Origin of the sequence: Halorussus salinus (assembly GCF_004765815.2) — an archaeon.
Taxonomy (GTDB): domain Archaea; phylum Halobacteriota; class Halobacteria; order Halobacteriales; family Haladaptataceae; genus Halorussus; species Halorussus salinus.
Window position 1 is genome coordinate 280,830 of the sequence record NZ_ML974129.1, and the last position, 41,560, is coordinate 322,389.

Annotated in this window: 43 protein-coding genes and 1 pseudogene (1 of these 44 running past the window's edge); 19 read left to right on the plus strand and 25 right to left on the minus strand. The window is 67.0% G+C overall.

The window, feature by feature from the left end:
* Window positions 1–346: the start of a substrate-binding domain-containing protein gene (locus EPL00_RS13300; protein WP_135854643.1), read on the minus strand. It extends 557 nt beyond the left edge of the window; 346 of the gene's 903 nt are visible here — the first part of the coding sequence; its start codon is at window positions 344–346; the stop codon falls past the left edge of the window.
* Window positions 347–667: 321 nt separating this feature from the next.
* Between EPL00_RS13300 and EPL00_RS13305 the strand changes: the two genes are divergently transcribed.
* Window positions 668–1,147, plus strand: a complete 480-nt coding sequence (locus tag EPL00_RS13305) for an FKBP-type peptidyl-prolyl cis-trans isomerase (RefSeq protein WP_135854644.1) — start codon at window positions 668–670, stop codon at window positions 1,145–1,147.
* 274 nt (window positions 1,148–1,421) lie between these two features.
* Here the strand turns inward: EPL00_RS13305 and EPL00_RS13310 are convergent, their stop codons facing one another.
* The 3 genes from EPL00_RS13310 to EPL00_RS13320 all read right to left on the minus strand — a co-directional run bounded on the left by EPL00_RS13310 (window position 1,422) and on the right by EPL00_RS13320 (window position 4,825).
* Window positions 1,422–2,855, minus strand: a complete 1,434-nt coding sequence (locus EPL00_RS13310; protein WP_135854645.1) for a sulfite oxidase — start codon at window positions 2,853–2,855, stop codon at window positions 1,422–1,424.
* A 251-nt stretch (window positions 2,856–3,106) separates the two neighbouring features.
* Entirely contained in the window at window positions 3,107–4,036 is a 930-nt protein-coding gene (locus EPL00_RS23820) for a cupredoxin domain-containing protein (protein ID WP_238398200.1), read from the minus strand.
* A gap of 123 nt (window positions 4,037–4,159) precedes the next feature.
* A complete protein-coding gene (locus tag EPL00_RS13320) occupies window positions 4,160–4,825 on the minus strand; it encodes a YbhB/YbcL family Raf kinase inhibitor-like protein (RefSeq protein ID WP_202932640.1) in 666 nt (221 codons plus the stop codon).
* Window positions 4,826–4,981: 156 nt separating this feature from the next.
* Between EPL00_RS13320 and EPL00_RS13325 the strand changes: the two genes are divergently transcribed.
* From EPL00_RS13325 to EPL00_RS13335, 4 genes and pseudogenes are all read left to right on the plus strand, one after another.
* Window positions 4,982–6,793 (plus strand): ABC transporter substrate-binding protein, encoded by a 1,812-nt coding sequence (locus EPL00_RS13325; RefSeq protein WP_135854646.1) that lies wholly within the window; start codon window positions 4,982–4,984, stop codon window positions 6,791–6,793.
* Between the two features lie 137 nt (window positions 6,794–6,930).
* Window positions 6,931–7,101 carry an HEWD family protein gene (locus tag EPL00_RS23585; RefSeq protein ID WP_202932641.1) on the plus strand — a complete coding sequence of 57 codons (171 nt, stop codon included), beginning with the start codon at window positions 6,931–6,933 and terminating at the stop codon, window positions 7,099–7,101.
* 69 nt (window positions 7,102–7,170) lie between these two features.
* Window positions 7,171–7,881, plus strand: a pseudogene (locus EPL00_RS13330) (MinD/ParA family ATP-binding protein); the annotation flags it as partial.
* Between the two features lie 27 nt (window positions 7,882–7,908).
* Window positions 7,909–8,535: an RAD55 family ATPase gene (locus tag EPL00_RS13335; RefSeq protein WP_135854648.1), complete on the plus strand. Its 627-nt coding sequence runs from the start codon at window positions 7,909–7,911 to the stop codon at window positions 8,533–8,535.
* Window positions 8,536–8,829: 294 nt separating this feature from the next.
* On the opposite strand, the gene EPL00_RS13340 is transcribed toward EPL00_RS13335, so the two are convergent.
* Window positions 8,830–9,468, minus strand: a complete 639-nt coding sequence (locus tag EPL00_RS13340; RefSeq protein WP_135854649.1) for an IS6 family transposase — start codon at window positions 9,466–9,468, stop codon at window positions 8,830–8,832.
* Window positions 9,469–9,569: 101 nt separating this feature from the next.
* Between EPL00_RS13340 and EPL00_RS13345 the strand changes: the two genes are divergently transcribed.
* Window positions 9,570–10,316 (plus strand): HFX_2341 family transcriptional regulator domain-containing protein, encoded by a 747-nt coding sequence (locus EPL00_RS13345; protein ID WP_135854650.1) that lies wholly within the window; start codon window positions 9,570–9,572, stop codon window positions 10,314–10,316.
* 667 nt (window positions 10,317–10,983) lie between these two features.
* Here the strand turns inward: EPL00_RS13345 and EPL00_RS13350 are convergent.
* On the minus strand, window positions 10,984–11,925 hold the full coding sequence (locus EPL00_RS13350; protein WP_135854651.1) for an FKBP-type peptidyl-prolyl cis-trans isomerase: 942 nt from the start codon (window positions 11,923–11,925) through the stop codon (window positions 10,984–10,986).
* A 145-nt stretch (window positions 11,926–12,070) separates the two neighbouring features.
* Here EPL00_RS13350 and EPL00_RS13355 point away from each other — a divergent pair, with 145 nt between their 5' ends.
* A complete protein-coding gene (locus EPL00_RS13355) occupies window positions 12,071–12,250 on the plus strand; it encodes an HVO_2753 family zinc finger protein (protein ID WP_135854652.1) in 180 nt (59 codons plus the stop codon).
* A 2-nt stretch (window positions 12,251–12,252) separates the two neighbouring features.
* Window positions 12,253–12,519, plus strand: coding sequence for an elongation factor 1-beta (locus tag EPL00_RS13360; protein ID WP_135854653.1), 267 nt, complete (start codon window positions 12,253–12,255; stop codon window positions 12,517–12,519).
* Window positions 12,520–12,925: 406 nt separating this feature from the next.
* On the opposite strand, the gene EPL00_RS13365 is transcribed toward EPL00_RS13360, so the two are convergent.
* The 3 genes from EPL00_RS13365 to EPL00_RS13375 form a co-directional block, all read right to left on the minus strand.
* Entirely contained in the window at window positions 12,926–13,555 is a 630-nt protein-coding gene (locus EPL00_RS13365) for a VOC family protein (protein ID WP_135854654.1), read from the minus strand.
* A 70-nt stretch (window positions 13,556–13,625) separates the two neighbouring features.
* On the minus strand, window positions 13,626–14,630 hold the full coding sequence (locus EPL00_RS13370; protein WP_135854655.1) for an ion channel: 1,005 nt from the start codon (window positions 14,628–14,630) through the stop codon (window positions 13,626–13,628).
* Between the two features lie 126 nt (window positions 14,631–14,756).
* The gene (locus EPL00_RS13375) at window positions 14,757–15,920 is read right to left on the minus strand and encodes a cystathionine gamma-synthase (RefSeq protein ID WP_135854656.1); all 1,164 of its coding nucleotides are present in this window, start codon (window positions 15,918–15,920) and stop codon (window positions 14,757–14,759) included.
* Between the two features lie 135 nt (window positions 15,921–16,055).
* On the opposite strand from EPL00_RS13375, the gene EPL00_RS13380 reads away from it, so the two are divergent.
* From EPL00_RS13380 to EPL00_RS13390, 3 genes are read left to right on the plus strand one after another with little or no spacing between them, the layout of a single operon-like run.
* The gene (locus EPL00_RS13380; RefSeq protein ID WP_135854657.1) at window positions 16,056–16,346 is read left to right on the plus strand and encodes a 50S ribosomal protein L21e; all 291 of its coding nucleotides are present in this window, start codon (window positions 16,056–16,058) and stop codon (window positions 16,344–16,346) included.
* Window position 16,347: 1 nt separating this feature from the next.
* The gene (locus tag EPL00_RS13385) at window positions 16,348–16,704 is read left to right on the plus strand and encodes an RNA polymerase Rpb4 family protein (RefSeq protein ID WP_135854658.1); all 357 of its coding nucleotides are present in this window, start codon (window positions 16,348–16,350) and stop codon (window positions 16,702–16,704) included.
* Window positions 16,705–16,745: 41 nt separating this feature from the next.
* Window positions 16,746–17,327, plus strand: a complete 582-nt coding sequence (locus EPL00_RS13390; protein ID WP_135854659.1) for a DUF655 domain-containing protein — start codon at window positions 16,746–16,748, stop codon at window positions 17,325–17,327.
* Between the two features lie 583 nt (window positions 17,328–17,910).
* Here the strand turns inward: EPL00_RS13390 and EPL00_RS13395 are convergent.
* Both EPL00_RS13395 and EPL00_RS13400 read right to left on the minus strand, forming a co-directional pair.
* The gene (locus tag EPL00_RS13395) at window positions 17,911–18,978 is read right to left on the minus strand and encodes a methionine synthase (protein WP_135854660.1); all 1,068 of its coding nucleotides are present in this window, start codon (window positions 18,976–18,978) and stop codon (window positions 17,911–17,913) included.
* Window positions 18,975–19,988, minus strand: a complete 1,014-nt coding sequence (locus EPL00_RS13400) for a 5-methyltetrahydropteroyltriglutamate--homocysteine methyltransferase (protein WP_135854661.1) — start codon at window positions 19,986–19,988, stop codon at window positions 18,975–18,977. Before EPL00_RS13400 ends, EPL00_RS13395 begins: the two co-directional genes overlap by 4 nt.
* Window positions 19,989–20,120: 132 nt before the next feature.
* On the opposite strand from EPL00_RS13400, the gene EPL00_RS13405 reads away from it, so the two are divergent.
* Window positions 20,121–20,711, plus strand: a complete 591-nt coding sequence (locus tag EPL00_RS13405) for a hypothetical protein (protein ID WP_135854662.1) — start codon at window positions 20,121–20,123, stop codon at window positions 20,709–20,711.
* Here EPL00_RS13405 and EPL00_RS13410 read toward each other — a convergent pair.
* The 5 genes from EPL00_RS13410 to EPL00_RS13430 form a co-directional block, all read right to left on the minus strand.
* Entirely contained in the window at window positions 20,708–21,307 is a 600-nt protein-coding gene (locus EPL00_RS13410) for a HemK2/MTQ2 family protein methyltransferase (protein WP_135854663.1), read from the minus strand. The genes EPL00_RS13405 and EPL00_RS13410 overlap by 4 nt on opposite strands.
* Entirely contained in the window at window positions 21,304–22,476 is a 1,173-nt protein-coding gene (locus EPL00_RS13415) for a mechanosensitive ion channel family protein (protein WP_238398201.1), read from the minus strand. The genes EPL00_RS13410 and EPL00_RS13415 overlap by 4 nt, the downstream gene beginning before the upstream one ends.
* Entirely contained in the window at window positions 22,473–23,369 is an 897-nt protein-coding gene (locus EPL00_RS13420; protein WP_135854664.1) for a 16S ribosomal RNA methyltransferase A, read from the minus strand. The genes EPL00_RS13415 and EPL00_RS13420 overlap by 4 nt, the downstream gene beginning before the upstream one ends.
* A 133-nt stretch (window positions 23,370–23,502) precedes the next feature.
* Window positions 23,503–23,886, minus strand: coding sequence for a hypothetical protein (locus EPL00_RS13425; RefSeq protein WP_135854665.1), 384 nt, complete (start codon window positions 23,884–23,886; stop codon window positions 23,503–23,505).
* The gene (locus tag EPL00_RS13430; RefSeq protein WP_135854666.1) at window positions 23,883–26,390 is read right to left on the minus strand and encodes a penicillin acylase family protein; all 2,508 of its coding nucleotides are present in this window, start codon (window positions 26,388–26,390) and stop codon (window positions 23,883–23,885) included. Before EPL00_RS13430 ends, EPL00_RS13425 begins: the two co-directional genes overlap by 4 nt.
* A gap of 199 nt (window positions 26,391–26,589) precedes the next feature.
* Between EPL00_RS13430 and EPL00_RS13435 the strand changes: the two genes are divergently transcribed.
* Genes EPL00_RS13435 through EPL00_RS13445 form a run of 3 tightly spaced genes read left to right on the plus strand, consistent with a single transcriptional unit; the run spans window position 26,590 to window position 29,009 of the window.
* Window positions 26,590–26,778: a hypothetical protein gene (locus EPL00_RS13435; RefSeq protein ID WP_135854667.1), complete on the plus strand. Its 189-nt coding sequence runs from the start codon at window positions 26,590–26,592 to the stop codon at window positions 26,776–26,778.
* On the plus strand, window positions 26,768–28,462 hold the full coding sequence (locus EPL00_RS13440; protein ID WP_135854668.1) for a sodium/proline symporter: 1,695 nt from the start codon (window positions 26,768–26,770) through the stop codon (window positions 28,460–28,462). The genes EPL00_RS13435 and EPL00_RS13440 overlap by 11 nt, the downstream gene beginning before the upstream one ends.
* Entirely contained in the window at window positions 28,452–29,009 is a 558-nt protein-coding gene (locus EPL00_RS13445) for a hypothetical protein (RefSeq protein ID WP_238398203.1), read from the plus strand. The genes EPL00_RS13440 and EPL00_RS13445 overlap by 11 nt, the downstream gene beginning before the upstream one ends.
* A gap of 547 nt (window positions 29,010–29,556) precedes the next feature.
* On the opposite strand, the gene EPL00_RS13450 is transcribed toward EPL00_RS13445, so the two are convergent.
* The 5 genes from EPL00_RS13450 to rpl7ae all read right to left on the minus strand — a co-directional run bounded on the left by EPL00_RS13450 (window position 29,557) and on the right by rpl7ae (window position 31,664).
* On the minus strand, window positions 29,557–30,210 hold the full coding sequence (locus EPL00_RS13450; RefSeq protein WP_135854669.1) for a glycerophosphodiester phosphodiesterase: 654 nt from the start codon (window positions 30,208–30,210) through the stop codon (window positions 29,557–29,559).
* Window positions 30,211–30,402: 192 nt separating this feature from the next.
* A complete protein-coding gene (gene ndk, locus EPL00_RS13455) occupies window positions 30,403–30,870 on the minus strand; it encodes a nucleoside-diphosphate kinase (RefSeq protein WP_135854670.1) in 468 nt (155 codons plus the stop codon).
* Window positions 30,867–31,058, minus strand: a complete 192-nt coding sequence (locus tag EPL00_RS13460) for a 50S ribosomal protein L24e (RefSeq protein ID WP_135854671.1) — start codon at window positions 31,056–31,058, stop codon at window positions 30,867–30,869. The genes ndk and EPL00_RS13460 overlap by 4 nt, the downstream gene beginning before the upstream one ends.
* A gap of 3 nt (window positions 31,059–31,061) precedes the next feature.
* Complete coding sequence (locus EPL00_RS13465) at window positions 31,062–31,289, minus strand: 30S ribosomal protein S28e (protein ID WP_135854672.1); 228 nt, start codon at window positions 31,287–31,289, stop codon at window positions 31,062–31,064.
* A 12-nt stretch (window positions 31,290–31,301) separates the two neighbouring features.
* Window positions 31,302–31,664 (minus strand): 50S ribosomal protein L7Ae, encoded by a 363-nt coding sequence (rpl7ae, locus tag EPL00_RS13470; protein WP_135854673.1) that lies wholly within the window; start codon window positions 31,662–31,664, stop codon window positions 31,302–31,304.
* A 249-nt stretch (window positions 31,665–31,913) separates the two neighbouring features.
* Here rpl7ae and cysK point away from each other — a divergent pair, with 249 nt between their 5' ends.
* Together cysK and EPL00_RS13480 are read left to right on the plus strand one after the other, a co-directional pair.
* Window positions 31,914–32,879, plus strand: coding sequence for a cysteine synthase A (gene cysK, locus EPL00_RS13475; protein ID WP_135854674.1), 966 nt, complete (start codon window positions 31,914–31,916; stop codon window positions 32,877–32,879).
* 98 nt (window positions 32,880–32,977) lie between these two features.
* Window positions 32,978–35,425 carry a tRNA(Met) cytidine acetyltransferase TmcA domain-containing protein gene (locus tag EPL00_RS13480; protein ID WP_135854675.1) on the plus strand — a complete coding sequence of 816 codons (2,448 nt, stop codon included), beginning with the start codon at window positions 32,978–32,980 and terminating at the stop codon, window positions 35,423–35,425.
* A gap of 14 nt (window positions 35,426–35,439) precedes the next feature.
* On the opposite strand, the gene EPL00_RS13485 is transcribed toward EPL00_RS13480, so the two are convergent.
* Window positions 35,440–35,727: a HalOD1 output domain-containing protein gene (locus EPL00_RS13485; protein WP_162224219.1), complete on the minus strand. Its 288-nt coding sequence runs from the start codon at window positions 35,725–35,727 to the stop codon at window positions 35,440–35,442.
* Window positions 35,728–35,826: 99 nt separating this feature from the next.
* On the opposite strand from EPL00_RS13485, the gene EPL00_RS23590 reads away from it, so the two are divergent.
* Complete coding sequence (locus EPL00_RS23590) at window positions 35,827–35,985, plus strand: hypothetical protein (RefSeq protein WP_202932642.1); 159 nt, start codon at window positions 35,827–35,829, stop codon at window positions 35,983–35,985.
* Window positions 35,986–36,021: 36 nt separating this feature from the next.
* On the opposite strand, the gene EPL00_RS13490 is transcribed toward EPL00_RS23590, so the two are convergent.
* From EPL00_RS13490 to EPL00_RS13500, 3 genes are all read right to left on the minus strand, one after another.
* Complete coding sequence (locus EPL00_RS13490) at window positions 36,022–36,696, minus strand: hypothetical protein (RefSeq protein ID WP_135854676.1); 675 nt, start codon at window positions 36,694–36,696, stop codon at window positions 36,022–36,024.
* 138 nt (window positions 36,697–36,834) lie between these two features.
* A complete protein-coding gene (locus EPL00_RS13495) occupies window positions 36,835–37,329 on the minus strand; it encodes a hypothetical protein (protein WP_135854677.1) in 495 nt (164 codons plus the stop codon).
* Between the two features lie 41 nt (window positions 37,330–37,370).
* A complete protein-coding gene (locus tag EPL00_RS13500; RefSeq protein ID WP_135854678.1) occupies window positions 37,371–39,095 on the minus strand; it encodes a glutamate--tRNA ligase in 1,725 nt (574 codons plus the stop codon).
* A 144-nt stretch (window positions 39,096–39,239) separates the two neighbouring features.
* On the opposite strand from EPL00_RS13500, the gene EPL00_RS13505 reads away from it, so the two are divergent.
* Window positions 39,240–41,285 (plus strand): bacterio-opsin activator domain-containing protein, encoded by a 2,046-nt coding sequence (locus tag EPL00_RS13505; protein ID WP_135854679.1) that lies wholly within the window; start codon window positions 39,240–39,242, stop codon window positions 41,283–41,285.
* Window positions 41,286–41,560: the final 275 nt, after the last annotated feature.

Genomic DNA, 41,560 nt, shown 5'->3' on the forward strand with positions numbered 1-41,560 from the left:
CGAGACCGGCGAAGAGGGCAGGGTCGGCCAGCGCCACCGCGTCGGGGTCCCGCAGGCCGTCTTCGAGGAGGCGACGGCAGGCGACGCTCCCGTGGGCCTCGACGCTGGCGTCGCCGACGGCGTTGGCGATTCGGTGGAGGCTTCCGGCGACCAGCGCGTTCGGCCTGCCCGCCGACGCGCCCGCCCGGTCGTCGCTCCGGTCGGCGTTCTCCTTTGGCGGGGAGTCCCGTCCCTCCTCGGCGTCGCCGTCGGCGTTCGAGAGGGCCGCGAGCGCCCCTACGCTCGCGGCGCTCCCGACCGCGAGCGCGCCCGCGCCGCGCCGGAGGAGTTCGCGCCGACTCGACATAGACGTAACTATTCTAGCCTACGTCAAAATATCTTCGTAACTGTTTATAGTTACGCGGGTGCCCCGGTATCGGGCGACCTCGCGTCGGATGGCCGAACCGACGGGCGAATCGCTTCGGACGCGCCGCCCTCGAAGAGTCGCGTCGTCACTCGTGTCCCGACACGGGTATCGAGAGCGATGTCTTCGAGCAATCCGTGAATGTCTTCAGTCTCACATGTCGTTTCTCGTCAGCGTTCCACGGGCGGATTCGACTTTCGCTCACTCCCGGACCGGACTGAACGCTCCCGCGGATTCAAGAGGGAGAGCGTCGAGTGAGAGTGTATGGCGAAGGAGGGGGACATCGCAGTCGTACACTACACGGGGCGCATCGCGGACGGCGAGGAGACCGGAGAAGTCTTCGACACGACGGACGTGGACGTGGCGATGGAGACCGGCATCTACCACGGCCACCGCGACTACAAGCCGCTGGAGTTCCGCGTCGGCGAGCGGAAGGTCGTGGCCGGGTTGGACGACGCGGTTCGGGAGATGGCGGTCGGCGACGAACGCACCGTCACGGTCGAACCCGAGCGCGCGTTCGGCGAGCGCGACGAGGAGAAGGTCGTCCAGTTCCCGCGGGCCGACCTCGAAGACCGGAGCGACGTGACCGCCGAACCCGGCGAACTCGTCCGGTCGGAGACCGGCGAGACCGGTTGGATAACCGAGGTCGGCGACGAGACGGTCACGGTGGACTTCAACCACGAACTCGCGGGGTTACCCGTCGAGTTCGACGTGAAAGTGCTGAATCGCTACGACGACGGGTGAGAATTCTCGAAGCGGGAGTGTTTGGTCGAGTAGATAGAGTCGTGAACGAGAGTGGATGGAATTCGAAAGCCCTCGCGGTCCTCGCGGTCGCTCAACGGGATATTTCGCCCGCGCAGAACTGCGCGGGCGAAATAAGGCCGCGTTGAGACGACTAAATGAACGCGAGGCCCGCTCGCCCTTTCAGTCCGCCGAGGGATGCGGTTTGTTCCACCGGTCGAAACCGGTCGGTAGATGCGCGTATCTGAGCATCAGAATCGAAATCAGAAGAGAAGAGTTACGAGGAAGTCGTCGTCTGCATCCCTTCGGTGGTCGTCTCTTCGCCCTCGGTCGTCGTCTGCCCGCCGCCTCCCTCGGTCGTCTGACCGCCGTCGGACTGGACCGTGACGTTCACGCCGTGGGGTTCGTAGGCGGTGTTGGCGTAGCCGTCTACGTTCCACGGGAACATGTCGTCCCGAATCTGGCGCAGGCCTTGGTCCGGGTTCGAGATGGTCGCCGGTTGAGTCCGGCCCTTCCCGTCGGTCGCCCGCGAGTAGAGGGTGTACTCGCCGGGGCTGGCGTCCCAGACGTACCGGAACTGCCGCCACGAGTACGGTCCCTGCCGCGGGCCGAAGAACTCCGCCTCGTTCCACGTCTCGCCGCCGTCGGTCGATATCTCGACGCGCTGAACTCGGTCGTCGCCCGCCCACGCCACGCCGAGGACCTCTATCTGGCCGTCCGGGCCGGGCGAGACCGTCGAGTCCAGCGTCGGGTAGCCGATGAGCGACTTGACTATCTGGTCGTAGATGAACGGCTGGTCGATGCCCCGCGAGTCCATCTGGCGCTGGGTGTCGAAGACGCCGATTCGGGGGCGAGTGTTGGCCTCCTCGCCCGCCGGGATGATGCGGTAGGAGTACTGTTGCCAGTGGGTGTAGAGTTGCTGGTCGCCCTCCTCCCACTCGTCGCCGAACACCATCTGGTCCATGACGTGCATCCGGTCTACCCACTTGACGTTGTTGTTGCCGAACCAACCGGGCACCAGCAGTCGCACCGGAAAGCCGTGGTCGTCGTTCATCGGCGCGCCGTTCATCTCGTAGGCCAGCAGGCAGTCGGCCATCACCTTCCGCATCGGAATCGAGCGCGTGAAGATGTCCTCGCCCTCCGGGGCCTCGCCGCCCATCACGGAGAGCCACATGTTCCGGTCGGTGTTCGCGCCGTACTCCTCTAAAATCTCGCTGATGGGCGTGCCGGTCCAGACCGTGTTCCCGACCGCGCCGAACGTCCACGGGTTGCCCCCGACCTGCGGGTCGAAGTACGCCCGGCCGTTGCCCGAACACTGCATGGTGTGGGTGACGGTCTCGGTGGAGTACTCCCGCTTTATCTCGTCCATCGAGAGTTCGACCTCCTCGTCTACCATCCCGGTCAGCGAGACGGTCCACTCGTCTTCGTCTATCTCCGGCGTCGCGTAGTGGTTCCGGATGTAGTGTTCTTCGCGCGGCGTGATGAAACTCTCGTAGGTGCTTCGCGACTGGGCCTCGGCGTTCTGCGGGTCCGCGGAGATGATGCGCAGGCCGGGGTACTGCTCGGCCAGCGGCGGTTCCTGCTGGCCGCCCTGTCCGCCGCCCTGCGTCGTGGTCCCTTGACCGCCCTGCTGTCCGCTTTCCGTGGTCGTCTCCTGTCCACCGACGTTCCCCGCGAGGACGCCGACGCCCGCGAGCGTCCCCGAAGCCATCAGGAAGCGCCGCCTGTTCAGATAGCGGTCCCTCGACCTCGCGTCGTCTTTCGTTCGCGCTCCGTCTCTCGTTCGCGTTTCCTCTCTCGTCCGCTCGCCGCCTGTCGTTTTCGGGTCGTCGGTTCTCCCGTCGTCTCCCGTTCCCCTGTCTCCCCCTGACATACGACCAACTGGTTCGGCGGATTTCGGCTTAACGTTCCGCCTGAGGTGTTCGGAGCGAAGTGATAAATCGAATGGCTGTCTCGGGAGAACTATTCGGTCACGACGACGGTGCCTATCATCCCCTCGCCGGTGTGCGGGACGCAGACGTAGACGTACTCGCCGGGCACCGAGAAGACGTGTTCGTAGGTCTCGCCCTCGGCGACGACGCGGTAGGACTCGCCCTCGGGGTAGGACGCGAACGGCTCTGCGCCCTCGGGGATGGACACCTGTCGGGCGGCCTCGGGCCGCGCCGAGACGTTGTGTCCGGCGCTCTCGAAGTTCCAGCGGACGGTTCCCCCGACCGGAATCTCGACGCGCTCGGGCACGAACCGAAAGTAGTTGCCCGACGGCCCGACCGCGACCTCCGCCACGTCGCCCGATGCGCTCCCGTCGCCGGACGCGTTCCCGTCGCCTGTCGTGGTCTCGGCGGCGGTCTCCTCGCCCTCGGTCGTCGCTTCGGTGGTGTCGGCCGCCGTCGTTTCCGCCTCGGTCGTCGTCGGGAACCCCTCGCCCAACTCGACTGCGGCCCGCATCTCGTCGGGGTGGAACTCACACTCGTAACTGGCCAACTCCTCGCGCGCCCGGAACCGGGTCGCCCGCGTCGCGCCCTGCTGGGCGGACTCCTCGGTCCGGTTGACGACGTTGCCGCCGCCGTCGAGGAGCCTCAGTCTGTGTCGCGCTCCGTCGAGGTTCACCCAGACGACGCGGTAGCGGTCGCCCTGCCGCAACCGGAGCGTCGGGTTCTGCTGGCCCTCTATCGCTCGCGGCTGGAGGCCGAGCCAGTAGTCGCGTCGCGCCCCGAGGAGAACCGTCGTTCGGTCGGCCTGCGCCGCCGCCCCCACGCTCGCGGCGCGCGGCGCGGCCGACAGCGCGGCGACTCCGCCGAGCGCGCGCAGGACGCTCCGCCTGTCGGTCGCACTCGTCGGCTCGTCGCGGCCGGTCGATTCGTCTCCGTCGCTCTCACTGCTGTCTCCCCCCATAACCGAGCGTACCGTCGGTGCTGTCCGGGAAAAGGGTTCGGGTGGTTCGCGGTCCGCGGCGTCGGTCGGTACGTCCGGGCCGACAGCCCGGATGCGCTCTCACGGCCGGTTTTCGTTGACTCGTTACTGGGTCGTCGTGGCGGCGCTCCGAGCGTACTGACCGACGTACCGGGAGCGCGCGACGGCGTTGCGCATCACCGCATCGACGACCTGCTGGTACCCCGCGCCGGGGTCTAACTCCAGCGGCGCTTCGAGCGCGTAGAGGCTGAACAGGTAGGTGTGTCGCGGGTCGCCCTCCGGCGGACACGGGCCGACGTAGCCCAGTTCCCCGGTGCCGTTCGCGCCCTGCACCGCGCCGCCGAGGTCCGAAAGCGTCTCGCTCGCCGGGAGATTCGCGGGAATCTCTCGGGTGTCGGCTGGGACGTTCCAGAGCAACCAGTGGACGAACGGCGGGTTCGGCGCGTCCGGGTCGTCCATAATCAGCGCGAACGCCTCGGTCTCGTCGGGCGGATTCGAGATGGAGAGGGGCGGTGAACTGTTCTCGCCCTCGCAGGTGTACTGGGTCGGAATCGTCGCCCCGTTCTCCCACGCGTCGGTCGAGAGCGCGAACGCTCCGTCCTCGGCGGTCGTCCCGGTCTCCTCGGTCGCGGTCCCTTCCCCCTCGGTCGTCGTCTCCTGTGCCTCCGTCGTGGTCTCCTGCCCGTCGCGGCTCCCACTCGCGGCCATCGCTCCGGTCCCCCCAATCGTCGCGGCCGCCGCGGCCGAGCGCAGTAGCGTGCGTCTGCGCATGGTCCTCCGTTCGTCGTCGTCCGCAAAGCGATTTGGGGCCTCGCCGAGGAGTCCCCACGCCGACAAGACGGCGTCTCAGTCTCTCGATAGTCACTATCTTTAGTCGGAAGCCAAAACGGAAACATATAGCCGCCTCGGGAGGCGGCACGTGACACTATGACACCGACACAGTCCCCCGACACGCACCTCCGCGACGATTCGTCCGGCGGCCGGTCGCGTCGCGCGTTCTTGGCTACCGCCGGGAGCGCCGCGGTCGGCGTCGGTCTGGCCGGTTGTAGCGGTAGCGCACCGAGAGCCGAATCGTCGTCGGCCGACCGGACGTTCCAGATGGTCGGCAGTTCGATTCGAACGCTCGACCCCGCGGCCGCCACCGACAACGAATCGGCCACCGTCGTCTCGCAACTGTTCGACGGGTTGGTCCACTACCCGAAGGGCGACCCCGACCCCGAACTTCTGCTGGCCGACGACCACCGGGTCTCCGAGGACGGCACCGTCCACACCTTCGAGTTGGACCCTGAGGCGACGTTCTCGGACGGCCGGTCGGTGACGGCGGCCGACGTGGTGTACTCCTTCGAGCGCATCGCGGCCTCGGAGAACTCGACCTCGGCGAGCGACCTCCTCGACGTGCTGGGCGTCGAACACGGGACTCGGACCGTCGAGACCGACGACGGCACGGCCGAGGAGTACGCTCCCGGCACGCTCGGCGTCGAGGCCGTGGACGACCGAACCGTCGAGATTCTCCTCTCCGAGCCGTTCCACGCGGCGTTAGGCGTGCTGGCCTACCCCTCCTTCGCGGTCGTCCCGGAGGGCGTCGTCGGCGACGTGCCGGGCTACGACGGCGAGATGAGTCAAGACGAGTTCGCCACCGAGAACCCCATCGGCGCGGGACCGTTCACCTTCGAGACGTGGGAGAAGGACGTAGAGTACGCGGTTTCGGCGCGCGACGACTACCGCGGCGACGGGCCGTACGTGGACGGCATCCGCTGGCAAGTCACGAGCGACCCCTCGGCGTCGTACATCTACGCCATCAACGAGAACGCCGACGCCTTCTGGGTACCCAGCGGGAAGTTCGACCGGAGCCTCGTCACAATCGAGTCCACCGACGAGCAGGGCCGGAAGGTCGGCACCTACGGCCCGCTCCCCGAGAACGGGAAGACGGTCCAGTACCATCAGGTCCCGCTGACGTGGACCTACTACCTCGGGTTCAACACCGAGCAGGTCGAGAAGCCAGTCCGGCAGGCCATCGCGTACGTCCTGAACCAGCAGACGCAGGTCGAGAAAGTCCACGAGGGGCGCGGGTCGCGGGCGGCCCATCTCACGCCGCCGGGTCTCTACCCCGGCGGGAACGCGGCGTACCGGGACCACGCCGAACGGTACCCCTACGGACTCACCGAGACGCGCTTCGAGGCCGCCAAAGCGGTCCTCGCCGACGCGGGGTACGGCCCGGACAACCCCGCGAGCGTTCGGCTCACCGTCTACGAGGTGGCGGCGTGGAAGGAGACGGCGACGCTCCTGCGGGACAAACTCGCTCGCGTCGGCATCGACCTGACCGTCGAGCAGTCGCCGTTCTCCGCCATCGCCGAGCGCGGCCGGAACGGGCAACTCGACGCCTTCTCCTACGGGTGGACGATGGACTACCCATCGCCCGACAGCTTCCTCAAGATTCTCTACCCGCCCTCGTCGGACACCTACTTCTTCCGGTGGGGCGACACGCCCGCCGCCGAGCGCGCGACGGCGGCGTGGGAGCGCGTCCTCGACCACCCGTCCGCGAGCGAGCGCGACCGGCAGGCCCGCGTCGAGGCCTACCGCGAGATGGAGACCGCTAACTGGGAGGACGTGGTTGCACTCCCGCTCCATCATCCGGTCGGCGAGGGGTTCTACTACGATTGGGTGGACGTGCCCAAGACCGGCGCGGCCGGATTCTCGAAGCACAAGTACAACCACGTCGAAGTCGGCGAGCGAGAGTAGCACACGCGACGGTCGTCGAGCGAGACCGACACAGGGGTCCCGCGACTCCGCGCCGCCGACCGGACCGACCTCGCGAGTCGCGGCAAACCCCGCGGCAGGAGTCTCATTTATCAAGTGGGCACGCGTCTCTTCGACCAATGGTCGAACTGGACCCGCCGAGCGAACGGGAGTGTCAGCGATGCGGTCGTCGGGACGTGTGGGACCCCGACGAGACGACGTGGCGAATCGACGGCGCGGCGCGCGCCGGGAACCCCCACTGCATCCACGAGTGGGACATCAACGGCGCGTATCGCCCGATTCGGGACTGACGACGGGGCCTCCGACGACCGGAGTCTCCTCGATGCTCGCCCGAACGTTCAAACCGGAAGCCGGGACAAGCCCGGCCCATGCTCGCCGTCGCCGGAGGGAAGGGAGGAGCCGGGAAGACGACCACGACGCTCGGTCTCGCGGCCGCGCTCGGCCGCCAGCGCCGGAGCGTCCTCGCCGTGGACGCCGACCGGGAGATGCCGGACCTGCACGCGATGGCCGGACTCGCACGAACGCCCGGTCTCGACGCCGTCGCCGAGGAGTGGCCCGCCGAGTTAGTCGCCGGGAGGCCGGACCCGCCGCTCGCTGGCGTCGAAATTCTGCCCGCCGGAACGGGACCGCCGTCGGCCGGGTCCGCCGCGGGACGAGACGCGGGGTCCGGCGGCGCGACGCCGCTGGCGCGCGTTCGCGGGGTCGCCGACGCGATTCTGGTGGACTGCCCGGCGGGCGCGGGACCGGACGCCGTCGCGCCGCTCCGGGTCGCCGACGCCGCGGTGGTCGTGACCACGACCGAACCCGACTGCCTGCGAGACGCCGCGAAGACCGCGGCGATGGCGCGCGAACTCGACGCGCCGGTCGCGGGCGCGGTCGTCTCGCGGGCCGACCGGCCCCCGGCGGGCGTCGAGGAGTTACTCGACTGCCCGCTTCTGGGCGTCGTCCCGGAGGCCGGACTCGACTCGCGCGCAGACGTGGTGGACCGCGGCGTCGAACTCCTCGACAGCGACGAGATGCGGGCCGCACACGACGCTCTCGTGTCAGGACTCCAGCCCAAATACTTATGAAACAACGAGCAGTAATCGTGCAAATACGTGGCACGGCGTCTCTCGACCGGCATCGACGTGTTAGATAGAAAACTCGACGGCGGGCTTCCGACCGGGAGCGTGGTGGCACTGTCGGCACCGCCAGCGAGTCAGGCGGAGTTGTTGCTGTACGAGTTCACCGCGGCTCGCCAGACGCTCTATCTCTCGACGGACCGCGACGAGGCGGCCGTGACCGAGGCGCTGGAGCGCGCGCCGGGCCACACCGGCTCGCCGGACGTGCGGCGGGTCCCCGGCGACGCGCCGCTGGACCACTCCCAGCGACTCTTCCGGCGACTGCCCGAGGACTCGAATCTCATCGTGGACCCCATCGACCTGCTGGAAAAACAGGACGAGGGGCGGTATCGCAACTTCCTGAACGACCTGCAGAATCACCTGCACAACACCGACGGCGTGGCCGTCCTCCACTGTCTCGACGGCCGCGCGGTGCCCGACGCCCGCGACATCACCGAACACGTCGCCGACGTGGTGTTCCAACTTCACACCGAGTACTCGGGCGACACGGTCGAGACCCGCCTCGCGGTGCCGAAGTTCCGGGGCGGCCGCGCGCTCCCCGAGACCATCAAACTCGAACTCGCCGAGTCGGTCCGCATCGACACGAGTCGGGACATCGCGTGACGAGTGCAGGCGTCGATTTTCCGCCGAAGGAGCGCTATCAAACCGAACTAAGGGGGCGGCAGGCCGACCAAACCACCGTCGTCTGGGTGGACTGAAAGGGGCCGCCCGGTCGCGCCCGAAGGGCGTAGTCGTCTGAGTGACCCCTATCCGGAGCGAACGCAGTGAGCGGAGGATATGTCACTCAGCGACCGCGACCGGGCGGGGGCTTTCAAACTAGTCTCGTCTCCCGATTCGGTTGCCACTGTCGAATTCCCCGTCGTTCGTCAGATGCAGGACTCACGACACAGGGTCGTGTTAAGTTTGGCATGAATTGTGCCAGACGGCGAAGGCTTGCAACCACGATTCTGCTGTTTCTAGCTCGGCGTTGCGGAACGCGTTCGAAAACGAAGAAGTTCGTCGTTTTACCTCGCGGAAAACACGTTCGACGCGATTCCGATTTCCGTGGCGAACATACTGAAATCGGAGGCCTAACCGCGTCAGCGCGGCCTGAAGATGGTGCGCTCCATCGACCAAAAACGTGGCTTGCTCGACCTGCTGTTTCTCGTGGAGTTCTCTAAAGAACAGCAGAGTGAATTGTGTCGTAAGCGTCTGAAACAACCGAACATGAAGGAATTCGTTCGTCGCAGGATTGACCGCGGCGTACAGCCAGCACCGCTCACCATTGACCCGAATCACCGTCTCGTCCACCGCGATCTGATTCGGAATTGTGTCGCTGGTCGGCTGTAAATCGGCTTTCTGCACCCAATTGTGGATGGCAGTCCGACTCCGTTCGACACCCAACTTTTCAAGCTCTCGTTTGGTATTCGAAAGTGAAAGTCCCGCCAAATGGAGACGAATACCCACTTCAATCGCGGGCTTGGGTGTCCGCTCTCGCTCCACAAACTCCAAGTCAATCCACGAACTAGAACCACTGAGGCGGTCGTTTTGGGTCATAGAGCAACCGAAGAACGACCGCCTCGCTCTTAACTGAACACGGCCCGACACAGAGAGTGAGAACTTAAGGTCCCCCGACGACCCATCGAAGATAAGCCGCCATGCAGACCATAGACGAGGTTCACATCGCCCCGCTCGGTTACGAGTACGACCGCATCGTCGGCCCCGTGCGCGAACACAACGTCGATATCCTCTATCTCCTCGAACACGACGACCCCGGCAACGGTCCCGACTACCACGACGACCTGCGCGAGGAGTTAGAAGACCTCGGCGTCGAGATTCGCTCGCGGAGCGTGGACGTGTTCGACATCTACGACGTGTTGGGTATCGTGACGACGCTGACCGCCGACCACGCCCAAGACATCGTTCGGGTGAACGTCTCCAGCGGGTCGAAGCTCTCGGCGGTCGGCGCGGCCATCGCGTGCATGGCCACCGACGCGACGGCCTACTACGTCCACCCGTCGGACTACCCCGCCAGCGACCGCAAGGAGCGCCGGAGCTACGGCTACGCGGGCGACGAAGTGCTTCCCTCCTACCCCATCGAGTCGCCGACGACCGACCAAGTGGCGGTGATGGACTTCCTCGCGGACGCCAACACCGAGGCCTACACCGTCAAGAAGAAAGACATCATCGAGTACGCCGAGGAGCAAGGCCTCGCGTTCGTCGCCGACAACGACCCCGCCAACGACAAGGCGAAGTTCGCGCTGTTGAACGCGAACGTCGTGGACCCGCTGTTGGAGGACGGCTACGTCGAAATCGAAGACGTTGGCCGTCGCAAGCAGGTCGTGCTGACCGACACGGGGGCCGACGCCCTCCGCGCGTTCCGCCACAAGCTACGAGACCTCTGAGGCGCTAATTTCTCTCCGGCGTTCCGTCCGGCATCTCGCCGGGTGACTCGCGGTCGCTCGTCGCACCCGACGACGTTCGGTTTCGATAGGTTCGCTGTTATCTGTAGTACCGATAGTATAGATTGTATCCATACTACCGATAGAACAGAGAGTATAGATAGTATCCTGATAGAATTGAATACGACAGCCCGTGCAGGTAGAAGTGGAGGTCGCCTCCGACCTCCCCGGACCGCCCGGTTCCCCGGCTGGCCGTCGCCCTCCGACGCCAGTCACGCCGCCCTGCCCCCGCGGCGGTCCCGCCGCCAGCCCTCCATCGCGGTATCGCCCGCGGTCCCCGCTGGCGCAATCGGCCCTCCGCTCACCTCCGCTGGCACAATCGCCCCTCCGCCCACTCCGCTGACGCAGTCGCCCCTCCGCCCACTCCGCTGACGCAGTCGCCCCTCCGCCCACTCCGCTGACGCAGTCGCCCCTCCGCCCACTCCGCTGACGCAGTCAGCCCTCCGCCCACCTCCCGAGACCCTTCTCGCGTCGGTCGTCACGTGTCCCTCCTCGATTCGAGCCGACGGCGCTTCGGACGTGACCTCGCGCGCTCGTCGCGGCGTGGTCGTCGTTCGGTCGAGAGCCCCGCCGCTGTCCGTCGAAAAAAGAACGCAGGAATGGGTCGGGGTTACTCCTCGTCGGCGTCGACTTCTTCGAGTTCTTCGACGATCTCGTCTTCGTCCACGTCGGCGTCTTCGAGGGCTTCTTCGAGGTCAGCGCCGCCCATGCCGCCGCCCATCATGCCGCCCATCGGGCCCATGCCGCCGCCCTCGATGGTCTCTTGGATGATGACGCGGTCCAGTCCGAGCTGGTCCATGACGTTCTGGGCGATCTGCTGTTTCTGGAACATCCACTGCTGGTTCATCGCCAGCTGGGGCGTACTCTCGATGTACAGCGTCTCCTTCTCGACCGTCTCGGTCTCGGGTTCGGCGTCCTCGTCGTCCGGCTCGACGACCGTCTCCTCTTCGACCTCGTCGGTCTCGATCCACATGTCGAGGTCGGCGTCGATGTACATCGAGATGAGGCCCTGAGCCTGCTCGACGCGGTCCTCGACCTCGCCGACGATTTCGTAGTCGTACTCGATGTCCTCGCCCGCGAGCGGGTGGTTGAAGTCCACGCGAGCGCGGCCGCCGATGATGGTCTCGACGTGACCGTGTTCGCCGTCCACGTTGACGTGCGCGCCGGGGTAGCGCTCGTCTTCCGGAATCTTGTCGGCGCTGACGGTCTTGATTTCGTCCGGGTCACCCTCGCCGAAGGCTTCCGCGGCGGGGATGGTCGTACTCCCGGAGTGCCCGATGTCCTTGCCCACGAGGTCCTCCTCGACGCTCTCGAAGATGTGACCCTCGCCGAGGACAATGGTGCGCGGCTCGAAGTCGCGCTCCTCGTCGTCCAGACCCTCTTCTTCGGCGACCTCGGGGTCGGTCGTGTCCACGATGTCGCCGTCGTCTACGGTGCGCGCGGTGTAGTCGAGGCGGATGAAGTCTCCTCGCTGAAGTCCCTCATTGGCCTCGTCTTCGACTTCCGTCTGTTCCTCGTCGTCGGCCACGTCGGCCTCTTGTTCTTCACTCATACCCGAAACGTCGCTCGTTCGCCTCTTAAGAATCACGTTTCGGAGCGCGCGCGGTCAGTGGCGACTTCGAAGTTCTCGACTGCCCGAGGAGAGGGCTGGCGGCCCTATCGAAACGATTTAAAGTCGCGGTCGGGTACAGGGAGGTATGAGCCAATCGAAACAGAAGCAGGCGCGACGATGCGTCTCCTGCGGGATCAACATCTCCGGGAGCAACGCGGCGTCGTTCAAGTGCCCCGACTGCGGGCAGCAGATTTACCGCTGTGCCAAGTGTCGCAAGCAGAGCAACCTCTACGAGTGCCCCGACTGCGGGTTCATGGGACCGTAACGATGGGAAAGGTAGCCGCGAAAATCAAGGTCATGCCGCAGAGCCCCGAAATCGACCTCGACGAGCTTCAGGACCGACTCTCCGAGTCGCTCCCCGAAGGCGCGAAGATCAACGGCTTCGAGCGCGACGAAGTCGCGTTCGGACTCGTCGCGCTCCTGCCGACCGTCATCGTCCCCGACGACACGGGCGGGACGGAAGCGGTCGAGGAGGGCTTCTCGAACGTCGAGGGCGTCGAGAGCGTCGAAGTCGAGAACGTCGGCCGGATTTAACGCGGGTTTTCGGTTCGGTGCGGTTTTCTGACGTGAGTCGAGTCGGATAGCTTCGAGTCTGATCAGTTCGTCGCTGTCGTCCTCGATTCGTCGCTGTCGTCCCCGATTCGTCGCTGTCGTCCTCGACTCGTTGCTGTCGTCTGTGAATTAGTTCCGGTATTTAGATTCTGTTCGACAGCAAGAAGCTGACTTCAGGCTTGAACACAGGAGTCTACCGCACCGCGGCCGCACAACGACAGCACCCCGACCGCACAGCGACTGCGGCCCTCACGCCTCCCCAACCGCCTCCGTCACTTCCTCACTCCGTTCGGTCGTTCCGTCGGCCCTCGCGCGGTTGGCACGGCGCTCACGAGCGCCGCGCCAGCGCGCGCCAGCGTGGAAAATCCGGATTCTCGAAATCCCCGCCTCAGACGCCAGCGCCCGAGGAGGCCTCCGGCAGGTCGAACTTCTCGGCGTCGATGCCGAGTTCGTCCAGCGCCTGTTCGAGGTGGCGCTCCTCGGCGAAGTCGGCACCGTCCTCCTCGCGGATGCGCTGGGCGGTGGCGAGGACCTCGCCCCGGCGGTCGTCCGGAATCGCCCACTTGTCGGTCGAGAGTTCGATGACCAGTCCGTTGTGGTCTTGGGTGTACAGCGAGTGGAAGATGCCGCGATCGAACTCGTTGTAGCCTCGTCCGGCGTCTTCGAGCGCGTCGCGGACCTCCTCGAACCGCTCGGGGTCGATGGAAAACGAGAGGTGATGCACACCGCCGACCGGGGTGCGCTGTGGCCGGGGGTCCGAGTCGCGGTCGTCGTTCACGAAGAACGTGACGATGCGCCCGTCGCCCGAGTCGAAGAAGAGGTGCGTCTGAGAGGGGTCGTCCAGATTGGGTTGGCGAAGCACGAGGGGCATTCCGAGGAGGTCCCGGTAGAACTCGATGGTCTCCTCGGCGTTGCTCCCGATGAGCGTGATATGGTCGGTTCCGGTGGTGTGCATCGGACTGTCCGGCAGGTCGGCCGTGACCTCGAAATCGTCTGCTGGTCGGCGGTCGTTTGCCATATCTTCGAGTAGGCGGTCGGCGCGTATAGCTTTCAGGTGACACCGGTGTCACCGCGAGGCGGCGCGGTCGCTACTCGTCGCCCTCGGTCGGCCACTGGCGGGCGTGGGACTCGACCACGCTGAGGAGGAGTCGCCGTCGCTCGTCCACGTCGCGGTCGGCGAGCGCGTCGGCGAAGTCGCCGTCGCCGACGGTCGAGACACCGGCCTCGCGGACGAGCGCGAGGTCCGGCGCGGGCGGATTGCGGTCGCTCGGTCGATGCACCGCGAAGAGCGTGTCGAGGTAGCTCCGGATTCCCGAGCGTGCGTCTTTCACCAAGGCCTCGCTAGGGCGGACTCCCTCGGGGAGACCGAACCGAAGGAGCGTCAGCGCCTCGTCGAGGACCGCGATGGCGACGACCGGGTCCTCGGTTGCTCGTTGGCTGTGGAAGTAGTGCAGAACCGGGTAGGCCTTGTGATTCGCGGTGAGCGTGTCGATTTGCGACGAGAACGTGTTCAGTTGGAGGTCGAGGCTCTCGAACTCCTCGCCGTTCCAGTAGGTCGTCACGAACGTACTCGCGTCGGTACCGACGCCGGTCACGCCGCTGGCGAACGCGTGCTTCTGGGCCACCGCGTCGAGGACCGAGAGGACGTAGGTGACCGTCAGCGTGACGAAGAGCATCCCGCTCGCAGTCGAGAGGACGGTCGCGACCTGCCAGACGCCCTCTTTCGGCGCGAACCCGCCGTTCCCCAGCGTGAACAGGGTGTATCCCGCGAAGTAGCTCAGGTCGGCCCACGAGACCGGGCCGCCGTCTATCGTGTCGAAGACGGCCTCCTCGCCGCTGGCGAATATCAGCGTCCACCCCGCCCAGAGGGAGACGAGCCAGACCGCGAGACCGAAGACGAGAATTATCGGACCGGCGAGACTGAGCATCCGCGACCGGCCGCCGCTCACCGTCGAGAGGGTCCGCCACGTCCACTCCATCAACCGAGTCGTGAGCGGGCCAGCGCCGCCCTCGACCCATATCGTCGTCCAGAGGAGGTCTCCGACCGCGACCAGAAGGACGAGACTCCCGAGACCGAAGTACGCGAAGTTCATCTCCGACGCTCCGTGACGAGTGGCCCTGACACTACGCCCAATCAAAACACTCGGCTACTCGAAGATTACGGCCAGCGGAAACGAGCGCCGAGCGCCGAGCGTGGCGGCCGAGCGGCCGCGTCACTCTCAGTTCAGCGACTGCTCGAACGCCTGCTCCAAGTCCGCCTTCAGGTCATCGACGTTCTCGATGCCGACGCTCGCCCGGATGAGGCCGTCGCGGAGTCCGGCCGCGACGCGCTCCTCTTTCGGAATCGCGGCGTGGGTCATCGTTGCGGGCTGTTCGATGAGGCTCTCGACGCCGCCCAGACTCTCCGCGAGCGTGAAGACCTCGGTGTTCGACACCACGTCGGCGGTCTCGTCGAGGCTCGCGTCCATCTCGAAGCTGACCATCCCGCCGAAGTCGTCCATCTGCTCGCTGGCGAGGTCGTGGTCCGGGTGCGATTCCAGTCCGGGGTAGTAGACGCGACTCACGTCCTCGTGGTCTTCGAGCCACTGGGCCAGTTCGCTGGCGTTCTCGCAGTGGCGGTCCATCCGGACCGGGAGCGTCTTCGTCCCGCGCAACACGAGGAAACACTCGTGGGGACCGGGCGTCGCACCGACGCTGTTCTGGTAGAAGCCGAACTGCTCGTCTAGCTCCTCGTCGTCGGTGACCAAGGCCCCACCCACCACGTCGGAGTGGCCGCCCATGTACTTCGTCAGCGAGTGGGTCACGAGGTCCGCGCCGAGTTCGAGCGGGCGCTGGAGGTACGGCGTGGCGAAGGTGTTGTCCACGGCACAGAGCGCGTCGTGGTCGTGGGCGATGTCGGCGGTGCCCGCGATGTCCACGACGTTGAGGAGGGGATTCGTGGGGGTCTCGACCCACACGAGTTCGGTCTCCTCGCGCATCGCGGCCTCGGTCTCGTCCAAATCCGTCATGTCCACGAAGTCGAACTGGAGGTCGTACTGCTCGTAGACCTGCGTGAAGATGCGGTGGGTGCCGCCGTACACGTCCTCGCTGGCGACCACGTGGTCGCCCGACTCCAGCAGATTGAGGACCGTGTTTATCGCGCCCATCCCGCTGGAGAACGCGCGGCCGTACTCGCCGCCTTCGAGGCTGGCGACGTTGGCTTCGAGGTCCGTTCTGGTGGGGTTGCCCGTCCGGGAGTACTCGTAGCCGCGGTGTTCGCCCGGCGCGTCCTGCTCGTAGGTGGAGTTGGCGTGAATCGGGGTCATGAGCGCCCCGGTCTCCTCGTCGGGTTCCTGTCCGGCGTGAATCGAGCGCGTCTCGAACCTGAACTCGTCGTCGGTCATACCACAAGCGAGGAGCGGACGCCAAGTTACTCTTGTCCTTCCGGCACGCTCCCCGAACGATAGGGAGAGGAACGGGGCCGAGCAACGCGGAACGTGCCTTTTATAACGGAGACAGAACAAGAGGTGGGTACGACTATGCCGAGTTCGAACGGACCCTACCACAGCACTCGTAACAAACTCTCGAACAATCCCCGAGAGCGCGGTACGTCCCCGCCTCAGCGCGCCGTCCAGCAGTACGAGGAGGGCCAGAAGGTCCACCTCAAAATCGACCCGAGCGTCGAGAAGGGTCGCTTCCACCCGCGCTTCGACGGTCTCACCGGCGAAATCGAAGGCAAGCAGGGCGAAGCCTACAAGGTCGGCGTCACCGACGGCGGCAAGGACAAGACGCTCATCGTCACCCCCGCGCACCTGAAAGCGCAGGAGTAGCATGAGTATATTCAAGGAAAAGGTCGAGGAGGAGTACCTCACCACCGCGGAAGCCAAGGAACTCCTCGGGGACGTAGAGCAGGAGCGGGCCTTGGACGAGGACCGCGAGATGCGCTACGAACTGGCGCGTGCCATCGAACACGTCAACCGGTTCGCCACGCTCGACGCCGAGGAGTCCCGCGAACTCGTCGAGGAACTCCTCGAACTCGACAAGGTGGACGAGCCGACCGCCTACAAGATCACCGACGTTCTTCCGCAGGACCGCGACGAACTCCGCGCGGTGTACGCCCAAGAGCGCTACACGCTCTCGGGTGACGAACTCGACGACATCCTCGACGTGGTCGCGAAGTACGTCTGACCACCAACTCTTTAAGTAGCTCGTCGCCGTATTCTATGACAATGAGTGAACAGAACGACGACGACGAGCAGGTGCCAGCGGTCGTCTTGGACTACCTCCCGCACGGCCGCGCCGACGACGACAGGCCGCAGTATCAAAAGCCCGCGTTGGCCTACGCGCTCGGTGTCGAGGAGTTCCGTTTGTTCGAGGTGACACTCGAAGAGGACGTGAGCCTCACCATCACCGACCGGTTCGACGCCGACTCGGCCGACGACCTCGTGGCGAACGTCACGGAAATCGAGTACGGGGACCTCTCGGGGGCCGCCCAGTCGGAACTCGAACACGCCATCCGCGACGTGGTCGAGACGGACCAGCGGCGCTTCGTGGACTTCTACAACGACGCCCAACCCATCACGCTCCGACTCCACCAGTTGAACCTCCTGCCCGGCATCGGGAAGAAGCTCCGGAACAACATCTTGGAGGAGCGAAAGCGAAAGCCCTTCCAGAGCTTCGAGGACCTCGGAGAGCGAGTGTCCGGTCTCCACAACCCGAAAGAGGTGCTGGTCGAGCGCATCTTGGAGGAGATTCGCGAGGACGACCTGAAGTACCGGACGTTCGTGCGCGTCGAGGAACAGCAACAGTAAGCGGGGTCGGCGAACCGACTCTTTCTGTCCGCCTCGGTCTCGGATTCGGCAACGTCGTTTGGCGAATCGCCTCGATTCGTGTCCCCTATCGAAGCGCCGGGACTCGGGGTGAGAAGCGAGCGACTTCCGACGCCGAGGAGTCACGCGACTGCACAGCACCGCGACTGCACAGCACCACGATTACACGGCAACCGCGAGCCTCACGCCTCCTCAACCTCGTCGGCCGCGTCACGGCCGACTCCACCGGAGGACAAACCGCGTCCTCCGAGCCTGCACTCGCGTCCGCTCGCGGTTTCACCGGTCGCCAATCGCGGCGCGGATGTGTACGACCTCACACCGGGATGTCACGCCCGCACGCGCCGGTTCGGCAATCCAGTCGAGCGAGAGCCCGCGGAGAATCGAATCGCGCGAACCTTCAAGTACGAAGCCGCGACGAACTCGGTCCGTGACCTGAATCCGGCCGGAGCGCGAGAGCGGTTGCGCGGCGCGCGGCGCTCCGGAGCCAACGAGGAGCCACGACCGAACGCGGGCCGCCTTTTAGCCCTTCGGCGAGCGCCAGCAGTAGAAACCGAGGAGTCGCCGGTCAGTCGTCGGCGGTCACGGCCGACCGCTCGACCTCGATTTCGCCGTCGTCTAGCTCCTGCTCGACCTCTCGGGCGGCCTGCACGAGGTTGGCCATCTTCTCGTAGGCCACCGTACGGGGCAGGAGCTTCACGCCGCAGTCCGGGCTGACTGTCAACTGCTCGGGTGGCACGACTTCCAGCCCCTTCTTGATGTTCTCCTTGACTTCGGGCACCGTCTCCACGTCGGCGTCGTGGGCGTCCACCACGCCGAGCGCGAGGTCCGCGGTGAACTCGGGGTCTTTGAACACGTCCAACTGGTCGTAGTCGCCGTTGGCGAGTTCGAGGTCGAACTCGTCCACCGGGAACTCCAGAATCTCGGGATAGATGCGCGAGTAGTCGCCGTAGCAGACGTGCAGGCCGATGCGCACGTCCTCGGGGATTCCGTCCGCAATCCGCTCCAGACAGTCGCCGACGATGGCGTGGTCGTCGGGCGTCGTCGCCAGCGCGGGTTCGTCTATCTGGACGTAGCGAGCGCCAGCTTCGACCAACTTCTCTATCTCCTCGTTCACGAGGTCCGCGAGGTCGTGGGCCAGCGCCTCGGTGTCCTCGTAGGCCTCGTTGAAGCTCCAGTTCGCCAGCGTGTACGGGCCGGTGATGGGCACCTTGACGGGCTTGTCCGTGACGCTCGCGGTGAACTCGTACTCGTCGACCAGCCACGACTCGTCGTACTCGACTTCGGAGACGACCGAGGGCTTGTCGAAGGTGTTGTGCCCCCACACCTTCACCGGCCCGTTGAACTCGTAGCCCTCGATGCGGTGGGCGAAGAACTCGACCATCTCGTTGCGCCGCATCTCGCCGTCCACCAGCACGTCGAGTCCGGCGCGCTCGTGTTCGTCCGTGATGAGTCGCGCGGCGTCGTCCTTGGCTTCGTTCCACGCCGCGTCGTCGAAGTCCGCTTCGTCGTCTTCGTGGAGGTCGCGGGCGCGGTCCAGCCACTTGGGCTTGGGGTAGCTACCCACGACGGTCGTCAGCAGGAAGTGTTCGTTCGGGTGATTCTCGGGTCGGAACTGCTCTCTGTTCTGGCTCATGCTTTCACCTCCGCGAGGTCGGTCGCTTCGCCCAGCGCGGCGAGCTTCTCCTCGAACGTCGAGTACGGCAGGTAGAACGACTCGGTGTTCGGCGTCAGGTACACCGTCTCGAAGTCGGCCGCGGGGGTGTTCTCGACCAACCAGTCGGCGCGCTCGGAGATGGCTCCCGCGTCCTCGACCAGCGTGTTCTGGCCGTCCACGACGCCCGCCGCGATGGAGTCTTTCGTGCCGTACTCGTTGATGTTGTAGAGGTTCTCCTCGGAGTTCGACACGAAGTCGTAACCGAGCGCGTCGAAATCGGCATCGAGGAGATGCGCGTGAACCTTCTCGTCCAGCGCGCCCCAGTAGGTGTGGACGACCACGTCGGTGTTCGCACCTGCCGCGCTCGCGACGGTATCGACCGCTTCGCTCGCGCGCTCGTCTTCGTCCGCCTCCTCACCGGGCGGGTTCTCCACCAGCGACGGTTCGAGGAGGAACAGCGTCTCGACCTCGGGGAACGCCTCGATTTCTCCGGCGAGGAGTTCGGCCACCGCGTCCAAGAAGTCGGCGTCGTCGCCGTAGTACTCGTCGGTGGCGAGGTCCGCGAGTGAGTACGGACCGGGGACGACCGCCTGTAGCGAGTCGTCGTCCGCGAACTCGCTGGCGGCCTCCAGTTCGCCAGCCACGTCGCCGTCGAACGTCAGGTCGCCGGTCACGACCGGCTCCCTGTAGAAGTTGTTGTTGTCGTAGTAGCGGACGATGCCGCGGGTCTCCACCGCGTCGTGGACTGCCAGCGGGTGCGCGAGCATGTCGTCCCACCGGAGTTGGCCCTCGACCACGCGGTCGAGTCCGGCGGACTGCTGGCGACCGACGACCTCCTCGCGCGCCTCGTCGTAGACGGAGACTATCTCCTCGTCCTCGTCGCCGTCTACGAGGTCGTGTTTCTGGTGGCCCTTCAGATCGGCCAAGTCGTCCTTGGCCCAGTCCGGAAGGGGATACACTCCCGGCGTCGTCGCGACGTATTCGGTCATTGTGACTCCCACTACGAAATGCCGATGCTTAATATTTTCTGCTTCGGAAATTACTGTTGGTCATAGTCAGGTGGTGACACCCCGCACGGAACGAGGAGAAAGTATTTCGGTCGGCTCGCGGACGTGTAGGATATGGAGAAGTTCACGACCGCGGTCGCGGCCGCCTTCGTCGTCGGAACCGCCGTCGGGGCGGTCGCGTGGGCCGGGTTCGGCGCGCCCCTCGGGCAGGCCGACGCCGGGTCGACTCCCGGTCCCGACCCTGAATCGCCGCCGGTCTCGGTGAGCAAGTCCGGCGGCAGTTGTCTCGACACCCGCGCGCACGCCGGGTGGGTCCACGAGGTCGCGGTCGGCCACTCGTTCGCGGTGACGCTGAACGCCACCGTCGTCCACGAGCGCGGCCGGACGGTAGACGCGACGGTGACGCGGGTGACGCCGGGCGCGTACCGAATCGACCTCCGGACCGTCCCCGAGGAGACCCGCTCCGACGAGCCAGAGGACAAGTCACCCCCGGAGGACTGTCGCGCGGCGACCGACCTCCGGGTGAGCGCGAGTCTCCCGACCGACTACCGGAGCTTCGAGGTCACGATAGACGGCCGAACGCTCCGGACCGTCGAGAACGAGGACACCACGGCGGACCTCTACCAGTTGCCGAATCCGATAAACGCGACCGCCTCCGGGACGGCACGTGCGACCGCGACGACTGCGACCGCGACCGCAGATTAACGCACTAACTTCAGCACGGTCAGCGTCTCGAAGGGGAACGACTCGTCGCGGAGCGCGACCGCCGAGAAGCCCTCTTTCTCGGCCAGTGCGACCACTTCGTCTACACCGGTGAGACTGCTGACCAGCAGGTAGACCGCCCCGTCGGGCGCGAGCGCGCGGCCGACCGATTCGAGGAACGGTTCGATGACCTTCCGGCCGTCCTCGCCGCCCGAGAGCGCGACCTCCATCCAGTCGTCGCGCTCGGCGTCGGGGTCGGTCGGCAGGTAGGGCGGGTTGAACAGCACGGCGTCGAACGCGTCGTCCCGGAACGGTTCGAGCAGGTCTGCCCGGACCGCCTCGACGCCGCGCTCGCGGGCCTGTCGGCAGGCGTGGGGGTTCAGGTCCGAGCCGAGAACCCGCAGGTCGGTCTCGTCGCCGACTTTCTCGGCGACGTACCCCGAGCCGGTGCCGACCTCCAGCGCGAGCGGGGCGTCGGAGCGGTCGTCGCTCGGGAGCGATTGGAGGTCGGCGACCGCGGCGTCGGCCAGCAGGTGCGAATCCTCCGCTGGCTGGTAGACCTCGGTCTCGGCGTCCCGGCGGTCGGCGAGGTCGGTCATTCGTCTCCCTCCCCGTCTACCGGCGTCGCGTCCTCGGTGACACCGCCATCGGCGGTCGCCTCCGGCAGGTCGGTCTCGCCAGCGACGCGGAAGCCGCCCGACTCCTGTCGGCCGGTGAGTTCGCGCTGGGGGAACGGAATCTTGACGCCCTCGCGGTCGAACGTCTCCTTGACCGACCGGATGACCGCGGTGCGGGCGCGCCACTGTCTGCGGGCGCTGGGCTTGTCTATCCAGCACCGCAGGACTAACGTCACCGCCGAGTCGCCGAACTCCTTGAGGACGACCTTCGGCGTCGGCACGGTCAGCACCTCGTCCAAGTCCTTCATGGTCTCCTCGGCGAGGTCGGCCGCGCGCTCCACGTCGGCCTCGTAATCGACCCCGACTTCGACCTCGATGCGGAGGCGTCCCTTCCGGCTCTTGTTGACTATCTTCTCGCCGCTCACGATGTCGTTGGGAATCATCACGTACTCGCCCGCGAACGTCTGGATGCGCGTGTTGACGATGGAGATGTCGGTCACGATGCCCTCCTCGTCGTCTATCTCCACCCAGTCGCCGATTTCGAAGGGCCGGGAGAACATCAGCACGAACCCGGCCAGCAGGGCACCGAGCGTCTGGCGGGCGGCCATACCGACCACGATACCGAGGAATCCGGCACCGACCAGCAGGCCGCTGAGGTCCACGTTCCAGAGGCCGAGGACGATGGCTCCCGCGGAGACGTACACCGTGAGTTGCGAGACCCGGTAGACGATTTCGCTCTGGTGCTGGCTGATGGTGTCGTGGCCGTCGGCGAACCGGTCGATGGCCTTCTTGACGAAGCCGGTAACGACGTACGCCGCCGCCAACACCGCCAGCGCGAGGAACACCGTGAATCCCTTCCCGGCGGTAGCGTTGATCCGGTCGAGTGCTTGGGCGGCGTTGGTCCCTTGCCCCCAGAGGACGACGAGGCTGACCGTCGCCACGAGGAGGCCGCCAGCGAGCGAGGCGAGCAACACTACGTCGCCGACGTGGCTCGGGAACCGCCGCCTGAGCTTCGGTCGGGCGTACCGGGCGGCCCAGAGCGCCGCGGCGAGACCGGTGAGGATGACGGCGGTCGCCGCGACCGTCTCGGCCCGGCCGAAGTTCGCCAACTGGTCGATGGTCGAGAGGAGGTCGTCGAGGGGACCCCTCACCCGTTCTCACCTCCGTCGAGACCGTACTCGGCGGCGACCGTCGCCAGCGCGGCGAACGTCTCGGGGGGAATCTTGCCCGCGCGCTTGCTGAGTACGTCGGGGTCCAACTCCGTCTTTCCCTCCGAGATGGCCGCGACCGGCGCGTCGGCGTCGTCCAGTCCCGAGATGTGGCCGGTGTTGCGAATCGCGTTCCGGAGCGTCTTGCGCCGTTGGGTGAAGACGGCCTTCACGAACCGGAGGAAGAACTCCTCGTCCTCGACTTCGTAGTTCGGCGCGCGAGGAGTCGTCCGGACGACGGCACTCTCGACCTCCGGCGGCGGCGAGAACGCCTCCTTGGGTACGGGTTCGACCACTTCCACGTCGGCGTAGTGCTGGGCGCTCACCGAGAGGCGACCGTAGTCGTCGGTGCCCACGTCGGCGGCCATGCGCTCGGCGAACTCCTTCTGGAACATCAACAGCGTCGGCTTCCCGCGCGGGAGGAGTCGGAAGGTAATCTCGCTGGAGACGCCGTAGGGGAGATTCGAGATGCAGGCCGAGAAGTCGGGGAGGTCCACGTCGAGCGCGTCGCCGGTCACGACCGTCAGGCGTCCGGCCGCGATTGCGTCGGCGAACTCCTCGCGCAGGAAGGCCGCGAGGTCCCGGTCGCGCTCTATCACGGTCACTTCGTCGGCGACCGCGAGGAGACGGTCGGTCAGCGCGCCGGTCCCCGGCCCGATTTCGAGGACGTGCGAGAGGTCGAACTCCGCTTCGAGCGCGTACTCCGGCAGTCGGTCGAGAACCCGGTCGTCCACGAGGAAGTGCTGGTCCCGGTCGGGGTTGCCCTGGACGCCCGCCCGTCTGAGGAGGGCGTCGGGGTCGCGGAGGTCGCCCTCCGCGTCGCGTGCGTCGGTCATGTTATCACCGGGTAGCAACCGGAAGTGGGTAAAGCCACCGAGTCGCTGAGACGAACGGCGGACCGCTCGGCGACCCGACGGTGCGGTCCCATCGTCGGCCAGCGAAATCGGCTCCCGGCCGGGAATCGCGGTCTCAGACCGCTCCTCGAAGGAGCGACCCGAGCGTGGAGAGACCGACCGGAATCCCGACGCTCAGATAGAGCAGGCGGCCCATCTCGGCGTACCGGACCAGTCCGCCGTTCGCGGCGACGAGTCCGGCGAAGACGGCCCACGCCAGCAGGCCGAAGCCGACTCCGGCCGCGAGGGCGCGCTTGAGGTCCTTCGAGGAGAGACCGACCAGCGCGCCCCCCAGCAGGAAGCCGTACCAGTGGAGCCACGCCGCCGCGAGACCGACCGCCGCGCCGCCGACGAGCGCGGCCCACCGCGCTCGCCGGTCGCCCCGAATCTCCGCGAGCGCGCTCCCGAACGGACCGGCGTCGCGGGAGCCAGCGCCGCGGTCTCCGAGGAGACCGCTCATCGGTCGCCCTCCGAGTCGGCGGCCTCGAACTCGATGGCCGTCTCGCCGCGGATTTCGCGGCTCATCGACTTGTACTTCCCGTCGGCCCAGAGCCGGAGTTGGTCGTCGTAGTGGTCCGAGAAGTACTCCCCGGAGTTGCCGCCCGGCAGGACGCAGACCGACTGCTCGCGCTCGGCCATCGGGCAGACCTGCCGCCAACTGCTCCCGACCGCCGACTCCTTGCGGTAGTTGTTCAGCGTGTAGGCCGACCCGTCGGTCGGGTACGCGGGGTAGTTCAAGAACGACTGGTCGAACGGGTGGGTGATGGCCGCGGTGGTGTTGTAGTCGCCGTAGGTCGCGCCCTCCTCGATGTCGTCCAGCGCGGCCCGGAGCGCCCGGACCATCACCGCCTCGCGGCCCTCGTCGCCGAACCACCGGCTGTCTTCGGGCAGGGTCGCCAGCACCCAGTCGTTCGGGTAGTCCTCGGCGTCGAGGTCGTTGGCCTCGAACTCGTCGCCGAAGGTCTCGTCGCGGAACCGCTCGAACCACTTCAGGAAGACGAGCGCGGCGCGCGAGTCCCGTACCATCCGGGCGTCCCAGTCCCGGAGCGCGGCGGCGGCGTCGCCGAGTCCGTCCTCGCCCTCCGCGGCCGCGACGAGTTCGTCCACGACCTGCTCGGCGCGGGCCGACTTCGCGTCGCGTTGCATCCGGCGCATGAACTGGGGGTCCATCGGCTCGTCGGCGTCGGCGCGCTCGTCCAACAGCTCGTAGAGTCGCTGCCCCCGGTAGGGCGTCGCGTACTGCTCGCCGACGTAGTGGTCAGGGTCGTCTTCGACGCGCTGGTTCGCCGTGCCGAGGTAGTCCGGATTCAGGACGTGGGGCTTCTCGTCGAAGGGGACGAACCCCTCCCACGACGAGACGCCGAACGGCTCGAAGCCCTCCCACTCGGCCTCGCCCGCCGACCCGTCGAACACCCGCGTTCCCCAAACCTCGTCGTTACCTACCGTGCGAATCGGAATCTTCCCCGTGACGTAGAATAGGGTGTTCCCGTCCCGGTCGGCGTAGACGACGTTCTGGGTCGGCAGGTCCATCTTCTCGGTCGCCGCGAGGAAGTCGTCCATCCCGTCGGTCTCGCTGTACTCGTGAATCGCCGCCGAGGTCCGGGTCGCGGTGTGGCCGGTCCACGAGACGCCGACCCGCTGGCCCTCGCGTTCCAGTAGCGGCCCGTGGACCGTCTTGCGGACCGTGACGGTCCGGTCCTCGGCGTCGCTGACTTCGATGGTCCGCTCGTCGGTCTCGAACTCGCGCCACTCGCCCTCGTAGCGGTACCGGTCGCCCGACTCGTCGGTCTCGTAGCTGTAGAAGTCGATAACGTCGGCTCCCGAGTTGGTGAATCCCCACGCGCCCGCGTCGTTCTCGCCGATGACGACGAACGGGACGCCGGGGAACGTCACTCCTCGGACGCTCACGTCGTCGGACCGGAGGTTCATCTCGTACCAAACCGGCGGAGCCATCAGCGAGAGGTGCGGGTCGTTGGCGACGATGGGTTTCCCGCTCGCGGTCCGGTCGCCCGAGACCACCCAACTGTTCGACCCGACGCCCGGCGGTGACTCGAAGTCGGCGAGCCAATCGAGGAGTTCCCCTCCCTCGAAGTCGCCCGACGGCGAGACGGCCCGACGATTCCCCCGACTCTGTGCGCCCGAGGCCTCGCCGTCGCCCTCGCGGATAATCGGCACGTCGTGGTCCAACCGGAAGGGGTAGAGTTCATCGACGGTCTCCTCGCCGAGTTTCCGGGCGAGTCGTTCGCGCCGGAGTGTCCAGAAACTCCCGGTCAGTCCCCACGAAATCTGCTGTTCCATCAGCATCGTGTCGGCGGGCGTCCACGGGTCCGGTTCGTACTCCAGCAGGCCGAATTCGAGGGGCAGGGCTTCCCGTTCCCGGCAGGCGTTGACGCCCTCGCAGAACGCCTCGACCGCCTCGCCGGTCGGCGTCCCGTCGAGGAGTTCGAGGTTCGCTTCCGCGCCGCCGACGAAGTCCATCTTCACGTGGAACTCGTCGGAGTCGAGCGCGCGCTCGCCGACCACTTCCGAGAGTTGCCCGCGCATGACCCGGCGCTGGAGGTCCATCTGAAAGAGCCGGTCGGCGGCCTGCGCGTAGCCGACCGCGAAGTAGAGCGCCCGTTCGCCCGACGGGCCGCCCTCCTCGCGGCTTTCGCCGCCTTCTCGCGGTCGCTGGCCGCTCGAATGGTTCGCAGAGCCTCGCTCTGCGCTACTCGCACGGTCCGAGACGTGGTGCGCCTCGCCGGTCTCGACGTGCGCGGTCCCATGGTCGTCGTAGCGCACCGTCGCCGGGCCGTAGGGACTCTCGACGCGCCGGTTCGTCCGGTCGGTCGCGTCCCGCCACGCCGACCCGGAGTAGGGCGCGAACCGGTCGAGATACCCCCTGACCGGCGAGAGCGACCCGCCGACCGCGCCGCCGCCGACGATGGCGGCGACGAGCGCGCGTCGCGTGGTATCTATGTCCATACCGAGGTGTGGCGGTTCTCACATAAAATCGCTGTTCCACGCCGCGTGCGTTGTTCGGCGTTTCTCCTCGGCCAGCGTATAAGTGTGGGGTGGGGAACGCATACGAGCAACTTAGACGGTCTAAAATGCCCGAGAGATGAATTTAACCGCGTTCTATCGACAGAGTAAAATAGGACGTTTGATTACGATATCGGTGACAATGCCCGCCATGAGTACACTCGACTGGTTCGGTCTCGTCGGACCGTACGTCGTCTTCTTCGTCATGCTGATAGCCTACTACGTCTGGGAAGGCAAGCGCGAACAGCGTCTTCGGGAACGCTACGACGAGAGCAGAGACGCCTCGCAAACGGGCTGGGACCGCACCGAGGAGGCCGACCATGCAGAGTAGCGGGGGCGGACTCGCGGGCGACGCGGGCGTCTGGGTGCTGGGCACCTTCGCACTCTATCTGGTCGTCCTGTTGGGCATCGGCCTCTACTCCTCGCGGTTCATGGACTCGGTGGGCGACTACGTCATCGGCGGGCGCGAAATCGGTCCCGTCGTGACCGGCTTCTCCGAGCGGGCCTCCGAGATGAGCGGCTGGCTCACCCTCGGCGTGCCCTCTGACGCCTACAGCACCGGTATCATGGCGTTCCTCAACGGACTCGGGATGATTCCGGCCGACCTGTTCGCGTGGGCTGGCATCGCCAAGCGACTCCGCAAGTACACCGAACTCGTCCGGTCGGTGACGCTCCCGACGTTCTTCGCCACCCGACTCGGCGACGACACCGGCGCGGTCAAGGGCGTCTCGGCGGTCGTCCTCATGCTGTTCGAGGGCGGCTACGTCGGTGCCCAAATCGTCGCGGCCGGGACCTTGCTTCAGATTCTGACCGGCATCGAGCCGTGGGTCGGCATCTTGGTCGGCGGCGTCATCGTCATCGGCTACACTTTCCTCGGGGGCTACTTCGCCGTCGCGTGGTCCGACTACTTCCAAGGAGCCATCATCCTCGGGGCGTTCATCCTCCTGCCCGTCATCGCGTTCACCAACATGGGCCTGCCCTTCGACGAGGTGGCGGCCACCGCTGGCCAGTCGATGACCAGCATCACGGCCGGAACCGCTGGCTGGGCCGCCGTCTTCGGCATCATCAGTTACGCCGCCATCGGTCTCGGGGTGCCGGGCAACCCCCACATCATGGTCCGGTTCATGGGCATCGACCGCGTGAAGAACATCCGGACCGCCGCGCTGGTCGCCCAGCTGTTCATGTTCGTCGCGTACGTCGGCGCGGCGCTGGTCGGTCTCTACGCCGTCGCCACGTTCGGCGAGGGTGCCATCACGAACGGCGACGAGGTGATGCCGATGCTGACCCTCGACCTCCTGCCCGGCGCAATCGCCGGTATCGTCCTCGCGGCCGCGCTCGCCGCGATGATGTCCAGCGCCGACTCCCAACTGCTGGTCGCCACCAGCGCGGTCGTGGAGGACGTGTATCACGGCTTCTTCAATCAGGACGCCACCGAGGAGGAACTCGTGGCCTACTCGCGGTACGTCACCTTCGGCCTCGGCGCGGCGAGCGTCGCGTTCGCCTACCTCGCCAAGAGTACGCCCATCTACACGCTCGTCCTCGACTACGCGTGGGGCGGCCTCGGGGCCGCCATCGGCCCGACGGTCATCGCCACGCTCTGGTGGAAGCGCGTGACGGCTAAGGGGTCGGTCGCCAGCATGGTCGTCGGCGCGTCCACGATGATTCTGTGGACCCAGCTCTCGACCGTCATCGACCTCCTCGGTCTCTCGGCGACGGTCGAGAGTTCGGCGTTCCTCTCGGGTCTCGTCGGCGTCTACGGCCTGTTCCCGGCGTTCATCGTCTCGGTGATTACGCTGGTCACGGTCTCGCTGTTCACCGAACCGCCCGCGGGCGTCGAGGACCACTTCGACGTGTTCGACAAGCCACTCTCGGCCGTCATCGCCGACGGCAGTGCGCCCGACTACGCCACCGACGGCGGGACGAACGACGACACCTCGCCGAAGGTCGTGACCGAGGCCGACAACATCCGCGGCCACGTCGCCGCGTCGGGCTACTGGGACGACGATGAGCGCTGACGCCGACGCGCCGGACGCCGCCGACCGCGGCGACGAGGGAGAGCCGGAGTCCGAGCCGACCCGACAGCATCCGCTGGTCGGCACCCACCACGACGAGGTCGAACTCCCGGTCATCCGGCCCGCCATCGCCCGCGAGGAGGTCGCCTCCTCGGGACGAGTCGGCGCGGTGGCCTACCCCTACCGCGTCTACGAGGCGGAGGTCGAGGTGGCCCGGCCGTTCATGTCGCCCCGGAGAGACCGCCGGGTCGTCAGCGTGGACTGCTCGCGTCGCCTCTCGCTTCGCGCCGACACGGTGCCGGAGTTCGAGACCCGGACCGTCGCGGACGCGCTGGTCCTGCCGAGCGAACTCTCGCCCGAGCAGGCCGACGAGAAGGCCCGCGACGCCGCGTTCAAGTGGACGCTCCGGACCTCGATTCTGGGCGACGTGCCCGAAGTCGAGTTCGCACGGACGGTGGACGCCTACAAGCTGTTCTGGCTCGCCGAGCGCCCGGACGGCGACGTGATTCTCGACAGCGTCAACGGGAACGAGCGCCCGCTGGACGACTGACTCCGCTGTTTTCGCGCCTCGTTTCATTTTTCGCGGACGATACCGGACCGACCGTCGGCGACGCGCTCGGTGATTTGCGTCTCCAAGCGAGTTGCTTCTCGGACCTCCTCGGCGCGTGCGACGCGACCACGAGGGTCGCGGCGAGCGCGCGAGGTCTGCGCGAACGGACGTGAGTGCAGGCTCGGAAGACGCGGGTTGTCTTCCGGTGGACGACGGAACGACCGAACGCAGTGAGGGAGTGACGGAGGAGGTTGGGGAGGTCCGAGGCGCGCGCCCGACGCGACAGTCCACCGGCAGACGCTCGGCCAGCCAACCAGAGTCGTTTGGGTGGGCTGAAAGGGGCCGCCCGCTCGCGTGTACGTGGTCGTCTGACCGACCGCTATCGGAGGTGAGCCGAAGGCGAACCGACGATATGTCGGCCAGCGACCGCGAGCGGGCGGGGGCTTTCTACACCGTATCTCCCGAGAGTTAGAAGTACTTCTAACACTGATTCAAACGATGGCGAGCCGACAGCAGATTCCCGAAATCGAACTACTGGTCCCGTCTCTCAGAGCGGTTTCGTGAGAATCAGCCCGTCTACGCCCCGCCGTGCGAGCGCCCACGCGAGCGCCTGCGACCCGACCGGCCACGCGTGGACCTCCATGCCCGCGTCGTGAGCGCGCTCTACGAAGTCGGTGGCGAAACAGAGCGTCCAGTGGGGATTGGCATACGCACAATCGAGCGCCGTGGCGGTCTCGAAGTTCGCCTCCGGGCGCACGTCGAAGTTGAACGCCAAGGGAATCTCGTCGTCCAGCATCCGGGTGCGCCAGAGCGGGTCGGGGTGGAGCGACGAGATTACAACGTCGTTCTCCACGCCCTCCAGCGCCGCGAGGAGGTCCGCGACCACGCCGGTCTCCTTGATTTCGATATTGAGGTCCACCTCCGGCGGAATCGCGGCCAGCACTTCGGTCAGCAGGGGGATGCCGCAGTCGGACTCGTCGACCCTGAGGTCGGCGAGTTCGGTCGCCGACAACTCCGCGACCTCGCCCCGGCCGTCGGTGACGAGTTCGACCTCGTTCCAGTGGGAGACGACGAGTTCGCCCGTTCCGCACCGCTGAACGTCGATTTCCACCGCGTCGGCGAACCGCGACGAGCGCCGGGCCGCGCAGACGGTGTTCTCGGGATGCTGGTCGCCGAACCCGCGGTGGGCGGTTAACTGCACGTCGGGAGCTTCGTTCCGGACAAGCAAGGGGTTGGTGGCTGGCCGGAGTGCCGAGAAGCAGACAGGCGGTCGAGATACCGAGGAGTCGCCCGCGAACTGCCGAGGTCGAACCGCCGAGGAGTCACCGACCGAAGCGTGGCCACTCTCGAACCGAAAAATACGGAAAATGGAACGAAAAGCCGCGTCAGGCCGTTATTCGTACAGCCACGTCTCGTCGATGCGCTCGTAATCGACCAACTCCTCGTCGTCGAAGAAGAGGTCGATTTCGCGCTCGTTCGCGCCTTCGTCCTCGTGGTCCGACCCGTGGATGACGTTGCGACCGAGGTCGAGTCCGAAGTCGCCGCGGATGGTGCCGGGCGCGGACTCGGCCGGGTCGGTCTCGCCCATCATCTTGCGGACCTGCCGGGTCGCGTCTTGGCCTTCCCAGACCATCGCGAAGACGGGACCGGACGTGATGAAGTCCACGAGACCCTCGAAAAAGGGCTTACCCTCGTGTTCGCCGTAGTGTTCGTGAGCGAGGTCCTCGCTCATCTGCATGAACTTCCCGGCGACCATCTTCAGACCGCGCTCCTCGAATCGGGAGACGATCTCGCCGATGAGGCCGCGCTGGACGCCGTCGGGCTTGACCATCACGAAGGTGCGCTCGGTCTCGTCGCTCATCGCTCGGTCTCCTCGGTACTGCCGTCCTCGGTCCATTCGAGGTCGCGGGGTTCGCGGCCGAGGTCGGCGTTCTTCTCGCACTTCGCCGAGCAGAAGTGGACCGTACTGCCGTCCGTGCGGACGAACATCGTGCCCGTGCCGGGCTCGATGTCGTCGCCACAGAAGTCACAAACTCGGGATTGGGGCATTGGTTACTGACCTCCGATGGAGTCGGCTTCGCGTGCGGTCTCGCGCAGTTGCAACACGTCGCCCTCGCGGACGGGGCCGAGGCAGTTCCGCGTGATGATGCGGCCCTGATTCTCGCCCTCACGGATGCGGCACTTGACCTGCATGGCCTCGCCGTGCATCCCCGTCTTGCCGACGATTTCGATCACTTCGGCGGGCGTGGAGCCTTCTTCTTCGGATTCCTCTGCACTCATAACTCAACCACCTCAGCGAAGTTCCTCGACCTTGTCGGCGATGTCCTCGATGTCGTCTTCGGCCTCGCCGGAGTCGGTGACCGCGGCGGCGGCGCTTCCGACTTCGAGTCCGGCGGCGTGACCGATGTCGTCCTGCGTCTCGACGAAGATGAAGGGGATGCCCTTCTCGTCGGCGAGTTCAGGCAGGTGCATGACGATCTCCTCGGGCTGAACGTCCTCGGCGATGTAGACGAGGTCCGCGTTGCCGCGCTCGACTGCCTTGGTCGTCTCGTTGGTTCCTTTCTTGACGGTTCCGGTGTCTCGGGCGACCTCGAGCGCCTCGATGGCGCTGTCTTGGAGGTCGGCTGGGACGTCGAAGTTTACGTACACTGGCATGGTTGTTCACCTCCCTGCGCGTCGGCTCAGGCTCCCCTGCCGGGCGTATCCTGTGCGGCTAGGAGCATCATCAACCGCACGCAGGTCGTACCCTTGCGTAGTTCGTCACCCCTTAAAAGCGCTTTCAAATGCGCCGAGGGCGTGCGAAAGGAACGCACGGGAATCGGCGTCGTCGCTTCCGGCAACACTCCGGCGGGACCGAAGATGTGCGACCCAACGACTACCGGCGAACCGCGAGTAACTTCACCGATGACCGAATCGAGCCTCTCCGGAAGGTCCGCCGAAGCCGCGGCGTCGGCCGACGAGGAGTCCCCCGAAATCGCCGAGTCCATCGAGGAGTTCGTGGGCGGGACGCCCCTGCTCGCCCTCGACGCGTTCGCCGACAACCTCCTCGGGAAGGTGGACGGCCGGAACCCCTACTCGGTGAAAGACCGCATCGCCCGCGAGATGCTGGACGCCGCCGAGGAGGCCGGTGAACTCGGCCCGGACGGCGTGGTGGTCGAATCGACCAGCGGCAACACCGGCATCGGACTCGCGGCGATGTGCGCGGCCCGCGGCTACGACCTCGTGTTGACGATGCCCGAGTCGATGTCCGACGAGCGCCGCGCGCTCTTGGGGGCACTCGGGGCCGAACTGGTCCTCACGCCCGCCGACGAGGGGATGGGCGGCGCGAACCGGCGCGCCGAGGAGTTGGCCGAGGAACGCGGCGGCCTCCTCGCGCGCCAGTTCGAGAACGAGGCCAACCCCCGCGCCCACCGGCGCACGACCGGCCCCGAAATCTGGCGGGCGACCGGGGGCGAGGTGGACGCGTTCGTCGCTGGCGTCGGGACCGGTGGGACCATCACCGGCGTCTCGGAGTACGTCAAAGAGGAGCGCGGCCGTGACGACTTCTCCTCGGTCGCGGTCGAACCCGCCGCGTCGCCGACCCTCTCCGAGCAGTCGGCCGAGGGCCACGACATCCAAGGCATCGGACCGGGGTTCGTGCCCGACATCCTCCGGACGGAACTCGTGGACGAGGTTCGAGCGGTCGAGGGCGAGACCGCCAAGGACGCCGCCCGGAAACTGGCCCGAACCGAGGGCCTCGCGGTCGGCGTCTCGGCGGGCGCGGCGGTCGCCGCGGCGGCCGAGTACGCCCGCGAGAACCCCGATGAGACGGTCGTGACGATGCTCCCCGACACCGGCGAGCGGTACCTCTCGACGGACCTCTACGAGTAGCGCCACTCGCGGTCGATTCTGTCACCGGCCGCGCTCGGAGCGAGCGCGTTCCGACGCGGTGCGAAATCCCCTTACCCCGCTCGCGCCAACGCTCGGCCATGACTCTCGAATCGGTCGCGGCCGCGCTCCGCGAGGAGGCCCGCGCGACCGACGAGCGGCGACTCCTCGTCCTCACCGGCGACCGGGACGCCTGCTACGAGGCCGCGGACGCCGCGCTCGACGCGGCCGGACTCGACCGCGACGAGACAACGCTGGTCGGCACCGGCAGTCTCGACTGCGAGCGCGTCGGCCCGAAGCACGCCGACCGCCTGCTGGGGACCACCCGCGACTGCGTGGTCTTCGACGCCCACGCCGACTTCCGGCCGAACGCGCTCGGCCGGGTCGTCGGGGCGGTGGACGGGGGCGGCCTGCTCGTCTTGCTGGCCCCCGACCTCGACTCGTGGCCCGACGGGCGCACCGATTTCGACCGCACGCTTGCGGTCCCGCCAGACGACGCGGACGCCGTGACGGGCCACTTCCGGCGGCGGTTCGCCGAGACGCTCCGCTCTCATCCCGGTATCGCCGTCTTCGACGCGGACTCCGAGACGGTCGAGCGCGACGGGCTGACCCACCCCGCGCCGCGGCTCTCGACCGCCGAGGAGGGAGCGCCGGTCGGGTCGCCCGCGGGCGGTTCGGCCGAACTCCCCGCCGACCGTGGGTTCCCGGACGCGGCTTACGAGGCGTGTCTCACGGACGGCCAGATGTCGGTCGTCCGCGAGTTGGAAGCCCTGCGAGAGACCGACGGCGACTCGCGGGACGACGAGAGGACCGCGGTCGTCGTGGAGGCCGACCGCGGCCGGGGCAAGTCCAGCGCGGCGGGCATCGCGGCCGGGAGCCTCGCCGCCGAGGGCGCGGACGTGTTGGTCACGGCCCCGGAGTACCGGAGCTGTCGGGAGGTGTTCGTCCGCGCGCACGAACTGCTGAAGGCGCTCGGCTACGAGGTCGAGACCGACCACGACCCGCCCAAGAGCATCGAAACGGCTGGCGGAGGCCGCGTCAGATTCGCCGACCCGACCGAGGCCTCGAGTCTGCTCGGCGAGTCCGGCGAACCGAAATCCTCCGACGCCGCCGACGCTCACGACGCCGCCGACGCCCCCGACGCAGTTTTCGTGGACGAGGCCGCGGCGCTGTCGGTCCGCCTGCTCGAACGCTTCTTGGCCGCTCCGAAGGTCGCCTTTACCACGACTATTCACGGCTACGAGGGCGCTGGACGGGGGTTCTCGGTCCGGTTCCGCGACCGCCTCGCCGAGAGCGACCACGAGGTCGTCGAGACCGGACTCGCCGAACCCATCCGGTACGCCGCGGGCGACCCCGTGGAGGTGTGGGCGTTCCGCGCGCTCCTGCTCGACGCTCGGCCGCCGGTGGACGCGGCGGTCGCCGACGCCGACCCGGAGTCCGTCGCGTACCGCGCGCTCTCGCCCGAGGAGTTGCTCGCCGACGAGACCCTGCTCCGGGAGGCGTTCGGCCTGCTGGTGTTGGCCCACTACCGGACCGAACCCGACGACCTCGCGCGACTGCTGGACGCGCCGAACCTGACGGTTCGGGCGCTCGTCCGGGAGGGCAGTGCGACCGGCGGGAGGGACGACGAGGACGCGACCGGTCGCGGCGACGACGCAACCGGACGCCCGCACGTCGTCGCGGTCGCGCTCCTCGCGCGCGAGGGCGGCCTACCCGCGGACGTGCGCGAACACATGTACGAGGGCGGCCGCGTGCGGGGCAACATGCTCCCCGACGTGCTGACCTCCCAACTCCGGGACGAGGAGGCCGGAGTCCCGGTCGGGCGGCGCGTGATGCGCATCGCCACCCACCACGCGGTTCGCTCGCGGGGCTTGGGGTCGCGGCTCCTCGGCGAGATTCGCGCGGAGTTCGAAGGCGAGTTGGACTGGCTCGGCGTCGGCTACGGCGCGACACCCGAACTCCTGCGGTTCTGGCGCGCGAACGGCTACCGGACGGTCCAACTCTCGACCACCAGAAACGACACCAGCGGGGAGTACTCGGCGCTGATGCTCGACCCCCTGACCGAGGCGGGCGCGGCGCTCCACGACCGCCACGCCGACTGGTTCGCCTCGCGGGTCTCCTCGATGCTGGCCGACCCCCTCCGAGACGCCGACCCCGACGTGGTTCGGGCGCTTCTGCGGTCGGTCGATGCGTCGGTCGAACTCGACCTCTCGGCGTGGGACTGGCGAGCGGTCGCGGCGAGCGCGTACGGTCCCGGCCTCTACGACGCCGCTCCTCGGCCCTTCCGACGGGTCGCGCTCCGGTACTTCGTGGACGCGGGCGACGAGAGCGCGAGCGAAGAAGAGGCGACCCTCTCGGCGCGCGAGGAGGGTCTCCTCGTGAGGAAAGTGTTGCAGGGCCACCCGTGGCCGGAGGTGGCCGACGAACTGGGCTTCCACTCGGCGGGCCAGTGCATGCGGGCGCTCGGCGACGCCTACGAGCCGCTGGTGGACCGCTACGGCGACGACGCCGCGATGGCCGAGAGGCGGCGCTACGCGGAACAAGAGTAGCGAGTCCCGACCGCTCAGTCGCCCGCCTTCACCACTACGTCGCCGGACCCGAACACGGCCACGGTACAGCCAGCGTACTCGAAGGTGACGCGACCGCCGGTTCGCGGACGCCCCGAGGCCGTCTCGGCGAACAGCGCGTCGAGGGCGTCGGGGTCCAGCGTGTCGTTCAGCGGCGGGAGGTCGATGGGGTCGCGGTCGCGGGCGTCGGCGACGGCCAGCACGACCGCTTCGCTCGGCGGTCCTCCGGAGATGTGGCGGGTTTCGATGTCGCCATCGGTGTACGTAACGTTCGATTCATCCATACCGTGGCTAACTCGTTCCGGGGGGTGAGTCACGTGGTTTACCAGTGAGCCTTTTTAAAGTACCTAAGCATTTGTGAACTAGTCCCGTACGTATCGCCCATGGAGTGTACCGAGACGGACTGTGCGTCCACCGCGACGGTCAGACTTCACGTCCCGTGGGCGGACGACCGCGTAGTCTGTGCGGCCCACGCCCGCGTGCTGGCCCGGCGAGACGGCGTGGTCGCCGACCCGATAGCGGACGACGACGAGTGGCCGTGACCGCCCGACGTTCCGAACCGCCGACCGTGACTGTGGTTACGGCTCCTCGGCGACGGCCGACCCCAGCGAGCGTCCGAGGAGATACGTCGGAATCCCGACGAGGACGCCGATGCTCCCGAAGACGACGAAAAACAGGCCCACCGGACCGCGGACGCGCTCGGTCAGCGGAATCGAGTTGGCGAACAGGAGCGCGTACGAGACGAACACGAGCGCAACCGGGTGCGAGAACCCGTGTCCGTCGTCGCAGTCGGCGTACCCGAGCGCGAACAGCAGCGCCGCGGGAACCGACGTGTACAGCGGCGGCCCCACGTCGCTCCCGACGACGAGACGGACGATTGCGTCCGGGTCGGGGCCGTGAGCGGCCAGAACGGCGACCGCGATAGCCAGAAGCGCGGTGGCGTACGCCCCGACCGCGGAGAACCGCCGGGCGCGGGCGGCGACCAAGGACATCGCACCGAGGATGAGATACGCGCCCCCGACGGCGAACAGCCACGGGGTAGACGCCCTGACGAGCGGGACCACTTCGGGATAGAACGGATGGCCGAGGAGATACCCCCCGAGCGCGACCACGACGAGAGCGGTCCAGTCGCCGGGGACAGCTCGACCGTCGAGTCGCCCGCCGAGCAGGCGACGAATCCCGGTGAGGAATCCGGTGGCGACGAGCGCCGGGGAGACGACGAGGGCGACGACGTTCACGACGAGTCTGTTCATACGCTGTCGGACTGACAGGAACGGGATGAGTTTTGTGGACGCGGCGTGGGGTTCGATCCGTGGCTCCTAAGAGCAACCTACGTACGCCTTTAAGCTGTGTGTATCGTTCTTGAAGAAACCGGCAGTAACGTCGAACGGCTACCGTCGGTCGGCGTCCGTCGTCGGGTCGGAACAGTAGTCGTACACGTCGTCGTTCCAGTGACGGACGACCGGCCCGTCGAGTTCGCCGTCCCGAATCACCGCGCCAACGCTGTAGCACTCCGAGAGTCGGTCGGCCGGGAGGTCGTACCGCTCGCCGGAACTACGATTGTCGAGGCGGACGAGAACGGTGTATCGGCGCGTGGTGTTCGCTATCTCCGGCGGGTCAACAGTCGCGCCGTGGACGACGGTCCCGCGCGTCTCGTCCTCCTCTTTGCCCGCGACTCGGCGCGTCGTCCAGTGGACCACTTCGCCCTCGTGCAGGACGACGACTTCGACGGTGTGGCTCTGATTGTCGTAATTGTCCACCGTGACGCTTCGGAAGACGGGCGGCTCCTCGGGAGTCTCGGGGGCGTCGGTTCGAGGCGCGAGCGACGAGCAACCGGCGAACGCGAGGAGTGCGGCGAGCGCGAGGGCGAGGCAGGCGCGGCGCATTACCGGGGCTGTTCGGTGAAGTGACGTGTACCTTTCGCTGACTACTCGTGGGCGAAGTAGGCGACGCTCTCGTCGTGTTCCTCGTGGTCGTCCACGCGGGCGAAGCCGACGCGCTCGAACTGCACCATCTCGTCTTCCGCGGTGTCGCGGAAGCCGGGTTCGGCGTAGCCCACCACGTCGCCGTCGGGCGTCCGCATCCGGGTCAGGACCGCGGTGTCGGCCGGGACCCAGTGAATCACGTCCACGCCCTCGTCGCGGACCGCCGAGATGTCGTCGCCGACGTATTCGAGGTCGTCGTCCTCGCGTCGGAAACAGCCGAAGCCCTTGAGCCAGATGCGCTCGCCGTCGGCGGGCACGTCGCCCTCCTCGATTCGGACGCGCGTTCCGGCGTCGATGTCGCGGGTGCCCCGGTCGTCGTGTTCGGGGTGGACCGGCGGGTGGGCCTCCTCGGGGTGGTCGCCAGACAGCGTGAAGTCGGCGTGCTCCTCGCGGACGAAGAAGTAGCGGTCCGCACCGTCGTCGATGCGCTGGCGGTTGTTCGAGTAGACCGTACTCATCGCCAAGTCCACGTTGCTGGTCGAGGTGCCGAGTTCGACCATCGCGTCCACGATTGCCTCGCCGCGAATCCCGCGACGGCGGACGCTCGGGATGGTCGGCGCGCGGGGGTCGTCCCAGCCGTCGAGTTGGCCGTCCTCGATGAGTTCCCGAATCGTGGAGGTGGACATCTTCACGTCGTACTCGTCCACTTGGACGTGGCCCCAGTGGATGACCTCGGGGTACTCCCAGTCGAAGTAGTCGTAGACGAACTGCTGGCGCTTCGCGGAGTCCTGCAGGTCGATGCCCCGGATGATGTGGGTGACGCCCGTGAGGTGGTCGTCCACGCCCGACTGGAAGTCGAGCATCGGCCAGCACCGGTAGTCTTCGGCCTCATCGCGGGGGTGTGGCGTGTCGATGATGCGGAAGCCGACCCAGTCGCGCAGGGCCGGGTTCTTGTGTTCGATGTCGGTCTTGACCCGGAGGACCATCTCGCCGGACTCGTACTCGCCGTCCACCATCGCCTCGAACTCCGCCATGGTCGTCTCGGGGTCCTTGTCGCGGTGGGGGCAGGCCTCCGCGGAGTTCTTCATGTCCGAGAACTCCTCGCCGGAACACGAGCAGGTGTAGGCCCCGCCCTTCTCGATGAGGTCGCGGGCGTGGTCGTAGTACGTTTCGAGGCGGTCGCTCGCCCGGTAGACCTCGGCCGGTTCGAAGCCCAAATACTCGATTTCGTCCAGAATCTCGTCGTAGGCCGACAGCATCGGGCGCTTGGTCTCGGGGTCGGTGTCGTCGAACCGGACGATGAACTCGCCGTCGTACTCGTCGGCGTAGGTGCCGATGACCGCGGGCATCCGGGCGTGGCCCATGTGCCACGGGCCGTTGGGGTTGGGCGCACACCGCATCCGAATCTGGTCGTACCCGTCGGCGTTCGGCAGGTCCGGGAGAACTTGGTCGTCCTCGTCGTCCTCGCTCTCTATCTCCTCCAACCAGTCGGGCGCGAGTTCGCCGAGTCGCTCGCGGCGCTCCTCGACGCTCGACTCGTTGACCCGCGAGACCACCGGCGCGATGACGCCGGGAATCTCGTCGCCGTGCTGGCGGAAGTCGGGGTTCTCGCCCATCAGCGGTCCCATCACCGCGCCCACGTCGGCCTCGCTCTCGTGTTTGACCGCGTTGACGAGCGCGTGCTTCTCTGCCTCCGTCTCGATTCGCTCGCGGAGTTCGTCGTTCATTGCCGAGGAGTTACACCGTCGTCGGGAAAACTCGTCCGGATTCTCCTCGGTCGGGACTCGTCCGGATTCGACTGGATTCGCGCCGACAAGTCAGCGGAATGACCAAGACCCTTACGTTCGCGGGAGCGTACGCCCCGTAAGAACGTGACATCCGAGCAGTCGAGGCAGTTACCCGACGAGTCCGCCGCCGACGGACGCGGTCGGTCCGCCGTCCGCACCGTCCGAATCCTCTACGTGGACGCCGAGGAGCCTCCGCCCGCGCTCGCCGACGCCGAGGAGGTCTCGCTCGCTACCGTCCCGACCGCCGCGGCGGCGCGCGAGGTCCTCACCGCCGAGGGCACCGTCGATTGCGTCGTCAGCGAGTACGCACTGCCCGACGACGACGGACTGGCCCTCCTCGAAACGGTCCGGGACGACCACCCCAACCTCCCGTTCGTCCTCTACACCGGGTCGGGGAGCGAGACGGTCGCCAGCGAGGCGTTCGGCGTCGGCGCGACCGACTACCTGCCGAAAGACGCCGACGGTGAGACGCTCCGCGAGCGCGTGGACCGCGCGGTCGCGGCCGCCAGCGTCGAGACCGAGTCGGGCGTCAGCGGCGACCGACTCCGGGAACTGACCAACGCGTTCCCCGACGTGGCCTTCGTGCTGGACGAGAACGGCCGATATCTGGAGGTGCTGTCGGGGCCGAGCAGTAAGGACCTGCGGACGGTCCAACAGGAGCAGTTGGTCGGCAAGCGACTCCACGACGCCTTCCCGGCCGAGCAGGCCGACAGCTTTCTAAACCTCGTCCACCGGACGCTGGAAACCGGCGGCGTCGAGACCGTCGAGTACGAGGTCGAGACGGAGACGGGCGAACGCTGGTACGAGGGCCGGACCGCGCCGCTGGGCGACACCATCGAGGGCCGCGAGGCGGTCGTCTGGGTCGCCCGCGACGTGACCGAGCGCCGGGAGAGCGAGCGCCGCCTCGCCGAGAGTCGCGACGAACTCACCCGACTCAACCGCATCAACGGTCTCATCAACGACACCCTCCAGTCGCTGGTCGGGTCGGCGACCCGCGACGAGATAGAGCGCATCGTCTGCGACGAGTTGGCCTCCTCGGAGTTCTACCAGTTCGCGTGGATCGGCGGCCCGTGGGTGAAAAACGAGCGGATGACCCCCAGTGCGGTGGCGGGCATCGAGCGCGAGCGAATCGAGCGACTCGTGGAGGCGACCAGCGCCCGGACGGACGCCGAGAACGCGTTCTCGCGGGTCGTCGGCGACGACGAGTCGGTCGTCGTCGCGGACGTGGCCGACTCGGACATCATCTCCGAGCGAGAGCGCGAACTCATGGAGGAGTTGGGAATGTCCACGGCGGTCCTCGTGCCGTTGACCTACGGCACGACCAACTACGGCCTCCTCGGCGTCAGCGGGGCCTGCACCGGCACGTTCGGCGACCGGGAACTGACCGCGCTGGAGACGCTGGGAGAAATCGTCGCGTTCGCCATCAACGCGGTCAAGAACCGCAACCTACTGCTGTCGGACACGGCGGTCGAGTTGGAGTTCCGCGTCGAGAACCCCGCGCGAGGCTTCGGTCGCATCTCGTCGGAACTCGACTGTCGGTTCTCGCTGGAGGGACTCGTCGGCCTGTCGGGCGACCGGTTGCTCGAATACGTCGCGGTCGAGGGCGTGTCGGCCGACGCTCTCGCCGACCGAATGGACGAGTCTCCGACCGTGGACGAGTACCGCCTCGTGACCGCCGACGACGAGACCTGCCTGTTCGAGATTCACTCCGCCCAGTCGGGCGTCAACCAACTGGTCGAGGCCGGAACGGTCGTCACCTCGGCGACCGCCGACGGGGGCGTCGTCCGGTGCGTCGCCGAGGCGTCGTCGGACGTGAACGTGCGGGGCGTGGTAGAGGAGTTCCGGACCACCTACCCCGAGGCCGAACTCGTGAGCAAACAGGAGGTAGACCGGCCGATTCACACGACCCAAGAGTTCCGCCAGACGCTGGCCGAGAACCTGACCGAGAAGCAGCGGACCGCCCTCCAAGCGGCCTACTTCGCGGGCTACTACGAGTACCCGCGCGAGAGTACCGGCGCGGAAGTCGCCGAGTCGCTGGGCGTCTCGTCGCCGACGCTTCACCAGCATCTACAGGCCGCACAACGGAAACTCGTCGGCACCTTTCTGGACCTCCAAACGTCGGGTGAGTGAACGTTCGTTCGACCTCTAAAACGGTTGATATTCGGCGCTTGACACTCTCTACCGGGCGTACCTCACTATTGAGGCATAGGTTTGTTGTCCCCTCTGGCGTAAGATTCGAGCGGAGGTCACCCGCTATGAATCACGACTCTATTCGCTCGGCCGTGTTCAGTTAAGAGCGAGGCGGTCGTTCTTCGGTTGCTCTATGACCAAATTCAACCGCCTCAGTGGTTCTAGTTCGTGGATTGACTTGGAGTTTGTGGAGCGAGAGCGGACACCCCGGCCTG

Bases quoted from the DNA above. Each gene is read 5' to 3' on its own strand.
- EPL00_RS13305 (WP_135854644.1), top strand. From the start codon at position 668: ATGGCGAAGGAGGGGGACATCGCAGTCGTACACTACACGGGGCGCATC.
- EPL00_RS13310 (WP_135854645.1), bottom strand. From the start codon at position 2,855: ATGGCTTCGGGGACGCTCGCGGGCGTCGGCGTCCTCGCGGGGAACGTC.
- EPL00_RS23820 (WP_238398200.1), bottom strand. From the start codon at position 4,036: ATGGGGGGAGACAGCAGTGAGAGCGACGGAGACGAATCGACCGGCCGC.
- EPL00_RS13320 (WP_202932640.1), bottom strand. From the start codon at position 4,825: ATGCGCAGACGCACGCTACTGCGCTCGGCCGCGGCGGCCGCGACGATT.
- EPL00_RS13325 (WP_135854646.1), top strand. From the start codon at position 4,982: ATGACACCGACACAGTCCCCCGACACGCACCTCCGCGACGATTCGTCC.
- EPL00_RS23585 (WP_202932641.1), top strand. From the start codon at position 6,931: ATGGTCGAACTGGACCCGCCGAGCGAACGGGAGTGTCAGCGATGCGGT.
- EPL00_RS13340 (WP_135854649.1), bottom strand. From the start codon at position 9,468: ATGACCCAAAACGACCGCCTCAGTGGTTCTAGTTCGTGGATTGACTTG.
- EPL00_RS13345 (WP_135854650.1), top strand. From the start codon at position 9,570: ATGCAGACCATAGACGAGGTTCACATCGCCCCGCTCGGTTACGAGTAC.
- EPL00_RS13350 (WP_135854651.1), bottom strand. From the start codon at position 11,925: ATGAGTGAAGAACAAGAGGCCGACGTGGCCGACGACGAGGAACAGACG.
- EPL00_RS13355 (WP_135854652.1), top strand. From the start codon at position 12,071: ATGAGCCAATCGAAACAGAAGCAGGCGCGACGATGCGTCTCCTGCGGG.
- EPL00_RS13360 (WP_135854653.1), top strand. From the start codon at position 12,253: ATGGGAAAGGTAGCCGCGAAAATCAAGGTCATGCCGCAGAGCCCCGAA.
- EPL00_RS13365 (WP_135854654.1), bottom strand. From the start codon at position 13,555: ATGGCAAACGACCGCCGACCAGCAGACGATTTCGAGGTCACGGCCGAC.
- EPL00_RS13370 (WP_135854655.1), bottom strand. From the start codon at position 14,630: ATGAACTTCGCGTACTTCGGTCTCGGGAGTCTCGTCCTTCTGGTCGCG.
- EPL00_RS13375 (WP_135854656.1), bottom strand. From the start codon at position 15,920: ATGACCGACGACGAGTTCAGGTTCGAGACGCGCTCGATTCACGCCGGA.
- EPL00_RS13380 (WP_135854657.1), top strand. From the start codon at position 16,056: ATGCCGAGTTCGAACGGACCCTACCACAGCACTCGTAACAAACTCTCG.
- EPL00_RS13385 (WP_135854658.1), top strand. From the start codon at position 16,348: ATGAGTATATTCAAGGAAAAGGTCGAGGAGGAGTACCTCACCACCGCG.
- EPL00_RS13390 (WP_135854659.1), top strand. From the start codon at position 16,746: ATGAGTGAACAGAACGACGACGACGAGCAGGTGCCAGCGGTCGTCTTG.
- EPL00_RS13395 (WP_135854660.1), bottom strand. From the start codon at position 18,978: ATGAGCCAGAACAGAGAGCAGTTCCGACCCGAGAATCACCCGAACGAA.
- EPL00_RS13400 (WP_135854661.1), bottom strand. From the start codon at position 19,988: ATGACCGAATACGTCGCGACGACGCCGGGAGTGTATCCCCTTCCGGAC.
- EPL00_RS13405 (WP_135854662.1), top strand. From the start codon at position 20,121: ATGGAGAAGTTCACGACCGCGGTCGCGGCCGCCTTCGTCGTCGGAACC.
- EPL00_RS13410 (WP_135854663.1), bottom strand. From the start codon at position 21,307: ATGACCGACCTCGCCGACCGCCGGGACGCCGAGACCGAGGTCTACCAG.
- EPL00_RS13420 (WP_135854664.1), bottom strand. From the start codon at position 23,369: ATGACCGACGCACGCGACGCGGAGGGCGACCTCCGCGACCCCGACGCC.
- EPL00_RS13425 (WP_135854665.1), bottom strand. From the start codon at position 23,886: ATGAGCGGTCTCCTCGGAGACCGCGGCGCTGGCTCCCGCGACGCCGGT.
- EPL00_RS13430 (WP_135854666.1), bottom strand. From the start codon at position 26,390: ATGGACATAGATACCACGCGACGCGCGCTCGTCGCCGCCATCGTCGGC.
- EPL00_RS13435 (WP_135854667.1), top strand. From the start codon at position 26,590: ATGCCCGCCATGAGTACACTCGACTGGTTCGGTCTCGTCGGACCGTAC.
- EPL00_RS13440 (WP_135854668.1), top strand. From the start codon at position 26,768: ATGCAGAGTAGCGGGGGCGGACTCGCGGGCGACGCGGGCGTCTGGGTG.
- EPL00_RS13445 (WP_238398203.1), top strand. From the start codon at position 28,452: ATGAGCGCTGACGCCGACGCGCCGGACGCCGCCGACCGCGGCGACGAG.
- ndk (WP_135854670.1), bottom strand. From the start codon at position 30,870: ATGAGCGACGAGACCGAGCGCACCTTCGTGATGGTCAAGCCCGACGGC.
- EPL00_RS13460 (WP_135854671.1), bottom strand. From the start codon at position 31,058: ATGCCCCAATCCCGAGTTTGTGACTTCTGTGGCGACGACATCGAGCCC.
- EPL00_RS13465 (WP_135854672.1), bottom strand. From the start codon at position 31,289: ATGAGTGCAGAGGAATCCGAAGAAGAAGGCTCCACGCCCGCCGAAGTG.
- rpl7ae (WP_135854673.1), bottom strand. From the start codon at position 31,664: ATGCCAGTGTACGTAAACTTCGACGTCCCAGCCGACCTCCAAGACAGC.
- cysK (WP_135854674.1), top strand. From the start codon at position 31,914: ATGACCGAATCGAGCCTCTCCGGAAGGTCCGCCGAAGCCGCGGCGTCG.
- EPL00_RS13480 (WP_135854675.1), top strand. From the start codon at position 32,978: ATGACTCTCGAATCGGTCGCGGCCGCGCTCCGCGAGGAGGCCCGCGCG.
- EPL00_RS13485 (WP_162224219.1), bottom strand. From the start codon at position 35,727: ATGGATGAATCGAACGTTACGTACACCGATGGCGACATCGAAACCCGC.
- EPL00_RS23590 (WP_202932642.1), top strand. From the start codon at position 35,827: ATGGAGTGTACCGAGACGGACTGTGCGTCCACCGCGACGGTCAGACTT.
- EPL00_RS13490 (WP_135854676.1), bottom strand. From the start codon at position 36,696: ATGAACAGACTCGTCGTGAACGTCGTCGCCCTCGTCGTCTCCCCGGCG.
- EPL00_RS13495 (WP_135854677.1), bottom strand. From the start codon at position 37,329: ATGCGCCGCGCCTGCCTCGCCCTCGCGCTCGCCGCACTCCTCGCGTTC.
- EPL00_RS13500 (WP_135854678.1), bottom strand. From the start codon at position 39,095: ATGAACGACGAACTCCGCGAGCGAATCGAGACGGAGGCAGAGAAGCAC.